This is a genomic window from Levilactobacillus muriae, assembly GCF_045862015.1.
GTDB lineage: Bacteria > Bacillota > Bacilli > Lactobacillales > Lactobacillaceae > Levilactobacillus > Levilactobacillus muriae.
In genome coordinates this window covers 57,672-115,342 of record NZ_BAAFRU010000006.1, presented here as the reverse complement: position 1 = coordinate 115,342, position 57,671 = coordinate 57,672, and the positions used below count along the sequence as shown (strand labels likewise).

General features: G+C 49.4%; 52 protein-coding genes and 2 other annotated features (2 of these 54 cut by a window edge). Of the genes, 44 read left to right on the top strand and 8 right to left on the bottom strand.

Features of this window, described 5'->3' with window-relative positions; genetic code table 11:
- From yidD to ACKTSF_RS05625, 9 genes are all read left to right on the top strand, one after another.
- A protein-coding gene (yidD, locus tag ACKTSF_RS05665; RefSeq protein ID WP_407887439.1) for a membrane protein insertion efficiency factor YidD crosses the window boundary here: on the top strand, positions 1 to 68 show its 3' portion. 226 nt of this gene lie to the left of the window's left edge; only the last 68 of its 294 coding nucleotides appear in the window; its start codon lies beyond the left edge, outside the window; its stop codon occupies positions 66 to 68.
- A gap of 12 nt (positions 69 to 80) precedes the next feature.
- Positions 81 to 305, top strand: a complete 225-nt coding sequence (locus ACKTSF_RS05660) for a DUF2969 domain-containing protein (RefSeq protein ID WP_125701132.1) — start codon at positions 81 to 83, stop codon at positions 303 to 305.
- Positions 306 to 399: 94 nt separating this feature from the next.
- The gene (locus tag ACKTSF_RS05655; protein WP_407887437.1) at positions 400 to 1,605 is read left to right on the top strand and encodes an FtsW/RodA/SpoVE family cell cycle protein; all 1,206 of its coding nucleotides are present in this window, start codon (positions 400 to 402) and stop codon (positions 1,603 to 1,605) included.
- A 17-nt stretch (positions 1,606 to 1,622) separates the two neighbouring features.
- Entirely contained in the window at positions 1,623 to 1,925 is a 303-nt protein-coding gene (locus ACKTSF_RS05650; protein WP_407887435.1) for a glycine cleavage system H family protein, read from the top strand.
- 331 nt (positions 1,926 to 2,256) lie between these two features.
- Positions 2,257 to 3,108: an SPFH domain-containing protein gene (locus ACKTSF_RS05645; RefSeq protein ID WP_407887433.1), complete on the top strand. Its 852-nt coding sequence runs from the start codon at positions 2,257 to 2,259 to the stop codon at positions 3,106 to 3,108.
- 250 nt (positions 3,109 to 3,358) lie between these two features.
- On the top strand, positions 3,359 to 4,330 hold the full coding sequence (locus ACKTSF_RS05640) for a DUF2785 domain-containing protein (protein ID WP_407887431.1): 972 nt from the start codon (positions 3,359 to 3,361) through the stop codon (positions 4,328 to 4,330).
- Between the two features lie 85 nt (positions 4,331 to 4,415).
- The gene (locus tag ACKTSF_RS05635) at positions 4,416 to 5,558 is read left to right on the top strand and encodes a D-alanine--D-alanine ligase family protein (protein ID WP_407887429.1); all 1,143 of its coding nucleotides are present in this window, start codon (positions 4,416 to 4,418) and stop codon (positions 5,556 to 5,558) included.
- 87 nt (positions 5,559 to 5,645) lie between these two features.
- A complete protein-coding gene (locus tag ACKTSF_RS05630) occupies positions 5,646 to 7,265 on the top strand; it encodes a glycerophosphodiester phosphodiesterase (RefSeq protein ID WP_407887427.1) in 1,620 nt (539 codons plus the stop codon).
- Between the two features lie 351 nt (positions 7,266 to 7,616).
- Positions 7,617 to 8,474, top strand: coding sequence for a helix-turn-helix transcriptional regulator (locus ACKTSF_RS05625; protein ID WP_407887426.1), 858 nt, complete (start codon positions 7,617 to 7,619; stop codon positions 8,472 to 8,474).
- A 199-nt stretch (positions 8,475 to 8,673) separates the two neighbouring features.
- Here the strand turns inward: ACKTSF_RS05625 and ACKTSF_RS05620 are convergent, their stop codons facing one another.
- From ACKTSF_RS05620 to ACKTSF_RS05605, 4 genes are all read right to left on the bottom strand, one after another.
- Positions 8,674 to 9,153, bottom strand: a complete 480-nt coding sequence (locus ACKTSF_RS05620; protein ID WP_407887424.1) for a universal stress protein — start codon at positions 9,151 to 9,153, stop codon at positions 8,674 to 8,676.
- Positions 9,154 to 9,249: 96 nt separating this feature from the next.
- The gene (locus ACKTSF_RS05615; RefSeq protein WP_407887422.1) at positions 9,250 to 9,537 is read right to left on the bottom strand and encodes a hypothetical protein; all 288 of its coding nucleotides are present in this window, start codon (positions 9,535 to 9,537) and stop codon (positions 9,250 to 9,252) included.
- Between the two features lie 423 nt (positions 9,538 to 9,960).
- Complete coding sequence (locus ACKTSF_RS05610) at positions 9,961 to 11,235, bottom strand: replication-associated recombination protein A (protein WP_407887421.1); 1,275 nt, start codon at positions 11,233 to 11,235, stop codon at positions 9,961 to 9,963.
- An 18-nt stretch (positions 11,236 to 11,253) separates the two neighbouring features.
- Entirely contained in the window at positions 11,254 to 11,706 is a 453-nt protein-coding gene (locus tag ACKTSF_RS05605; RefSeq protein WP_407887419.1) for a YueI family protein, read from the bottom strand.
- Between the two features lie 76 nt (positions 11,707 to 11,782).
- On the opposite strand from ACKTSF_RS05605, the gene ACKTSF_RS05600 reads away from it, so the two are divergent.
- The 3 genes from ACKTSF_RS05600 to ACKTSF_RS05590 all read left to right on the top strand — a co-directional run bounded on the left by ACKTSF_RS05600 (position 11,783) and on the right by ACKTSF_RS05590 (position 14,012).
- Entirely contained in the window at positions 11,783 to 12,382 is a 600-nt protein-coding gene (locus tag ACKTSF_RS05600; protein ID WP_407887417.1) for a DUF1054 family protein, read from the top strand.
- 86 nt (positions 12,383 to 12,468) lie between these two features.
- Entirely contained in the window at positions 12,469 to 13,515 is a 1,047-nt protein-coding gene (locus ACKTSF_RS05595; protein ID WP_407887415.1) for an AI-2E family transporter, read from the top strand.
- A gap of 356 nt (positions 13,516 to 13,871) precedes the next feature.
- Positions 13,872 to 14,012 (top strand): hypothetical protein, encoded by a 141-nt coding sequence (locus ACKTSF_RS05590; RefSeq protein ID WP_407887413.1) that lies wholly within the window; start codon positions 13,872 to 13,874, stop codon positions 14,010 to 14,012.
- A gap of 157 nt (positions 14,013 to 14,169) precedes the next feature.
- Here ACKTSF_RS05590 and ACKTSF_RS05585 read toward each other — a convergent pair whose 3' ends face one another.
- The 4 genes from ACKTSF_RS05585 to ACKTSF_RS05570 all read right to left on the bottom strand — a co-directional run bounded on the left by ACKTSF_RS05585 (position 14,170) and on the right by ACKTSF_RS05570 (position 16,846).
- Positions 14,170 to 14,370, bottom strand: a complete 201-nt coding sequence (locus ACKTSF_RS05585) for a hypothetical protein (protein WP_407887411.1) — start codon at positions 14,368 to 14,370, stop codon at positions 14,170 to 14,172.
- A gap of 65 nt (positions 14,371 to 14,435) precedes the next feature.
- On the bottom strand, positions 14,436 to 15,407 hold the full coding sequence (locus ACKTSF_RS05580; RefSeq protein WP_407887409.1) for a minor capsid protein: 972 nt from the start codon (positions 15,405 to 15,407) through the stop codon (positions 14,436 to 14,438).
- A gap of 164 nt (positions 15,408 to 15,571) precedes the next feature.
- Positions 15,572 to 16,177: a 30S ribosomal protein S4 gene (gene rpsD, locus ACKTSF_RS05575; RefSeq protein WP_407887407.1), complete on the bottom strand. Its 606-nt coding sequence runs from the start codon at positions 16,175 to 16,177 to the stop codon at positions 15,572 to 15,574.
- A gap of 198 nt (positions 16,178 to 16,375) precedes the next feature.
- Complete coding sequence (locus ACKTSF_RS05570; RefSeq protein ID WP_407887405.1) at positions 16,376 to 16,846, bottom strand: GAF domain-containing protein; 471 nt, start codon at positions 16,844 to 16,846, stop codon at positions 16,376 to 16,378.
- Between the two features lie 187 nt (positions 16,847 to 17,033).
- On the opposite strand from ACKTSF_RS05570, the gene ezrA reads away from it, so the two are divergent.
- The 32 genes from ezrA to ACKTSF_RS05410 form a co-directional block, all read left to right on the top strand.
- On the top strand, positions 17,034 to 18,770 hold the full coding sequence (gene ezrA, locus ACKTSF_RS05565) for a septation ring formation regulator EzrA (RefSeq protein ID WP_407887403.1): 1,737 nt from the start codon (positions 17,034 to 17,036) through the stop codon (positions 18,768 to 18,770).
- Between the two features lie 543 nt (positions 18,771 to 19,313).
- Entirely contained in the window at positions 19,314 to 20,459 is a 1,146-nt protein-coding gene (locus tag ACKTSF_RS05560) for a cysteine desulfurase family protein (RefSeq protein ID WP_407887401.1), read from the top strand.
- A gap of 20 nt (positions 20,460 to 20,479) precedes the next feature.
- The gene (gene thiI / locus ACKTSF_RS05555) at positions 20,480 to 21,697 is read left to right on the top strand and encodes a tRNA uracil 4-sulfurtransferase ThiI (protein WP_407887399.1); all 1,218 of its coding nucleotides are present in this window, start codon (positions 20,480 to 20,482) and stop codon (positions 21,695 to 21,697) included.
- Positions 21,698 to 21,912: 215 nt separating this feature from the next.
- Complete coding sequence (locus ACKTSF_RS05550; protein ID WP_407887397.1) at positions 21,913 to 22,422, top strand: thiol peroxidase; 510 nt, start codon at positions 21,913 to 21,915, stop codon at positions 22,420 to 22,422.
- Between the two features lie 23 nt (positions 22,423 to 22,445).
- Positions 22,446 to 22,659: a binding site (T-box leader), on the top strand.
- Between the two features lie 127 nt (positions 22,660 to 22,786).
- Positions 22,787 to 25,453 (top strand): valine--tRNA ligase, encoded by a 2,667-nt coding sequence (locus ACKTSF_RS05545; RefSeq protein ID WP_407887395.1) that lies wholly within the window; start codon positions 22,787 to 22,789, stop codon positions 25,451 to 25,453.
- A 423-nt stretch (positions 25,454 to 25,876) separates the two neighbouring features.
- Positions 25,877 to 27,196, top strand: a complete 1,320-nt coding sequence (locus ACKTSF_RS05540; RefSeq protein WP_407887393.1) for a bifunctional folylpolyglutamate synthase/dihydrofolate synthase — start codon at positions 25,877 to 25,879, stop codon at positions 27,194 to 27,196.
- A gap of 43 nt (positions 27,197 to 27,239) precedes the next feature.
- Positions 27,240 to 27,905 carry a JAB domain-containing protein gene (locus ACKTSF_RS05535; RefSeq protein ID WP_407887391.1) on the top strand — a complete coding sequence of 222 codons (666 nt, stop codon included), beginning with the start codon at positions 27,240 to 27,242 and terminating at the stop codon, positions 27,903 to 27,905.
- 152 nt (positions 27,906 to 28,057) lie between these two features.
- The gene (locus ACKTSF_RS05530; protein WP_407887389.1) at positions 28,058 to 29,062 is read left to right on the top strand and encodes a rod shape-determining protein; all 1,005 of its coding nucleotides are present in this window, start codon (positions 28,058 to 28,060) and stop codon (positions 29,060 to 29,062) included.
- A gap of 84 nt (positions 29,063 to 29,146) precedes the next feature.
- A complete protein-coding gene (mreC, locus tag ACKTSF_RS05525) occupies positions 29,147 to 29,998 on the top strand; it encodes a rod shape-determining protein MreC (protein WP_407887387.1) in 852 nt (283 codons plus the stop codon).
- 12 nt (positions 29,999 to 30,010) lie between these two features.
- Complete coding sequence (gene mreD / locus ACKTSF_RS05520) at positions 30,011 to 30,532, top strand: rod shape-determining protein MreD (protein WP_407887385.1); 522 nt, start codon at positions 30,011 to 30,013, stop codon at positions 30,530 to 30,532.
- A gap of 18 nt (positions 30,533 to 30,550) precedes the next feature.
- On the top strand, positions 30,551 to 31,222 hold the full coding sequence (locus ACKTSF_RS05515; protein WP_407887383.1) for a septum site-determining protein MinC: 672 nt from the start codon (positions 30,551 to 30,553) through the stop codon (positions 31,220 to 31,222).
- A gap of 1 nt (position 31,223) precedes the next feature.
- Positions 31,224 to 32,030 (top strand): septum site-determining protein MinD, encoded by an 807-nt coding sequence (gene minD / locus ACKTSF_RS05510; RefSeq protein ID WP_407887381.1) that lies wholly within the window; start codon positions 31,224 to 31,226, stop codon positions 32,028 to 32,030.
- 342 nt (positions 32,031 to 32,372) lie between these two features.
- Positions 32,373 to 32,600 (top strand) — a binding site (T-box leader).
- A 173-nt stretch (positions 32,601 to 32,773) separates the two neighbouring features.
- Positions 32,774 to 33,415: an amino acid ABC transporter permease gene (locus ACKTSF_RS05505; RefSeq protein WP_407887379.1), complete on the top strand. Its 642-nt coding sequence runs from the start codon at positions 32,774 to 32,776 to the stop codon at positions 33,413 to 33,415.
- Positions 33,416 to 33,433: 18 nt separating this feature from the next.
- On the top strand, positions 33,434 to 34,069 hold the full coding sequence (locus tag ACKTSF_RS05500; protein ID WP_407887378.1) for an amino acid ABC transporter ATP-binding protein: 636 nt from the start codon (positions 33,434 to 33,436) through the stop codon (positions 34,067 to 34,069).
- 16 nt (positions 34,070 to 34,085) lie between these two features.
- On the top strand, positions 34,086 to 34,940 hold the full coding sequence (locus ACKTSF_RS05495) for an amino acid ABC transporter substrate-binding protein (RefSeq protein WP_407887376.1): 855 nt from the start codon (positions 34,086 to 34,088) through the stop codon (positions 34,938 to 34,940).
- A 392-nt stretch (positions 34,941 to 35,332) separates the two neighbouring features.
- The gene (locus ACKTSF_RS05490; protein ID WP_407887375.1) at positions 35,333 to 35,500 is read left to right on the top strand and encodes a hypothetical protein; all 168 of its coding nucleotides are present in this window, start codon (positions 35,333 to 35,335) and stop codon (positions 35,498 to 35,500) included.
- Between the two features lie 357 nt (positions 35,501 to 35,857).
- Positions 35,858 to 37,138: an EF-P 5-aminopentanol modification-associated protein YfmF gene (yfmF, locus tag ACKTSF_RS05485; protein ID WP_407887373.1), complete on the top strand. Its 1,281-nt coding sequence runs from the start codon at positions 35,858 to 35,860 to the stop codon at positions 37,136 to 37,138.
- Positions 37,128 to 38,417 carry an EF-P 5-aminopentanol modification-associated protein YfmH gene (gene yfmH / locus ACKTSF_RS05480; protein WP_407887371.1) on the top strand — a complete coding sequence of 430 codons (1,290 nt, stop codon included), beginning with the start codon at positions 37,128 to 37,130 and terminating at the stop codon, positions 38,415 to 38,417. Before yfmF ends, yfmH begins: the two co-directional genes overlap by 11 nt.
- 113 nt (positions 38,418 to 38,530) lie before the next feature.
- Positions 38,531 to 39,466, top strand: coding sequence for a helix-turn-helix domain-containing protein (locus tag ACKTSF_RS05475; RefSeq protein ID WP_407887369.1), 936 nt, complete (start codon positions 38,531 to 38,533; stop codon positions 39,464 to 39,466).
- 71 nt (positions 39,467 to 39,537) lie between these two features.
- On the top strand, positions 39,538 to 40,125 hold the full coding sequence (pgsA, locus tag ACKTSF_RS05470; RefSeq protein ID WP_407887367.1) for a CDP-diacylglycerol--glycerol-3-phosphate 3-phosphatidyltransferase: 588 nt from the start codon (positions 39,538 to 39,540) through the stop codon (positions 40,123 to 40,125).
- Between the two features lie 529 nt (positions 40,126 to 40,654).
- Positions 40,655 to 41,905, top strand: coding sequence for a competence/damage-inducible protein A (locus ACKTSF_RS05465; protein ID WP_407887365.1), 1,251 nt, complete (start codon positions 40,655 to 40,657; stop codon positions 41,903 to 41,905).
- Positions 41,906 to 41,994: 89 nt separating this feature from the next.
- Positions 41,995 to 43,116, top strand: coding sequence for a recombinase RecA (gene recA / locus ACKTSF_RS05460; RefSeq protein ID WP_407887363.1), 1,122 nt, complete (start codon positions 41,995 to 41,997; stop codon positions 43,114 to 43,116).
- A 234-nt stretch (positions 43,117 to 43,350) separates the two neighbouring features.
- Positions 43,351 to 44,910 carry a ribonuclease Y gene (gene rny, locus ACKTSF_RS05455; protein WP_407887361.1) on the top strand — a complete coding sequence of 520 codons (1,560 nt, stop codon included), beginning with the start codon at positions 43,351 to 43,353 and terminating at the stop codon, positions 44,908 to 44,910.
- Between the two features lie 327 nt (positions 44,911 to 45,237).
- Complete coding sequence (locus ACKTSF_RS05450) at positions 45,238 to 46,035, top strand: TIGR00282 family metallophosphoesterase (protein ID WP_407887359.1); 798 nt, start codon at positions 45,238 to 45,240, stop codon at positions 46,033 to 46,035.
- Between the two features lie 27 nt (positions 46,036 to 46,062).
- On the top strand, positions 46,063 to 48,750 hold the full coding sequence (mutS, locus tag ACKTSF_RS05445) for a DNA mismatch repair protein MutS (RefSeq protein WP_407887545.1): 2,688 nt from the start codon (positions 46,063 to 46,065) through the stop codon (positions 48,748 to 48,750).
- 21 nt (positions 48,751 to 48,771) lie between these two features.
- Positions 48,772 to 50,823 (top strand): DNA mismatch repair endonuclease MutL, encoded by a 2,052-nt coding sequence (gene mutL, locus ACKTSF_RS05440; protein ID WP_407887357.1) that lies wholly within the window; start codon positions 48,772 to 48,774, stop codon positions 50,821 to 50,823.
- 134 nt (positions 50,824 to 50,957) lie between these two features.
- Positions 50,958 to 51,569: a Holliday junction branch migration protein RuvA gene (ruvA, locus tag ACKTSF_RS05435; protein WP_407887355.1), complete on the top strand. Its 612-nt coding sequence runs from the start codon at positions 50,958 to 50,960 to the stop codon at positions 51,567 to 51,569.
- A 43-nt stretch (positions 51,570 to 51,612) separates the two neighbouring features.
- Positions 51,613 to 52,635 (top strand): Holliday junction branch migration DNA helicase RuvB, encoded by a 1,023-nt coding sequence (gene ruvB, locus ACKTSF_RS05430; RefSeq protein ID WP_407887354.1) that lies wholly within the window; start codon positions 51,613 to 51,615, stop codon positions 52,633 to 52,635.
- 144 nt (positions 52,636 to 52,779) lie between these two features.
- Positions 52,780 to 53,229, top strand: a complete 450-nt coding sequence (yajC, locus tag ACKTSF_RS05425) for a preprotein translocase subunit YajC (protein ID WP_407887352.1) — start codon at positions 52,780 to 52,782, stop codon at positions 53,227 to 53,229.
- A gap of 1,065 nt (positions 53,230 to 54,294) precedes the next feature.
- On the top strand, positions 54,295 to 55,410 hold the full coding sequence (gene dinB / locus ACKTSF_RS05420) for a DNA polymerase IV (protein ID WP_407887350.1): 1,116 nt from the start codon (positions 54,295 to 54,297) through the stop codon (positions 55,408 to 55,410).
- A 97-nt stretch (positions 55,411 to 55,507) separates the two neighbouring features.
- Positions 55,508 to 56,473, top strand: a complete 966-nt coding sequence (locus tag ACKTSF_RS05415; RefSeq protein WP_407887348.1) for a DHH family phosphoesterase — start codon at positions 55,508 to 55,510, stop codon at positions 56,471 to 56,473.
- On the top strand, positions 56,470 to 57,671 hold the 5' portion of the coding sequence (locus tag ACKTSF_RS05410; protein ID WP_407887346.1) for a DEAD/DEAH box helicase. It continues 157 nt past the right edge of the window; 1,202 of the gene's 1,359 nt are visible here — the first part of the coding sequence; the start codon lies at positions 56,470 to 56,472; its stop codon lies beyond the right edge, outside the window. The genes ACKTSF_RS05415 and ACKTSF_RS05410 overlap by 4 nt, the downstream gene beginning before the upstream one ends.

Genomic DNA, 57,671 nt, shown 5'->3' with positions numbered 1-57,671 from the left:
GGAACTTCGCGGCCGAACAGGCCTATCGCAAGGAAATGGGCCTTGATAAAAATTCCCCCACTAAATAAAGGAGAGTTGGCATGAGTAAACGAGAAAAAGCAGTGCAAGTCACAGTTGATGAACAAAAATTGCCAGAAGGCGAAACGATGTCTATCTTGAAGATTGGTGACGAAACGATTGGGACGGTCAAGCCTGACGGTGACCGTTTCGAAGCGCAGCTCAATGACGGTGATGTCTACCGTGCAAAGACGGTCGACGAAGGGGTCGAACTGCTCTTACGGGACTACCACCTGCATCGCGGTTAATAATTTTTAGTAAAGTTGGCCGCAGTGAATCGTTAAAGTTCACTGCGGCCTTTATACTTAGGAGTATCTTAGTTTGAAATAAGGAGCAATCATTGTGGCAAAGAATGCGACAGAACAACGGACCGAGACGGATTCCCGAATCGATTGGGGAATCATCTTCTGTGTCCTGATGTTAGCCCTGATTGGGTTAGCGTCCATCTATGTAGCGGCGACCCACGATAGCAGTGCCACGAGTATTACTTCCGCTGTGGTCTCACAGTTAGTCTGGTACGTTATTGGGACGGTTGCCATCATTATCATCATGCAGTTCGACTCCGAACAGTTGTGGAAGGTGGCACCGCTTCTGTATGGATTGGGCATCTTCCTTCTCCTGGCCGTACTAGTCTTCTACAGTAAGACTTACTACATTAATACAGGGGCCCGTAGTTGGTTTGCCATTGGCTCACTGACCTTTCAACCATCTGAAGTTATGAAGCCAGCGTTCATTTTGATGCTGGCACGAGTGGTGACTGAGCACAACAATTTGAATCCAGTGCACACCATGCGTAGTGATTGGGTACTGATTGGTAAACTCATTCTGTGGACCGTGCCAGTGGCCGTACTATTGAAGTTGCAAAATGACTTCGGGACCATGTTGGTGTTCTTCGCCATTGTGGGTGGGGTCCTACTGGTCTCCGGAATCACCTGGAAGATCATTGCACCAGCCTTTGCGATTATCGCGGGTGTCGGAGGTAGTGCTCTTGCATTGGTGACAACCGATGCTGGACGATCGATTCTGGAGAAGATTGGGTTTCAAGCCTATCAATTTTCCCGAGTTGACACCTGGTTACATCCCTCACAGGATACCTCGAACAACGGGTATCAGCTGTGGCAGAGTATGAAGGCAATTGGGTCTGGTGGCATCTTTGGAACCGGGTTCAATGTCTCTCACGTCTACGTCCCCGTCCGAGAATCCGATATGATTTTCTCCGTAATCGGTGAAAACTTTGGGTTCATCGGGGGCTGTGTCTTGATCTTCCTATACTTCCTGTTGATCTACCAAATGATTCGCGTCACGTTCGATACCAAGAACGTCTTCTACGCCTATATTTCCACGGGGGTCATCATGATGATTCTCTTCCACGTGTTCGAAAACATTGGGATGAGTATTGGGCTCCTGCCACTGACTGGTATTCCATTGCCGTTTGTTAGTCAGGGGGGGTCAGCGTTGATTGGAAACCTCATTGGGATTGGATTAATCATGTCAATGCGGTATCATTATAAGAGTTACATGTTTAGTCGTAACGACGTATTTAAATAAAGAGGAGCTCAGATAATATGGCTGAAATGGTAAAGTATTTTTGGACAAAAGCAGTTGCTGACGGTACCCGAATTGGCTTGACGACTGAAGGACAAGACGAGTTAGGCACCATTAAATTCGCTAAGTTGCCTGCTGTTGGCGACACGATCAAGAAGGGTGAAAATCTATTGAGCGTGGAAGCTGACAAAGCCGTTTCCGACATCCAAAGTCCAGTTTCTGGGACGGTTGCTGCTGTTAATCCAGCATTAGCTAACGACTTCGATGCTTTAAACGGAAGCGATACTGACGCCGCTTGGTTTGTGGACGTTCAAGAAGCTTAATTAGAGTGATCGAACCGGTTCGGCTCCACGTGGAGTTGAGCCGGTTTTTGCGTCTTCTAGGGGGAAGTGCATGATTGTGTGACTCTCCATCTCCGGCTGCCAGGGGCTCTGGTTGTTAGGCAACAATGGTGACCTTACCTAGGCCGGCAAAACCAATTCAATTGCCGTGGTTAGCTGATCGCCATGACTGCCATAACAGTTCTGATCTTCAACGAGTCAAACCAGCCGGGTTTTACTTCACCACGCCACCGCTTCTAAAACCGGTTTCTTAGGCCTTTGCCTGCGAGTCGGGTATAATAGAAGTAGCTATTATAGAAATGGAGTGAGTAATATGGCAGAAAAGAATGTGTTTCACATCAACGGCTACTTGGGCTTGTTGATTGTTCTGGCTTTGTTCATTGGTGGGGGCTGGATGATTTTTGAGGGAATCATGGTGCTACTTGCCATTATTATTTTAGTATTGGCCATATTGGCTGCCAGCAGTCTGACCATCATCAGTCCTAATCAGTCTAAGGTCATGACGTTCTTTGGTCGCTACATCGGGACGATTCGGGAGGCCGGATTGTATCTGACGGTGCCGTTAACGAACAAGTCTACGGTTTCGTTGCGAGTTCGGAATTTCAACAGTGCCATCTTAAAGGTTAACGATCTTCAAGGAAATCCCGTTGAGATTGCGGCAGTGATCGTCTTTAAGGTTGTCGATACCAGTAAGGCCTTATTCTCGGTGGAAGACTACGAGCAATTCGTGGAAATTCAAAGCGAATCGGCCATCCGGCACGTGGCGTCCGAATACGCCTACGATAACTTTGGTGATGGTGAAGCGCTAACGTTGCGGAGCAATCCAACTGAGGTTTCCAACCATTTAACGGAAGAACTTCAGGAACGGCTGAACGTTGCCGGCGTTAAAATTATTGAAACGCGGTTGACGCACTTGGCCTATGCCACCGAAATTGCTTCGGCAATGTTGCAGCGGCAACAATCACAGGCCATCCTATCTGCTCGAAAGATCATCGTGGAAGGGGCCGTGTCAATTACCGAGGGGGCCATTTCCCGGTTAGCCAACGAAACCGATCTAGAACTCAGCGATAATCAAAAATTACAACTGATTAACAACATGATGGTATCAATCATCAACGAACGAGGTTCCCAACCGGTTATTAATACGGGTAAAATAGAGTCATAACGACTTGTTGTTAGATGACCTGTCACTGGGGAAAATGAAGTTAACTTTAATGAAGAACTAAGGGTTGAAAGCCAAAATACTCACCTTACTCTTGCGATCGCAGGATTTGTCACCGCTAAATTAGTGACAAGGGTCGCACTCCGGATGCCAGGGATTCCGCTTGCTGTGGGGAACACTGACAACCGCAGGCGGCTAACATGGTTTTAAGAACTTACAAGAATCAGAAAGAAAATCACTGGAGGGTAACAAGATGGATGAACAGATAGGGGAGTTGCAGCAGCAGCTCGCGACCTTAAACGAAGAGTTAAAAAAGGGGACGGTTTTCCAGTCCCTGGGGCCGCGGCTGGGGCAATTGATGGACGGTATCCATCGGCGGCGGCGCACTCCTGTCACGTTACCTGATGATCAGGATGGTATCGAGGAGCTGCTAAGTACGCTTCGCAGCCGGCTTGAGCAAAATCAACCGTTGGAAATTTCTTTGAAGGATTTAGACTTTCTGCTACACCATCTAGCATCACCCAATCCTGCGATTCGGTATAATGGCGTTAATTTCACAGTTTACGATGCGCTGCAGCAAAACGCATTGGGCGTTAACGATATGGTGACATTGGTTAACTTCCTGAGTCGTGACGAGACATTATTCAGTCACATTCTCGAGCCGACCAACGCTGCCATCTTTGGTCGGGCCGGTTCAGCCTCCTTGCTGGCAGTCGCTCTCCACTTTATCGGAGAGAACGATGCTCAGGGGATGGTAGACTACAGCCATTTGGTCAATCAAGTGGCGACTTACATCTGCTTGGAGACAGACACGCGGGGATTTATCAATCAGCAGGGCTGGGCCCACGCCTACGCGGCGATCATTGACCTGTTAACGGTGTTGGCGGAGACCGATATTTTACCAAGGGCCGATAAGCTCTTCTTACTGGTCACCTTGATTGAACGTCTGAAGCGCCTGACCACGCCGCTAATCTATGGAGAAAATGACCGGATGGCTAACTATTTTGTGACGCTAACCAATCGGCACCCGTTGTATGAGACGGTCTTATTGGACGCCCTGAAACAATGGCGACTAGCAGTGGCCCGACGTCGGCGGCCGGACAATCTGGCGGGGTGGAATCAGTTCTTTAACCGCAAGCGCTTGTCTGATGCCCTCCGACTGAGAAATGATGCCAGTCCGAAACTCAAAAAATATTTAAACTCAACTATCGATTTTTTGGGCTGAATTTTTTCGAAAAATATATTCAATTTTTTAGAGAAATGGTATACTGTAGGCTAACCGAAATATATACGATAGGATGAGTGACAAAATGGATACAAAAACAAAGTTACATGTAGGTCTATTATTCGGTGGTAATTCTTCGGAACATGACGTTTCTAAGCGTTCAGCCCACAACATCTACGACGCAATGGACAAGTCACGTTACAACGTTAGCTTATTCTTACTGACGCGTGACGGCTTCGTTTTAAGCGATGCCGCTTCCCGGCGCGTCTTTGATGGTGAAGATGAAGCAACGGTCGCTGCTGAAGAACAAGCCCAAGTAGACGCTACGAACCCATTGGCACCCATTTGGAATTTATCTCAAGCAAAGGATATTGATGTTTTCTTCCCAATTATTCATGGTAACTTGGGTGAAGACGGTACGATCCAAGGGCTTTTCCGCTTACTGAAAAAGCCTTTCGTGGGGAGTGGCGTCTTGGCATCAGCGACGGCCTTTGATAAGGATATGACGAAGCAGGTTTTGACGACCCACGGTATTCGGAATACGAAATACGTGGTCATCACACCGGAAAATCGTGACGAATACGATTACGCCACGGTTCAGGAAAAGTTGGGGACAAACGTCTTCATCAAACCTGCTAACCAAGGTTCCTCAGTCGGCATTCACAAAGCCGGAAATGCGGAAGAATTTAACGCGGGTGTCGCTGACGCCTTTCGTTATGACTTCAAAGTGATGGTGGAAGAAACGATTGCGGGTCCCGAGGAAGTCGAAATTTCCATTTTGGGTAACGAGCACCCTCAAGCATCTAAGCTGGGTGCTATTCGGGTGCCAGAGTCTGATGTGTTCTACGATTACAACAACAAGTTCGTTGACGCCAGTGGCGTGACCTTCGAAGTGCCAGTTGAATTACCAGCTGAACTCACCACGGAAATCACGACGATGGGTCTGCGGACATACGCTGCCCTGGGCTTAAAGGGCATGGCACGGATTGATTACTTGGTTTCCAAGGATGGCGTACCTTACGTCGGTGAGGTCAACACCTTACCTGGGTTCACCAACATCAGCTTGTACCCACAGCTATGGCAAGCTTCCGGGATCAGTTATGCGGATTTGATTGATCGTTTGATTGAACTGGCCTTAGAAGAATTCAAGTATCAAGATGAATTGGCTTACGATTTCATTCCGTTAGATAACAATTCGGCGGCATCAACTTACAAGCCGAAAAAGTAGATTTTACTGATGACCGGTATGGAGCGGAGACGTTTCGTGCCGGTTTTTTGTTGGTTCACGTGTAGGTAAGTAGGGGAGGCCGTTGTTTTGCTAGGATTTGGACGCCGTCTGGTGAGAAGTTGGCGCGTGGGATTAGTCACGCCGGGGATGCTGCTTGGTTGGGAAATGGTAGCCGGACTGTTCGCTCTGGTTCGCTGGTGTGGTCAGCAACCGGGCTGGTCGGTGAGTCTGGTGCTAGCCGCGATTGCTTTGGCAGTGGGAATTGCTGGACAGTTCACGCAATTGGCGCGGTTATTCACTGGGACACCGATTCCTGACTGGCAAACGAGCTGGCAGTTGGCTTGGCGGTACAAGTGGCTCTGGTTGCTGGTGGAACTCTGCGTGGCCGTTCTCGCGTTACCACTGGGGTCGTGGGGCCTGAGTAGTCGGATTCTCGTCCGACTGCCGTTAGCGGCAAGCTGGGTAAATTTTGTGTCGCTTCACCGGCGGCCGGTGGTGATGGTCGCTGCTGTTATCTATCTGCTCTTGGCTGGTTACATACTGTTGTGGGGGCCGCGGCATTTCCGCCGCTTGACACCGCAATTGAAACGGCCGGGAACGGTGGGGCAAATGGCTGGCGGTCTCCTGGTTTGTGGCATGTTCACATTTGGTTGGTGGCTGATTAGTGAAGGCCTAGTGTGGGGCAACAGACTCGGTGGACGTCACGCTTCGGCACAGATGGCAGCAAGTTTGCTCGCGGTTTCGTTGGCTTTCGTCCTGCTACTCTTTGCTGTGACCAGCATCTTGGGCGTGATCACGGTCGTGTGGAGCTGGTGTGGCCAGCCAAACTGTTCGTTAGCGATCGTTTCTGGGCAGTCTCATCGTCACTGGTGGCCCGTTGTTGGCGGTCTCGTCTGTCTGGGCTTAGTTGGTGCTGTCGTTCAGCAGACGCTGACACAACGACCGCAATTTGCCAACATGGCTCTCATTAGCCACCGTGGCGTCGATCATGCCTGGGGTGTTCAGAATACCATTGTGGCCCTGCGACATGTGAGCCGGGAGCGGCCGACCTACGTAGAGATGGACCTCCATGAGACGAAGGATCACCAATGGGTCGTGCTCCATGATGAAAATTTGCGGGTTCTCGCGGCGCGGAACGTCACACCACACCAGTTGACGCTCCGTCAGTTAGAACGGCTGACAGTCCACGAGAATGGCCAATCCACGCGATTAGCGGGATGGCCTGACTATTTACGGGCCGCAGAGCGGTTACATCAGCCATTGATGGTGGAACTCAAGACAACGCCACAGGATTCGGCAGAGATGACCCGACGTTTTGCACGGCAGTATGGGCAACGATTGGTTCGGGACCATGATGTCGTCCACTCCCTGGATTATCGAGTGGTCACACAGCTTCGGCGGCGGGTGCCGCGACTAAAGGTTGGCTATATCTTGCCTTTTAACTGGGTAGCGCCACAGTCGGTCCCGGCAGATTTCTATTCTTTCCAGCGAATTTCGGCTAGTCAGCAATTTATCGTGGCGGCTCATCAGATGGGTGTTCCGGCCTATATTTGGACGCCAGATTCGCGGGTAAAAATGACCCGGATGTGGGCGCTGGGCGCGGATGGTCAGATTACGAATGAATTACGGCGACTACGATCGGTGACCCAGCAGGCGCCACAACGTAATGGGTGGGCTGTGCTCCAGAATTTTATTTATAGCTATTAACTGATTAGCGGACAAGTAGATATTTACTGAAAGTACGAATTATATAAACAATTCGGGAATTAATATACGACCAATTGGGGCTGTTTATTAATTCCTTTGTTTTTAAATGATAAAATGGTATAGACAGATTAAAGTTCCTTAATAAATTCGCATTATGCTTGTAATTCCCAATGAATCACTTATCATGGTAAGTAAGATAAAGCGGTCGAGTCTGGCCAGTCATTACCAGGGGATAAATATTAACGCCTATTATGATTTGCGGTCGGGGAACCGGCGTTGATGACGTTTGCGTAATGTTCGGATTTATCGGTTGACAGCTACCTAACGTTACGAATCGTAGGGAGAGATGAGATGCGTTTATTAGGGAATAAGGTTAAACAATACCGGAAACAGAAGAATTTGTCGCAACAGGAACTGGCTGAAGGAATCTGCACCCAAGCTACTGTTAGTTTGATGGAAAAGAAAGATAAGTTACCTAGCATTAAGATTATTTTACAGATCTGCCGGCGATTGAATATTTCATTGAACGATGTTTTATCGGGATTAGGTAGTGGGTTAGATGAACAGTTTAGCTGTATTTCGCAAGCCATACGACGTGGAGACTATTCATTGGCAGCGGAAATGCTGGCGAAGATGAATATGACTAACGTTCAAAATGGCTTTGACCGCGAGCGGTATCATTATTATCGCGGATTCGTCGAAATGGGCGCCCGGCAACGACCAGATGAAGCCATTTTTCATTTTAATTTATTACTGCACCGTTCTCATCGGATGCCGTGGGATCTCTATGCAATTGTGGGTAACGTCGGAATGGCGGATGCCTATATGGCACGGCAGGAGTTGGATAAGACCCGTTACTATCTGAACGCGGCTAGTAACTATCTCGACGACTTCGAGTGGCACGATGAAGAGAACTTCCAGCGGATGATCTGGGCGCGCTACCGGATTGCCAAGATGTATCTCGACATAGATCAGCCACAGATGGTGATCGAAAATGTTGAAGCGGCGTTGCGTGCGGTCAAGCACCAGGCTTCACTATACTTAATTGACGTCTTGTATGAGCTAAAGGGGCAGGCGGAACAAGCCTTGCTGGCGACCGCAGCTGCGAAGCGTAGTCTGGTGATTGCCCGGACGCTTGCTCTCGTGACACATAACGTGGCTCTGCAAGAACGACTGACGCCTCAGATTGGTGCGATGCTAACTGAATAGTCAGAAAGAGTGTGGCAAAAGGCAGTTAACGGCCGAGAGTTAAGGCTGATAACTGAAGAATTCTAGACTAGAAATTGTGTGAATACAAAGGGACCGTGACAGTTGTCACGGTCCCTTTGTAGGTGATGACTAAAGGTTGAAAAAAGTACCGCCACCCCCCACAGGGATGACGGTACTTGGTTTTAAATAATAATTGTGATTATCTTTCAGACTTCGTGTTCTTAGCTGGCTGGTTGTTTTGGTCGGTCCGAACGACGATGACGTCGCAGACAGCGGTCCGAGTGACGTATTCCGTGACGGAACCAATGAGTAACCGTTCCACCGCATTTAACCCGGTAGCACCGATCATGATGAGGTCAGTGTCGTTGTCTCGTGGAACGTCACGGGCGATAATGGTCTTTGGTGCACCGTACTCGATGGCATAATCGATATTTTCTAAGCCATCAGCCTTGGCATCGGCCACGTATTTGTCCAGTGTCTTCTTCGCCGTTTCCGTAACTTGTTCAACCATGCTGGTATCGAAGCTGGAAATATTTTGGAAAGCCCGCGTATCAACAACGTGAACGAGATGTAAATCAGCATCGTTACGCTTAGCAACAGCGACCGCTTTCTTAAAGGCTAATTCGGCCTCGTATGAACCGTCAACTGGAACTAAAATGTGCTTGTATTGTTGTAACATATTGTTCACCTCTCATTACTTTATACTCTTATCATACGTTATTTAACGCCAAATAAAAAGCAATATGGTGAAAAAAGGTGGAAAACTTGGAAACGGTTACCGCTTTGGAAACCAGTGCAAAAGCATCAGTTGGAAAGTCATAATTGCAATCACGCCGGCTAGTAAAGTCAGTGAAATAAAGATGGTATTATTCATGATGGTGGCAATAGCTGCTAGCACACCGATGATCATGAGGATGGTACCGCAGATGACGAGGACACGGCTTAAATTCGGAAACTCTTCTGGGTGAAAGACCAGAAAGGGGCGTTGGCGATGGCTAAAGGCAAAATAGCCGATACCGAATGAGAGTAGGGTGTAGCAAATCATAAGAATCGTGATGACCATGAGGGGCCTCCTTGAATTTTTTAGAATTTTAAATTTTAAAATTTTTTTGTCACTTTACGCAATATTAGTCGCGACAGAATCGTGGTGGTAAGTCAGTAACTGCCACTAGCCGATGTCAATCTACCTAGAATAGCACACTGACGCCAAAAGAAAAGGGCCATTCAATGGAATGGCCCGCAAAGCACGAATGCTTTTGATGATCTAAGTGGTGCCGTTAATTGTCTAGTCATGTTGACCCGCGATGACAAATGCAGGGGGGAGAGCGTGGCAGAGCGTCTGACTTCCAAGTGAAAAGGCATGTCATGTTCTCTGCCCTTAGGCAATCCCGTTTTATAATTACTTGTTCGGCAACTTGTAGTGAGACAACGCGTACACCTTAGAACCACTTGTATAGTAGCATATTTTTATTAATAATTCAATTCGTTACGTTCGATTGGCCCGGCGGAGACGGTCGTACTGTTCCGCAAGTTGGCCTTCAAAACGGCCGTTCATCTTGGGATGGTAGTACTGGGCGTCACGGAGGGTGTCTGGTAGATACTGTTGTTTGACCCAGTCGTTAGGGAAATCGTGAGGGAATTGATAGGCGGTGCCGTGGCCTAACTTCTTGGCACCAGCATAGTGGGCGTCTTTCAGACGGTCTGGAACCGCGCCATTGTGGCCGTTCATGACATCTGCCAAGGCCTCATCTATTGCGGTGATGCCGGAGTTGGACTTGGGTGACAGACAGAGCTCAATGACCGCGTCGGCTAGAGGAATCCGACCCTCGGGTAAGCCCAACTGCTGGGCGGCAGTGACGGCTTGAACGGTGCGGGCAGCGGCCGGTAAATTGGCCATACCAATGTCTTCATAGGCAATCACCATCAGCCGCCGACAGATTGCGGGCAGATCACCTGCGGCTACCAGTTGGCCCAGATAATGGAGAGCGGCGTCTGTGTCGCTACCCCGAATTGACTTCTGAAAGGCAGAAATCACGTCATAGTGGGCATCCCCGTTCTTGTCACCAACCAAAGCGCGGCGCTGGAAACATGCCTCGGCAACCTCGAGGGTAATATGAATGCGTGCGTCACCCCCCGGCGGCGTCGACTGTGCTGCGAGTTCCAAGCCGTTGAGGGCGCTTCGTAGGTCACCATTGGTTGCACCAGCCATGAAATGAAAGGCATCGTCATCAATGTCCAGTGGGAGATCACCCAGTCCCCGTTCCTTGTCTGTAAGGGCACGACGCAGAGCCGTTTCAATGTCGTCTAAGGAAAGCGGATGAACCTCGAAAATTTGCGTCCGGCTTCGAATGGCCGGATTGATGTTGATGTAAGGATTCTCGGTGGTTGCCCCGATCAGAATGATTCGGCCGCTCTCCAAGTGGGGGAGCAGAAAGTCTTGTTTGGTCTTATCCAACCGGTGAATTTCGTCCAGTAAGAGAATGACGGTGCCACTCATCTTGGCTTCGGCCGCCACGACTTGAAGGTCCTTCTTGGAATCGGTCGCCGCGTTCAACTTGCGGAAGGCATACTTGGTCGATCCAGCAATCGCACTGGCGATGCTGGTCTTTCCGGTACCCGGCGGTCCGTAAAGAATCATAGAGGATAGTAATTTTGCCGCAACCATCCGGGCAATGATCTTACCCGGGCCGACCAAGTCTTGTTGGCCGACCACGTCTTCTAAACGCTGTGGTCGCATGCGGTAAGCAAGTGGTTGTGCCAAAAATTGAAACTCCTTTCGTTACTTACCCAGGAGTTTGTCCAGTAGGGACTTCTTCTGGGTATCAGCGTCCGTTTGGTTCTGGTGCGGGTACTTTTTAGTAAGTGTGATGGGATTGTCGTTGATAGCGTGGTCGCTGGCAACGATTAAACCGTAGTCATCGGCGGCCATCCCGTAGAAAATATCGTTACGAATCGTAAATTTTAGATTGTGTTGGGCGGCCAGCTTCATATAAGGGGCGAGGTCGGCCTGCTCAATGTGACCATTTAAGATGATTTGATAATCGGGATGAGCCGTGATCTCAGTGATGAAGGCGTCCAGATTATTCCGGTCGTTGACTTCAGCAATGGTCATGGCCAACGACACCCGTTCCCGGAAGGTACCCAGGTAGCGGCGTTGTTCATCCGGATTGACTTTGGGTACCCCAAAGGTAGAATTTTGTAAATGTTTGTCCATCTGACTCTGTTCAGCCATGTCTAATCCCTCTTTTCAAGTTAGTGTTGTTAGTATACCATGGAATCAAAGTGACTTTCAGCGAGGGGGACTCATCATGTATCAAGATCAGGATTTTCACGTGTTTGACGACCAAACGTTGCCGGGACGGTTGGGGAAAATTCAAACGTATATTGATCCCAAGTTCACGGCGACCGTGGCCGATTTGGCGCCAGTCTTTGCGAAGCTAAGTATGCCGATTTACGCTCATGTTTCCCAGCACCGACGGCGGACGAAGAATCCACCGACTGACACTTGGGTGGCTTTCAGTACGTCCAAGCGGGGTTATAAGATGTTGCCGCACATTGAGATTGGTTTCTGGGACGACCGGTTCTTCATCTGGCTGGCAGTGCTACAGGAGGCCAAAGAGCGGCAGGCATTGTTGCATAGTCTGAAGGAAGATTTGGTGCGCCAGTTGCCAGCTGGATTTGAATGCGGTGGCGACCATACGGATAAGAACACAGGGATCCCTTTGACTCGCGAGGCCTATCAGGCGTTGATGGCCACCCAAACGCAGCGTCATGCTGAGTGGCAGGTGGGACGAAACTATCGACGTGGGGATGCCTTCTTCACGTTGACGCAGGCGGATCAGGCACAGGTGATACGTGACGATGTGACGGCGTTGTTGCCGATCTATGACCAGTTGATTCGACTTTAAACATGAGAAAACGGGTGGGACTGGTTGCAATCCCAACTGGGGACGGGTAATCTTAAACCTAGCTTGTTCAATGGGGGAGGATTTTTGTGATAGATATACTTAAAAAGTGGTGGCAGAATCCACTGACGGCCTACTATGGGTCACTGATCTTACTGATTATTATCGCGTGGTGTGCGCGGGGCTTTCTGTCACTAGCGTTGTTCACCATCATTTTCATTTACTTAGGCAATGCGGCGATTGTGGGGATCGAGCGGCACTTGCATCTGCATCATCTGCTGACGACGCTGCTGGTTTACCTGTTATTTCTGGGAGTACTGGTCGCGGCGTTCGGGCAAATTATTCCACCGTTGGTGTCCGAGGCCTCGGGTCTGCCACACACCTTAAATTCACTGGTTCAAACGTATCCGCAGTTGGAATCGTCACTGACCAAGTTGGTCAAGAACCTGACGCAGAATGCCACGGTTATCAGTAACGGCAAGGCGATGCTATCCAGTGGGATGGTGAAGCTGTCACGCTTCAGTTCCGGTGTTGAAACGGTGATCCTCGCGTTCTTCTTCAGCTTTATCTTTAACTTGACTAAGGCACAGCTGCAACGGTTCGTGCACGCCTTTACCAAGAGCCGGTTTGCCGGACTCTTCGTGCCGATGGGCAGCTTGGTCTTAAAGTTTGTCCACATCTTTGGAACGGTCATCGAAACGCAATTAATTATCTGCACGATCAATACCATCTTGATGGTGTTGGGCCTCTGGCTGATTGGGATGCCGAGTTTGCTGATTCTGGGGATTATGGTCTTCTTCCTGGGATTGATTCCAGTGGCTGGGGTTTTGATCTCGATGATTCCACTGGTGATTATTGCTTTTGTCACGGGTGGCTTGATTCGTGTGGCCGAGGTGCTGGTGCTGGTCGTCGTGATTCACATGTTCGAATCGTACTTCTTACATCCACGGTTAATGGCCAATGCCACCAATCTGCCGATCTTTGTCACCTTCATTACGTTAATTGTGAGTGAACAGATCTTCGGGGCGTGGGGACTGATCGTGGGGATGCCACTCGTTGCGTTCTTCTTAGATGTGTTCGACGTGCAGTTGAAGCCCAAAGCTGAGACGTTACCGACGACACCCAATAAATCTTAAAGTTAACAAAAAGGTTGAAAGCCCAATTGACCTAGAAAGGCCAGCTAATAGAGATTTGATCCACAAGGTTAGTTGGAAATTTCCACCTGCGGCTGCCAGAGATTCCGGCGTCTGTGGGGACCGCCTGCGGCCTGAGAAGCGGTCCTCCGGCTCGGTTTGAAGCCCGACATAAACCGTCAGTCTCCAAACACGTCCCACGCTGTAAGCTGGTTCCCAGCTAACACCGTCGCCACAGCTACCTACATCCCTGGCCGCCTCCGGTTATGATTTGTTCTTTAACTTGACATTGCCATGACAATCGCCGGACTGGCAACGTTTGTCCACGATGGTTAATCACTGTCTACGTAGGCTCAGCCGTGGGATTTTCCGAGTGGGTTAACTTAGAAAATGGCGACTTTGACACGCGAATTGAGCGGTTCAAAGCGAGCTGGCAGACCGTTTCTCAGGCTGGCGGCGTCCTGCCCACAGCGTTCCAGCCTAAATTTGGTGAACGGTAAGCCGACTGGTTTAAACAATATATCCAACATTCAGGACTCTAACCTTACTATGTAGTGGGTTACACCAACATTTCATCGTTCAACCTTGTGTTAAAGTTAATCAAAATAAGCTTAGTCTTCCAGGTGAGTAGGGAAGGCTAAGCTTATTTTGGTGTAGCTAGTGCATGACTAATTTAGCAATTAGGAAAATCACGAGTAGTCCCGCGTAGTAGGCCAGTGTTTTAGTGGTAACCTTTGGCGTCTTGCTGTGACGGTCGCGAAGCCACAGTACGAAGACAACCAGCAAAGCGATAACAGCTAGGGCAATTAGCAGATTTAAGATTAATGACAAGCTCATGACGAGATTTAGAATGGGCATGGTGAAGCCTCCAATATGTGGGTTCTGCAGCTTTTAACGCCGGTCTGCATGGTTGGGCGCTGACTTTATTTGAATATTTCTTCGCCGTATTGTTTTATCATGGACTTTCGCCACTCAGTATAGGACTGATTCGAAATATATTCACTTTTTCCAGTCTGAGGATTACGTGCTACGCGAACAGTTGGATTAGGCAAGTCACTAATGTGTGGGACCACGGTACAACGACAACCATCATGAAATGGCGGAAAGTTTACGCCAGAATTTATTCTGGAAGTTTGAAATATCTTTCCATCCATTTTCCCACAATAGGGGCAAGTTATTTTATCAAGGCTGCCAAGGATTTCGTAGCTTTTGGCGTCAAATTTTTTTAATTCAGAGAGCATCTGATTTGAAAGATTCTCCTTACTTTGAATATAAGCAAGTGTTTCTTGTAGTTCCTGAATGGAATTGCCCAATGCATTGGCAACACTGATGGTGCCATCGCTTGAGTGATTCTTGTGAGCCCAGACCAAATTATTATATTTTTTTAACAGGTCATTGCCTTTTAGCGTACAAACAAAGACTTGCTCAGAAATGTAATCATCAAACTGGCCTTCATCAATATTCATAGTTATTCGGTTAATTAATTCTTGTTTCTTCCCGGAAACTTTTTCACCATTGGCATGGAGAATTTCTTTTAATTCGGGAACCAGTAGTGTTTTTAATGATTCGGACGGTGAGGCAGCGCATAGTAGTCCTCGATGAATCAACATTTTACGATGTTCTGATGCATCAATTCCATAATCATATTTGAAATATTGAGGTGTTGTAATAGACTCATATTTGTTATTTGACCAATCTAGAAGAATAATATCACCAGGAAGGATATCTTCTTTAAGCGGCACTAGCAATCTTTTATCTGGTTCTGGAATAGAGACATGTACAAGTATGTGATCAGTTTTCTCGTTATGTAGATCTGCCGATAGAACAGTATGCTTTTGCGGAGACGGTTGCTGCTTTTTTGAGAAGTAGTGTTGCAGTCGTGTAATGAGACTCAAACGAGTCAACTCCTATCCTAAAGTAAAGAATACTTTCCTTTAGTATTACTCTATAGAAAATATTGGTAGGAATCAACAATACTTTAAGGATTCCTACGTTTTTATGACAACAAAAAAGCCCCGCCAACCGGCGAGACTTCTTCAAACCAATCAAGAAGTTAATCTTAACGGTTGTAGTATTCAACGATAAGAGAATCGTCGAGTTCTGCATCTAATTCTTCACGTTGAGGGAAGCGGGTAAGGGAACCTTCCAGCTTGTCAGCGTCGAATTGGACGTATTGAGGACGACCAACAACGGCTTCAACAGCGCCTTTGATGATAGTCATGTCCTTAGACTTTTCACGAACGGAGACAACTTGGCCAACTTCGACTTCGTATGAAGGGATGTCAACACGCTTGCCATCAACCGTGATGTGACCATGGTTAACCAATTGACGAGCTTGACGACGAGTCGTTGCCAAACCTAAACGGTAAACCACGTTGTCAAGACGACGTTCGAGTAAGATCATGAAGTTAGTACCATGGGTACCTTCAGAGATCTTGCCGGCACGCTTGAACAAGTTGTAGAATTGACGTTCAGTCATGCCGTAAGTGAACCGGAGCTTTTGCTTTTCACGCAATTGCGTACCGTATTCAGATAACTTTTGACGACGACCTTGACCATGATCACCAGGTGCGTAAGGACGACGGTTTAATTCTTTACCAGTGCCGGAAAGGGATACCCCTAAACGACGGGAAATACGCCAGCTTGGGCCAGTGTAACGAGACATAGATAGTTCCTCCAATAAAATATTATTTGGAGTAAAATAAGCTGTATATAAGTTTAGTATTCGTGCAGATTGCTTTGCAGGTTTCACCGTATGCAGCCGCAGGTTACTTCCTGAACCAATTGAACGGCAACAATCTGTTGACGAGCTTACCACTTATCGCTGCATTATTTTACACAAACACCAGTATAACCAGAAACACTAGGCTTTGTCAATGTGTTTTAACAAAATACGGGCGAATTCTTCCAACACTTTTTGGTCCTCAGTGGTAAATCGCCCCTTGCTAGGGGAGTCAATATCCATGACGCCTAGCTTGGTACCGTCACTCAGCGTGAGGGGAACTACGATTTCGGCGTTACTGGCGGAATCGCAGGCAATGTGGCCGGCAAATTCGTGGACGTCGGCGACCAGTTGGGTTTGCTGTGTGGCCAGTCCGGTTCCACAGACACCGTGACCATTCTCGATATGCACACAGGCGACGTTTCCCTGGAAGGGTCCTAGAATCAAATCGTCCGTTTCAGGTTGGTACAGGTAGAAGCCCGCCCAATTCACGTCCGCCAGGGTTTGGTTGAGCAAGGCAGATGCATTGGCTAGGTTCGCTACGAGGTTCGTTTCCTCATATAAAAGGGCGTCAAGCTGTTCGGTAATTAAAGGATTGATACGGTCACTCATGAAAGGGCCTCCATTATTTTCGTATTAATTGTTTGATTATAGCCAGAAAGGTTAAGAGAATCATGAAAACGTAGTGAAGCCAGTGCGTCACTTATGCTATAATCAAGATTAGATTAAATTATAAAGTGAACCGAGTTTTTTTACAACTCGTTTAAACGTTGAAATGTTGATGAAGGATGGGGTCAAAATGATTGTGCTAATAGGAATCGTCATACTTGCGGTTGCCGCGTACGTTGGCTTGTTGGTTTACCAGCAACGGATTCGGCGCCAAGTCGCGACGCTAACTACGAAAAAGGAAGCGATGGAAGCTATTCCGTTAGAGGATGAGCTGCAATTGGTAGGGCAATTGAGCCTAACTGGGCAATCGTTAGAAGATTACGAAAATTTGCAGTCCGATTTTTCTGAGATTACTGAGAACCGATTTACACGAATAGATGATCAGTTGGCCCAATTATTGAGCGATTCACGAGGGGTCAACCTGATGCAATTACGGCAAAACCTCACTAAGGTCACAACCTTAGTCGATCAGACAGATGAGCTGATCAAATCCGTTCAGGAACAGTTGACCCACCTCCAAGAAGTCGACAAGCAACATCGGGCAGCCGTGAAGGAATTGGAACAGAAGTATCAGGGCTTGCGGAAGACGTTGCTTGCGAAGAACTTCGCCTTTGGTCCCAGCATCGATGGGCTAGAGGAACAACTGAGTCAGCTGGAAGATCACTTTGACACCTTCTCCCGATTAACGCAAGAAGGAGACCATCAGCGGGCTGCCGACGTGTTGACGCAATTGCACGACGATACGGCAATTTTGGAAGATCTGATCAAGGCTATTCCACCGTTGTACAAGGACTTGACGGTGGTCTTCCCTGACCAAGTCAAGGAACTCCGAAGCGGCTACCAACAGTTGAGTGCCGAGAACTATCACTTTGGCGATCAGAACCTTCCCGAAATGATCAGCGCCATCGAGGATCATATCAGTGCCAATCTCGATACGTTGCGTGATTTGCGGCCAGATGATGCCAAAGTCGTCAATGACCGAATTGCCACGCAGATCGACAGTATTTATGATTTAATGCAAACAGAAATTGATGCTAAGTCACCAGTCGAAGCCAACTTAGACGGTGTGGCAAAGTTTATTGCCCACGCGCAGAATCAGAGTCATGCCCTAATGGCCGAGCTCGATCGGTTGAGTCAAAATTACACGTTAGACCACCAAGAGATCGAAACAGCACGTGAGCTCAACGAACAGCTGCGGGGTATCGATGGTATTTATCAACGGGATATGCAGGATCTGACTGGTAAGACGGCCACTTATTCACAAGTATTGACTCACCAAGAACAGCAGCAAAAGGACTTGGAACAGATTGAGCAGCAACAGTCTGACATTTTGAAGAGTGTCGCCGGTCTCGTCGACGAAGAGAAGCAGGCCAGAGATACGTTACAACAATTTGATTTTGATCTACATAGTTTGCGGCGGCAAGTGGAGAACCTAAATCTTCCGGGGATTCCTCAAACTTATCTGGACTACTTCTTCGTTGTGCGTGACGAGGTGGCGCAATTGGCGACAGACATGGATCAGCCTCAGATCGACATGGAACGCATCACCAAGCAATTGTTGATCATCCAGACCGACCTAGACACGTTACAGGAAAAGACTGACGATCTGATCGATAGTTCCGAGTTGGCTGAGCAACTCTTGCAGTATGCCAACCGTTATCAGACCAGTCACGAGAACGTTGCGACTGCCAGCAAGGAAGCGGCTGATTTATTCGAGAATAAACACCAGTATGCGCAGGCCTTGGAAACCATTGCCACCGTGTTGGATGAGGTGGAACCTGGTTCCTATAAGCGTTTGGAAGATGCTTATTACCAGAGTAAGGGTAAGGAAAAGCCGAAGCGTGATGCAGACGACGCTAAGTCATAATTAGTGATAAAATTGGCCGAGCCATTGTGGCGGGGAAACCCGTTGCAATGGTTTTTTGCTACTTGTTGAAGGATGAAATGTCTAAGTCTAAACCAGCCGGATTACCGTTCGCCAAATTTAGGCTGGAGGCGTTCCACACAGCAAGCGGAATCCATGGCCGCCGGAGTGCGCCCACTTCAACTAGTTTAACGGTGATAACCCGTACTGTCGCAAGAGTAACATGAACATTTCGTCTTTCAATCTTCAGTTATGAATTAAATCGCTCTTAGTTGGGCCTTTCTAGGTGCATCGGGACCTTTAACCTTTTGCGACCCGTGAATAAATCGAAGAAAAAGTAAAGACAGTCATGCGGGTTGAGAACAGGGGCTGTCGGGTAAGGGCAGCGCTGTTGCCAGTCGGAGACGGCAGTGGTCACAGCAGTATTTGATCCAATGCCCGCCAGTTTTCCAAGCAGGGGGCTTGTGGGAACGCGGGATTGTGTTTATAATGAGAAAGAATTTCTATCGGAGTCGAACCAATAGAAAACGGATAAGAGGGTTCAGTATGATTTATTTTGATAACAGTGCGACCACTAAGGCAGCGCCTGAAGTGGTCGATACTTACGCAAAGGTAAGCGCAAATTACTGGGGTAATCCCTCAAGTTTGCATAAGTTTGGCGAACAGGCTTTTAATTTGCTAGAACAGTCTCGGCAACAAATTGCCGACCTGGTCGGCGCTAAGCTGAGTGAGATTCTCTTCACCAGTGGCGGTACCGAAGGCGATAATTGGGCCATTAAGGGGACGGCCATGGCTAAGCGTGAATTCGGGAATCACTTGATTACGACTGAAGTGGAACATCCTGCCGTTCACAATTCTATGGAACAGTTGAAGCAAGATGGCTTTGAGGTCACCTATCTGCCAGTTGATGAGAATGGCCGGGTATCTGCAGCTGATCTGCGCGCCGCGATTAAGCCTAGCACGATTCTGGTGTCCACGATGGCCGTCAATAATGAAATCGGTGCGGTTCAACCGCTCGACGAGATTGCCGACGTGCTGCGTGACTTCCCCCGAATTCACTGGCATATTGATGCCGTTCAGGGAATTGGTAAGGGCTTAGCCGACAAGATCTTCAATGACCGTGTAGACTTCGTTACCTTCTCGGGCCACAAGTTCCACGCGCCGCGGGGCATTGGCTTCATGTACAAACGCCAGGGCCGAACGATTGCACCACTGATGGCTGGTGGGGGTCAGGAACGCAATCTGCGTTCCGGGACTGAAAACCTACCCGCAATCGCTGCGATGGCTAAGGCACTGCGGCTGTTGCTCGATAACGAAGCCGACAAGGTTAAACGTCAGCGAGACATTCGCTTGACCATCTTGCATCACGTGGAAACCTTCCCGAACGTGACGATCTTTTCCAAGGACCTGCCCGTCTTTGCACCCCACATTCTGTGCTTTGCGATTGCCGGTGTTCGTGGAGAAACCATCGTTCACGCTTTCGAGGAACATGATATTTATATCTCCACGACCAGTGCTTGTTCTTCGAAGAAACACGTTGAGTCCAGTACGTTACAAGCCATGAAGGTCGACGACGGCATTGCAACCAGTGCCGTACGAATTTCCTTGGATGAACATAACACGATGGCGGAAGCCGAAAAATTCAACCAAGTTTTTGACGAACTCTACACACAATTTGCAAAATTAAATTAATTTACGAAAGGGGTCGCGCAATGGAATACAGCGAAATCATGGTCCGTTACGGCGAACTATCGACGAAGGGTAAGAACAAGAAAGACTTCATCAAGCAGCTCGGCCAAAACGTGCGTAAAGCACTCAGTACTTTTGAGGGTATCGAAGTCAAAGCACAACACGACCGCTTACACGTGACCTTAAATGGCGCGGACTCAGATGCTGTGATGAAGCGGCTGAAGGGTGTTTTCGGGATTGAAAACTTCTCACCCTCTGTCAAGGTTGCTAAGGACATCGATGAGATCAAGCAAACGGCCATCGCCATGGTCAAAGAAGTCTTCAAGCCAGGGATGACCTTTAAGATCAATACTCGGCGGCAAGATAAGGAATTTCAGTACGACACTTATCAAATGAACGAAATCATGGGAAGTACATTGTTAGAAGCGATTCCTGAACTGACCGTTAAAATGAAACACCCTGACCTGGAATTGCGGGTCGAAGTGCGGATGAACGGCGTATTCTTATCCGGTGAAACCATTCAAGGGGCTGGCGGGTTGCCCGTCGGTACTGGTGGTAAGGCCGTTATGATGCTCTCTGGGGGAATCGATTCCCCAGTGGCATCCTACTACGCTTTGCGGCGTGGGGTGAAGATTGACATGGTTCACTTCTACAGTCCACCATACACATCAGAACAAGCCTTAGCGAAGGCCAAAGAACTGACAGCGCGGTTGGCTGGGTATTCTGGTGGCATTCAATTCATCCAGGTGCCATTTGCCAAGATTCAGGAAACCATCAAGGAAAAAGTTCCCGAAGGTTACCTGATGACCGTTCAACGACGCCTCATGTTGCGATTGACAGCTGCAATTGCTGAGAAGCGGCATGCCAAGGGGATCTTTAACGGTGAATCTTTGGGCCAAGTGGCTTCACAGACGTTGGAAAGTATGGCGGCCATCAATGATGTGACGTCCATGCCAATCCTGCGGCCGCTGCTCTCCATGGACAAGACGGAAATTATCAAGGTTGCCGAAGATATCGACACCTATGATTTGTCCATCCTGCCCTATGAAGACTGCTGTACCATCTTCACGCCACCAGCACCCAAGACACATCCCGACTTGGAAAAGTCCCGGAAGTACGAAGGATACATTGACGTGGAAGGGCTGATGCAAGAAGCACTCGATGGCATTGTCATCTCTGAGATTCGCCCTGGTGATAACTACCTCAATCAAAACGAAGACGTCTTTGCGGAATTACTTTAATCAGTCAAGACACATTAATTACTGAACAACGCTCTGAGCAACTGCTTGGAGCGTTTTTTAGTCATGCTAACGGTGCTAACTTAGTCCGGAAAGAAATCAATCTTGAGTTTTTCGTTATTTTGTGGCAAAACGCTTGTCATGACCCCCTATGTTGCGGGATAATTGAAGCAGTAATCGGTATAGTACCGATGTATATTTTGAAGGGGTTGATCTGCGTGGATGTAACACGGCTCGGCAGTACAATGGCTCTCTCTGGCACACCGCCAGAGGTTGGAGATCAGTTACCAAAGTTTAAAGTGTTTGATCAGAACAATGTCAAAGTTAAGACGGCAAGTTTGGTTGGAAAAGTAACTTTGATCAGTGTTGTCCCGGATCTTGAAACGCCCGTTTGCACGCTACAAACTCGGAAATTCACCCAGCAGGCGGACCACTATCCAGCAGCTAAGTTCTGCACGATCTCGAATAATTCCATTGCTGAACAAACCGGCTGGTGTGCCGCTCAAGGTGTGGAGAACGTTGACCTGTTATCCGATGAAGAATTGTCATTCGGTTACGAAATGGGCCTGTACGTGCCTAACTTGGGCAACTTGGCTCGGTCTATCTGGATTATCGATGATACGGGTAAAATCGTTTATCGGCAAATCGTCACTGAACAATCCGACGAACCGAATTACCTGGAAGCTATCGAGGCTTTAGAAAAATTAGTACCACGTGTTGACCTTTAGGCCAAAATTGCGTAGACTATGTAAAAGTAGCGTTGAACAAGTCAGTAACGTTAGGGAGATTGCTCAGAGAGCCGGAATTGCTGGAAACCGGTGAATTGCCTGACGTGAACGTAGCTTGTGAGCTGCTGGGCTGAACCAAGAGTAAGCCTAGACCGGAGCACTCTCCGTTAACAAAGAAGTTAAGTGGGGCATAAACGCCCAATTTAGGTGGTACCGCGAAGACTCTTCGTCCTAATTTCTAGGATGGGGAGTCTTTTTGTGTTCACCGACAGTTAACTTGGTGAGTTGTAGTTGTTGTGAAAGCAGAAGCTGAACGCTAAGTGATTGACAGTTAGCCAGTAAGAGAAGAAAGGAATTGATTGATATGGCAGACAAGCAAACCGACATGCCTACCAAGTATGATCCGACCGCCATTGAGGCCGGCCGTTACCAAACTTGGTTAGACGAGGATGTATTTAAACCCAGTGGTGACAAGAAAGCCACCCCTTATTCCATTGTTTTACCGCCACCAAACGTGACTGGAAAGTTGCATTTGGGCCATGCTTGGGACACGACGTTACAAGACATGATCATTCGGCAGAAGCGGATGCAAGGTTTCGATACGCTCTGGCTTCCGGGGATGGATCACGCTGGAATCGCGACACAGGCCAAGGTTGAAGCCCGATTACGCGAACAGGGGATTACCCGTTACGACCTCGGTCGTGAGAAGTTCGTCGATAAGGTTTGGGAATGGAAGGATGAATACGCCGCAACCATTCACAAGCAATGGGCCAAGATGGGGCTGTCCATGGACTACTCCCGTGAACGCTTTACCCTTGATGATGGGTTATCCGACGCTGTTAAGAAGGTCTTCGTTTCCCTGTACAAGAAGGGCCTGATCTACCGGGGTGAATACATTATCAACTGGGATCCGCAAGCCCGAACCGCCTTATCTGACATCGAAGTGATCCACAAGGACGACAAGGGTGCTTTCTACCACGTGCAATATCCGTTTGCTGATCCGGAATATACCTTTAATGGCAAGCATTACATCGAGATCGCTACGACGCGTCCCGAAACCATGATGGGGGATACCGCCGTTGCTGTTAACCCCGATGATGACCGGTACAAGGACTTAGTCGGCAAGAAAGTTATCTTGCCACTGGCCAACCGTAAAATTCCGATTATTGCCGACCAATACGTCGACATCAACTTTGGAACGGGGATGGTGAAGATTACGCCAGCCCACGACCCTAATGACTTCTTAGTTGGGAACCGGCACAACCTCGAACGCATCAACACCATGAACGAAGACGCGTCGATGAACGACCGCGCCGGCAAATACGCTGGTATGGATCGGTTCGACGCTCGTAAGGCTATGGTTGCCGACCTGGACGATGAAGGCCTGCTGATCAAGGTTGACCCTATCGTTCACTCAGTTGGACATTCCGAACGGACCGGGGTTCAAGTCGAAGCCCGACTCTCGACCCAATGGTTTGTGAAGATGAAGCCACTTGCCGAAGAAGCCATCAAGAACCAAGAGGGTGACAACGCGGTTGATTTTGTGCCAGAACGTTTCGAAAATACATTCACACAATGGATGGAAAACGTCCACGACTGGGTTATTTCTCGTCAACTCTGGTGGGGTCACCGAATTCCAGCCTGGTACAACAAGAAGACTGGCGAAGTTTACGTTAACGAAGAAGCACCTAAGGACATCGAAAACTGGGAACAGGATCCCGATGTGTTGGATACTTGGTTCTCCAGTGCGCTGTGGCCATTCTCCACGATGGGCTGGCCTAATGAAGATAGCGCCGACCTGAAGCGCTACTTTCCAACCGATACTCTGGTTACCGGTTACGATATCATTTTCTTCTGGGTCTCCCGGATGATCTTCCAAAGTCTTGAATTCACCGGTAAGCGGCCGTTCAAACACGTGCTCTTACACGGCTTGATTCGGGCCGAAGATGGTCGCAAGATGAGTAAGTCTCTCGGTAACGGGATCGACCCAATGGATGTCATTGACAAGTACGGTGCCGATGCCTTGCGTTGGTTCCTGTCCACCGGTTCAACGGCGGGGCAGGATGTTCGGTTCAGCTACGACAAGATGGATTCCGCATGGAACTTCATCAACAAAATCTGGAATGCCAGCCGATTCGTCATCATGAACTTGGGCGAAAATACCAAGCCAGTGGTTCCGGCAGCTGACAAATGGGACTTGACCGACAAGTGGATCTTGAGTCGGTTGAATGACACGGTCAACCACGTCACCGAAATGTTCGACAAGTTCGAATTCGGTGAAGCTGGTCGTTCTCTCTACAACTTTATCTGGAACGACTTCTGTGACTGGTACATTGAAATGAGTAAGGAAGTCTTGACCGGCGACGATGAAGCTGCCAAGGCGACCAAGCAAGACTTATTGGCCTACGTCTTAGACCAAACCTTGCGCCTGCTTCAACCAATCATGCCATTCGTGACCGAAGCCATCTGGCAAGCAATGCCACACGATGGGCAGTCCCTAGTGACCGCCGCTTACCCAGTGGATCATCCAGAATTCGCCAATGCTACGGCCGAAAGCGACATGACAAGTTTGATCGACCTGATTAAGGCTGTCCGGAATATTCGGGCCGAAGCCAACGCACCAATGTCCACGCCAATTGACTTGCAGATCAAGACCAGCGATGCCAAGTTGCAGAGTGTCTTTGAAAGCAACCGTGACTTTATTGACCGGTTTGTGCACCCGAAGGACTTTGAAATTGGCGCTGACTTGACCGCACCTAAGCTGGCCATGACGTCCGTGATTACTGGTGCTGAAGTTTCCGTACCACTTGCCGAACTGGTCGACTTGAACGATGAAGCCGCGCGCCTGGACAAGGAAGTCGCTAAGTTCACGGCTGAAGTGCAGCGTGCAACCAAGAAGTTAGGCAACGAACGCTTCGTTGCCAACGCCCCAGAAGACGTGGTTAACGCCGAACGTGAAAAACAAGCGGATAACCAAAAGAAGTTGGAAGCTACGCAACAACGTTTAGCTGACATTAAGGCGCAACTGTAAGCACTCACGGGTGAAGGTTGTCGGCGGCGGATGCCAGGATGGTGGTCGCCGGCTAAGTAAACGAGTACCCATAGCCATTAATGGCTGCGCAATAAGCTTATCTGGTTTTACTGAAGTCATCATTCCTGTTTGGGAGTGATGATTTTTTTGCGGTCAGCGTTACAAATTTGCCCGACACTTACTACTAATGTAAAAATACCGGGATTGGTGTCAATATTTGCGAGAAGTTAACTCTTTCTTAATGACTTGGGGAGCTTATCTAAGTGTATGAATGGAATAGACTAATAGTTGGCAATTTTGGAGCAGATTATTGGTAACCTAGTCGAAACGTGTTCCAGCAGGTAACCGGACAAGTGTCTGCTACCACACTTTTTTAAAATCTGCTACACTAAGAAACAGTGACGCAAGCGGGAGGTTTTCATTTTGGTAGAAACATATACTGAAGCTCTGCAGTTTATCCACGGTCGAGACCGCTTCAAGAAGAAACCGACTCTGGACCGGATGCGGCAGTTCATGCACATCCTGGGTGATCCGCAGGAAAAGTTAAATATGATTCACGTTGCCGGAACCAACGGAAAAGGGTCCACGGTGGCCTTCTTACGCGATCTGTTCATGGCAGAGGGGCAAACCGTGGGGACATTTACGTCGCCCTTTATCACCCGGTTCAACGAACGTATCAGTACGGATGGCCGGCCCATCAGTGACACGGATTTAGTGACGATGGTCAACCGAATTCAACCCGTGGTGGCGCGGTTAGACCAGGAACTCGCCGAGGAGGGGCCAACCGAATTTGAAATTGATACGGCCCTGATGTTCTGTTACTTTGCTAGTCATCCCGTAGACATTGTTATGGTCGAGGTTGGACTGGGTGGCCTGTACGATTCGACCAACATTATTACGCCAGCCGTCTCCGTCATCACGACGATTGGCATGGATCACATGAAGATTCTTGGGGATACGATCCCCCAGATTGCCACGCAAAAGGCCGGCATCATTAAAGCCGACGTGCCAGTCGTTTGTGGACGCTTGACGCCGGATGCTCTGGCCGTCATGGATCAGACCGCTGCCGCACAGCAGACCGCTGTCCGGGCACTTGGTCGTGACTTCACCGTCAAGAATCAGCCGGAATCGGGCTGGGGCGAACGGTTTGCCTATGCTTGGGCAGATCATCGTTGGCAGCACTTAGAAATTGATCTGCTGGGACAATACCAGATTGACAACGCGGCTACTGCACTCACGGCTTTCCTGACGTATCATCAGGCACGACACTTGCCACTCGACATCGCTGAGATCCGCGCAGGCCTGAAACATACAGTGTGGCCCGGGCGCTTTGAACGGCTCAACGACGAACCCCTGATTGCTATTGATGGCGCCCACAACGAGCCAGCAATGGTGGAAATGGCACAGCTATTGCGGCAACATTTTGCCCAACAGGATATTACGATCATTCTGGCGGTGTTGGCGGATAAGCAGTATGACCAGATGGTGAAGACACTTCTTCAAGTTCGCAACGTCCACATCATCGTGACCCAATTTCAGGGGCCTGGCAAACGAGCGGCCGCGACGCCACAGGCTTTGGAGGCGGCGGACGCTTCTAGCAAACGCGTGACGATGGCGGACAACTGGCCGAGTGCACTCAAGACAGCGCTGAGCAACGTTTCTGGGGACAGCCTGATCCTATTGACCGGGTCGCTTTACTTTATTTCAGAAGTCCGGCAATATTTCACAGATTCGGAAAAATAAATCAGCTTTTTTTACGGAGTTAGTCTGTAAGGGAGCTGAGAAAATGCGACGAGAGAGAATTAGCAGTATTAATGAACGGCAACTGATCAGTCGGGTCCTCCGAGGGCTAGGATTACCAGCCACGAGTGAATGTGACCGGTTCTTCCAGTATTTTCATAGCGTGGCGAATCTACGCTATGCTAGCCAGCAACAGTGTAACCGGTATGTGCAGGGCAGGCGGGAACGGCGGACGCTGTTGACGGCGATTGACTTGGGGCGCTGGGTACAACGCGCCCCGCGGCAGATTTACGGTGAGGTTGTGGCGAGTAGCCAGATTGGTGAGAGCCTGATGGATGACTTGCGCTATGCGCCCCAGGAGCGACTGGAGGTACTGGTCTTGGATGCCAAGCATCAGGTGATTGACCGGCAAACGGTATTCACAGGCACACTGGACAGCTGTCCAGTACATCCTCGTGAGATCTTTCGCCTAGCCGTGTTGAACGGCGCATCAGCTATTGTCGTCGCCCATAACCATCCAAGCGGTTTAGCCGATCCGTCACCGAATGATTTGAAATTCATGCGGCGGTTGGCCGAGTGTGGGCAATTGATGGGAATCCCGATGCTCGATGGCTTTGTGATAGGGCTGCGGACCTATTTTAGTCTGCGCGAGGCGGGGATCTTACCACTGATTCAGACGACAAATAAGTCAGAAGGTTTAAAATCTGATTAAAATCGGTTTTAGCTATTTCTTTCTCGTTAAAAGTTCGGTATTCTTGACATTGACGACGTGTTCTCACGTAGATAGGTATGTTATAATACGTCTATCAATGAATAAGACAAAAAAACTATAAATGTTTTGTTGACATGAAGGGATGAAACACAGTGTTCGGATTAGGAACGAAAAATATTGGAATCGATCTTGGTACCGCCAATACGATTGTGTATGTTGACGGTAAAGGAATCGTTCTACGCGAACCTTCTGTTGTCGCCAAGAACACAAAGAGTGGGGAAATTGTGTCTGTTGGTGAAGACGCTCGTGCAATGATCGGCCGTACGCCGGCTAGTATCGTTGCCATTCGGCCCATGAAAGACGGGGTTATCGCGGATTATGATACGACAGTTGCCATGATGAAGTACTTCATCGAAAAGACGGTCGGTAAGTCCAGCGGTAAGCCATATGTCATGGTTTGTGTGCCAAGTGGTGTAACGGAAGTTGAAAAGCGGGCGGTCATTGACGCGACCCGTGTTGCTGGTGCTCGTGACGCTTACGTCATTGAAGAACCATTTGCTGCGGCCATTGGTGCCGGGTTACCCGTCATGGATCCAACCGGTAGTATGGTTGTCGACATGGGTGGTGGGACAACTGATGTGGCAACGATTTCCCTTGGGGGTATCGTTTCTAGTCGTTCTATCCGAGTAGCTGGTGACAAGTTGGATGAAGCGATTGCGACTTACGTGCGGTCAAACTTCAACCTGTTGATTGGTGAACGAACTGCTGAAAAGTTGAAGATGGACATTGGTTCAGCTTCAGTCGAAGACGCTGATAAGATCGAGGGCGCCACGATTCGTGGACGTGACTTGGTATCTGGGTTACCTAAGGCAGTGGAAGTCTCTGCTGTTGACGTTGCCAAGGCCATTCAAGAACCCGTTCAAGACGTGATCACGGCGATCAAGGAAACCTTAGAAGAAACGTCACCAGAAATCGCTGCCGATGTGATTGATCACGGTATCGTGTTGACTGGTGGGGGTGCTTTACTGAAGAACCTGTCAGAAGTCATCGCCGAAGCCACCAAAGTTCCAGTGTCTATCGCCAACGATCCTCTGGATTGTGTGGCAGCTGGTACGGGTGAATCATTAAAGAGTATCGATGTCATGAAGAAAAAATAGGGACTAGCGGGAAGGCAGCTTCCCGCTTCTTTATTGTGACGCCAGTGGCGACTCCGCGACTGGCGAACAAGATGGAGGTCAAACATGCAGAAATTTTCTTTCAATCGGCGACTAGTGATCATCATTGTCTGCTTGATTGTTAGCTTTGCTTTGATGACGGTGTCCGTAGCTATTCGTAACAAGAAGTCCACGCCACCGCTGATTCAGCAATTCGGAAACGACATTGTCGGGTTAACTGACCGGGTTGTGGCATTGCCAGCGAATGGATTAAGCGGTTCGGTGAGCTCCATTTCGGAACTATTGAACACGTATCAGGAAAACCAGCAATTGAAGAAGCAGGTTAGCGAGCTCGCCCAAACCAAGGTCCGTGACCAAACCTTAGCTAAGGAAAACAAGCAATTGAAACAACAGATTAAGCTGAACGATTCGTTAACGGATTACACGGCAATCAGTGCCGCAGTCATCACCCGGACGCCATCATCATGGCAGAACCAAGTGGTGATCAACAAGGGCTCTTCAGCCGGTGTGGTCAAGAACATGCCCGTCATGTCTGGATCCGGCTTGGTTGGTCGGGTCGCTGAAGTCAATAAGACCAATTCAAAGGTGGAATTGATCACTGACAACAACGACTCTGCAAACCGATTTGCCGTGTCGATCACGACGAAGTCCGGCAAGACCGTCAACGGGGTCCTGAGTGGCTACAAGTCTGCCACGGGCCAAATTGTCATGGATAACCTGACGACCAAATCCAAGATCAGCAAGGGTGACAAAGTGGTTACCAGTGGTCTTGGTGGCGTGACACCGAAGGGCTTATTCGTTGGAACGGTTGCCAAGTCGGCCGGTTCCGATTATGGACTGTCAACAAAGCTGTATATTACGCCAGCGACTGATTTGAGCGACCTGAACATTGTGACGGTTGCGGTTACGAAACAGTAAGGGGGCTAAGGCGTGTATCGATTATCTAAAATGCGTTTTGGCTTCCCAATCGGGTTGTTTCTGCTATTATTCATTGATGGCAGCATCAGCCAAGTCTTCAGTCAACAAATGTTTAATACGCCAACGGTCATGGTGAGCCACTTGGTGGTGCTGTGGCTGGTCTGTGGCGTGTTATTTGAGGAGAACATGGCGATGCCCCTGGCAAAGTGGGCCGCTGTGATTGGGGCCGTCTTCGACCTCTACTACACGGGAATTTTCGGGGTGTACATCTTCGTCTTCCCACTAGTGGTCTACCTGACCCGCCAAATCGTGAACTATATCAGTCCGAATTTTTTGAGCGGACTGTTGATCTACTTTATTGATATTACCATCGTCGAAGCCTTGAGCTTCGTTGCCAGTCGCGTCGTGCACATGACGTCGATGTCTGGTAGCTCATTCTTGGTGAATACTTTGGGACCAACATTGGCCTTTAATTTGGCCATGTTTGTCATCTTATATTTCCCCATTCGATGGGTGTATAATTGGTTAAAATAGGTGAAGGGAACGAACGCTATGCAAGCTGCCGTATTACGGGGAACGCAAAACGGCTATGATTTGGTGCTTAAACAATCAGCGAGCTTGGACCAAATCCTGGCAGATCTACGGTCATTACTAGAAAACTTAAACGTAGATCCAACCGCCATGGAGACGCCCAAGGTTTCACTGGATGTCTTGACGGAAAATCGGATTTTAACGGCCGATGAAAAAACACAAATCGAACAAATGGTAGGCAACTACCCACGTTTTGAAATCCATAAGATTACGGCCAACGTTATGACCGTTGCCGATGCGATTCAGTTACGTGAACGGGAAAACGTTCACCTCCTGAGTAAGGTTATTCGCAATGGGCAAGAGGTTGCCATGCAAGGGGATGTCCTGTTCTTGGGGACCATCCACGAGGGCGGTAAGCTTCGTACGACCGGAAACATTTTCTGTATGGGTGACGTGAGTGGTATCTTGCAGGCGGGCTATCCTGACGATGAATCCAAGCTGATTATGGGGAATCTTACGACCGCACAACAGGTCAGAATTGCCGAGCAGTTTGACATTATCGAATCAGACCAAGTGGCCGATTCTAGCCAAACCATTGCTTACGTTAACGACCTCCACGTGCTGTCGTACGGTAAGCTCAGTGCCTTAAAGAAGATCAACCCGAAATTGTATAACCGGATTGGAGGAATTTAGAATGGGAAAAGCAATTGTGATCACCTCTGGTAAGGGTGGTGTGGGTAAAACCACGACCAGTGCCAATATTGGGACAGCGTTAGCCTTGATGGGCAAGCGGGTGTGTCTCATGGATCTGGACATTGGATTACGGAACCTAGACGTGGTCCTGGGACTGGATAACCGAATTATCTACGATATTGTAGACGTTGCCGAAGGGCGGGCGAAGCTGCCCCAAGCGCTAGTCAAAGACAAGCGCTTTGATGACAAGCTTTACCTGTTGCCAGCCGCGCAAAACACGGACAAGACAGCCTTACAACCCGAACAGGTCAAAGAAATCGTTGACGAGCTAAAGCCCGAATACGACTACGTTTTGATCGACTGTCCAGCCGGGATCGAACAGGGATTCATGAACGCTGTTGCTGGTGCTGACGCTGCCATTGTGGTCACGACACCAGAGATTTCTGCGGTGCGGGATGCCGATCGCGTTGTTGGGCTATTGGAGCAGCATCCGTTAACCGAGGCCCCACGCTTGTTGATCAACCGGATTCGGCTGAACATGATGCAAGACGGGTCCATGATGGATATCGATGAGATCACCCATCATCTGGGTATCGAACTGTTGGGAATCATTGTGGATGATGACGCGGTCATTTCCACGTCCAACCAAGGGGAACCCATCGTCATGCAGACGGAAAACCAGGCATCACAAGGGTACCGCAACGTGGCTCGACGTTTAGAGGGCCAAACGGTGCCACTGATGAAGCTTGAACAGCAAGAGGAAGACGGCTTCTGGCACAAGGTCAGCAGCTGGTTCCACCGCGGTTAAGCGACATCTGAATTAAAATCATTAAATTGAACTGGAAGTCTTTGACGGCATTGGTCGTTGGGGGCTTCTTTTTTGGTTTTACAATCATAGATTGTATGGAAATGGTCGTTGGCGGAGAAACTTGAAAGCTGGTCCGTAGCCATGGAGAATCTGATGTCTCCGAATCGTTCAACTTTGTAAGGGTGGAAGTCCCATCCGTCTTTACAGAGTATGCCACGGTTGGCGGTACTCTTAGCAATCGCAGGCAAGCAGTTTTGCCAGTACACAGACAGTGGTTTTCAAGAAATTTCAAAATAGGACTTGACGTTCATGAAAATAAAAAGTAGTATATCCCTAACGAAACGAAAAACGTCGAACAGAAGAGTAAGACCAGCAAGTGCCTACAGAAAGCCCAGTAGATGAAAATGGGTGACCTTGTCCGTCCGAAACACATCTGTGAGTTGGTCGTCTGAATCTAGTAGGATGATCCGGGATAGCCCGTTACAGCTGGAGTTGCTTGCAACTCACCGAGGTTAAGTCAGCGATGGCTCAACAAACTAGAGGTGGAACCACGATGTGATCGTCCTCTTAGGCCCAATTTGGGTCTAAGAGGACGTTTTTATTTTCACGGGGGATTGCGAGTAACTCCGTGAGTCGGCGTGGCGTGAGCCCGTCGAGTACATGAGGTGGCACCGCGTGATCAACGCCCTCTTGAGAGAAATCTCAGGAGGGCGTTTTTGCGTTGAAGAAGGAGGAGACTTGTTATGCACTATGTTAGCCAGATTTTACCATCACTGATTTCCGGTACCGGAATGACGTTGTCCATATTCTTTTGGACCTTAATTATTTCTGTCCCACTCGGAATCCTAGTCGGGTTGGGCATGATTACCCGGTTTAAGCCGTTGACGTGGCTGATCAATATCTACGTTTGGCTGATGCGAGGGACCCCACTGTTATTGCAATTAATTTTCGTATTTTATGGGTTACCGATCGCCGGCATCGTATTCAACCGGTATGACGCAGCACTCTTCGCCTTCATCCTGAACTACACAGCTTACTTCGCCGAAATCTTCCGGGGGGGCCTGCAAGCCATTCCCGTGGGACAATACGAAAGTGCTCGGGTGTTGCGGCTGACCAACTGGCAGACATTACGTAAAATCGTGATTCCCCAAGTGGTTAAGATTGTTTTACCGTCAATCGGAAACGAAGTCATCAACTTGGTCAAGGATTCCTCATTGGTCTACGTCATCGGGTTGGGCGATCTGTTACGTGCCGGGAATGTTGCCATGGCGCGGGACGTCACATTAGTTCCAATGTTATTGGTTGGTGTGATCTACTTACTGTTGACGGCCGTCTGCACGTTGGTCTTGAAGCGGTTAGAAAAGCACTACAGCTACTGGCGTTAGAGAAAGGGTGGTTTAATCATGTTAGAACTTAAAGGGATTACCAAAAAATTTGATGGCAAAACCATCTTGGATCAAGTCAATTTAACCGTAAACGATGATCAAATCTTAACCATCGTGGGGCCTTCTGGGGCCGGCAAGACAACACTGCTTCGTTGTATCAGTGGTCTGGAGATGGTTGACAGTGGGCAGTTCCTACTGGACGGGCAAGCTTTCGATCCCGCAACGAACCGAGATAATGATGCCGTTATCGGGGTCGTCTTCCAGGACTTCCAATTGTTCCCGAACCTGACCGTTTTACAAAACGTGGTCTTGGCACCAACGATGGTCTTAAAGAAATCTGCTGCCGATGCTGAGAAGGAAGCGCGGGCTTTACTGGAGCGGTTGAACCTCGGCGGTAAGGCTGACTTGTACCCCTACGAACTTTCCGGGGGACAGAAACAACGGGTGGCCATTGTGCGGGCGCTAGCGATGCATCCCAAGTTACTCTGCTACGATGAGCCAACATCGGCACTGGATCCAGACTTACGTCGCGAAGTTGAAGAAATTATTTTGAAGTTAAAACGAGAAGGCATGACGCAAATCGTCGTCACTCATGATATGCCATTTGCAGAATCGATTGCCGATCAAATGTTACGAGTTGAACCAAAAGAGTAGAGGGAGGCGCCACGCAATGAAATTTAAAAAAATCCGATTTTTCGCGCTGGCCTTTCTGCTGATCGGGCTGATGGCAACGCTAGCTGGTTGTGGAACCAACGTCACGAAGCGGGCCAACACCCAGGATACTTGGTCAAATATTCAGAAGAAAAAGAAGGTCGTCATTGGTTTGGATGACAGCTTTGTACCCATGGGCTTCCGTCAAAAGAGTGGCAAGTTAGTCGGTTATGATATTGATTTGGCTCGAGCCGTTTTTAAGCAGTATGGGATCAAGGTTGATTTTCAATCAATCGACTGGAATATGAATGTCACTGAGCTGCACAATGGGACGATTGACCTGATCTGGAATGGCTTCTCCATCACGCCGCAACGGGCCAAGCAAGTTGCCTTCTCGGACACGTACTTGAACAATGATCAGGTACTGGTCTCACTTAAGAAGAATCACATTACTTCTTATAGAGACATGACGGGCAAGGTGTTAGGGGCACAGACTGGGTCGTCGGGGGCCAATGATATCGACACCTACCCGAAGCTCTTGAAAAACCGTATTAAGAATCATGACGCGGTCACCTACGATTCCTTCACCAACGCCTTTATTGACCTGAACGTTGGTCGGATCAAGGGGTTGCTGATTGACAGCACGTACGCCAACTACTACATCAAGCACCAGGCGCACCCCGAAGATTACCAGGTAACGGTCGGAAGCTTCCCTAAGGAAGAGTTCGCGGTTGGGATGCGTAAGGGCGATGTCACGATGCGTAAGAAGATCAATGCTGGATTGAAAAAGCTAGCTGCTAATGGGCAGTTGAAAAAAATCAATCAGAAATGGTTCGGTAGCAATGTTGATACGCCACTGTTAAAGGCTAAATAGGTGGTGTTCACCTGTGGCAGTTAACGGCTAGTGGTTTAGTTAAATCACTGAAGGTTGCAAGCCCAAGTACACCTAGAGAGGCCCAGCTAACAGAGATTTAATCCACAAGATTAGTTAGAAATCGCCACCTGCGGCTGCCAGAGATTCCGGTTGCTGTGGGGATCGCCTGCGGCCTGAGAAACGGTCCTCCAGCTCGGTTTGAAGCCTGACATAATTCGTCATGCTCCAAACACGTCCCACGCTGTAAGCTGGTTCCCAGCTAACACCGTCGACACAGCTACCTACATCTCTGGCCGCCTCCGGTTATGATTTGCTCTTTAACCTGATATTGCCGTGATAATTGCCGGACTGGCAACGTTAGTCCACGATAGTCGATCACCGTCTACGTAGGCGTGAGTGAACCAAATTTAGGCTCAGCCGTGGGATTTTCCAAGTGGGTTAGCTTGGAAAATGGTGACTTTGAAACGCGGGTTGGGCGGCTCAAAGCGAGCTGGCAGACCGCTTCTCAGGCTGACGGCGTCCTACCCACCGCGTTTCAGCCTAAATTTGGTGAACGGTAAGCCGGCTGACTTAGACGACGCTGCCTAATTTTAGTCTCAGCATCGTTGTTGTAACAGTCATAATAGGTGTTTTAGACCTTTTAACCTCAGTTAAATCATAGAAGAAGTAATTTACAAGATAGATTCGCGGCTGTTCGGGCTGCGAGTTTTTTTGTGGATAAGATCTGAGTATCGGAAGATGAGGAGTAGCGTCTAAAAAAATAAACGGCGGTCTCCACAGCGACAGTGTCTCTGGCAACCGCAGGTGACTGGTTTCAACCCCGCCAAGGAATTCGTTGCAGTCGTCGCTTGTATTTAAGCCGTGGTTCCTTTAGAATTAAACACCGATTAGTATTTTGCTAGAGGAGGCAATAGCGCGTGCATTTTCGCATAAAAGATGGGGTAACCTTGGACTTGTTACCCACAAAACAATTTAAAACTATTGGGATCAAGGTGGATTTCGTGGCACCGCTTCAAGCCACGGCCATCACGGCCCGCGCACTGTTGGCTCAGGTATTAGAGACCAGTACAGCGGCTTACCCCACGCAGACCGCGCTTGCTCGGGAGCTTTCACGACTTTACGGGGCCAGCTTCGGGATCAGTGTGATCAAATTAGGGACGAAGCACGTGATTCGGTTGACGTGCTCGCTCGTTGACGAACAGTACCTAGATAACTTTAAGGACGACCAACCGCTGTTTGAGCAGGGGATGGCGCTGTTGAAGGAGGTTCTGTTTGCCCCCTTACTGCCTAACGGGAGCTTTGACCCGATGACCTTTACCCAACAACGGCAAAATTTATTAACGGCAATTAAATCGTTAGATGATGACAAACAATATTTAGCTAACCGGCGGCTCCAAGAGTTGTTATTTACCGGTCAGCCGACACAGGCCATGAGCGCACTTGGGGATACGCATGTGTTAAATGCACTCTCCGCAATGGACGTGCTCAGCACCTATCATGATATGTTGGCCAATGACGCCGTGCACGTCGCGGTCGTTGGGGATGTCGATGAGGATCGGGCACAGGCCGCCATGGCGGATTGGCCGTTAGCCGACCGCACCATTACGGATGCGACACCTTACTATCGCTGGTCGTTGCGTGACCACGTTCAGAATGGGGACGATGAAGCGCCAGTGGTTCAGGCTAAATTAAACTTAGCCTATCAGCTGCCAATTTATCGTGACGATCCCGACTTCATGCCGGCCGTTGTCTTTAATGCGGCCTTCGGTGGAACGCCGCTTTCTCTGTTGTTCACCAATGTGCGGGAGAAGGCCAGTCTGGCCTATTACGCCAGCAGCGGATACAATCCGTTTACCGGAACACTGAGTGTACAGACGGGAATTCAGGCGGAGAACCAGCAGCGTGTTGAGGCGATTATCGCCGAGCAGCTCATAGTGGTTCAAAACGGGGGGCTCTCCGAAGATTTGCTGGCTGAAGTGAAGGCTAGTCTCTTAAATGCGCGTTTGGCTGCGTTGGACAGCCCGCAACGGCGCTTGACCGGGTTGTTGAATACGCAACTGACGCATTTGCACGAGCCACTAGCTGACTGGCAGAAGAAGCTGGATGCCATCACCGTGGCGGACGTCACGCGGGTGGCCCAGCAGGTAACCTTACAGGCAACGTATTGTTTACATGGAGGTGTGCAGGGTGCTAAGTAAGAAAACGTATGACCGGTTAGGCGAAACGATTTACCAAACGACCTTAACTAACGGGCTGAAAGTTCTAATGGTGCCCAAGGTGGGTTTTCACAAGACGTTTGCCATTATGACGACTGATTATGGCGCCATGGATAATGAATTTATCCCACGGGGACAGACGACTCCTGTCCGCTTCCCCGATGGTATCGCGCACTTCTTGGAACATAAACTCTTTGAAAAAAAGGATCACGATGCCTTTGACTTATTCGGCAAGTATGGGGCCAGTGCGAACGCCTTTACCGGCTTCACGCAGACCAGCTACCTCTTTGCCACAACCAGTCATCTCAAGGAGAACTTGGAGATTCTGCTCGACTTTGTGCAGGACCCTTATTTCACAGCGGCCACGGTTAATAAAGAAAAGGGCATCATTGGCCAGGAAATTCAGATGTACGATGATGACCCGGGCTGGCAGAGCTACTTCGGCATGATCGGTCACCTCTATCCCAAGGAACCACTTCACATTGACATTGCGGGGACGGTTGACTCTATCGACAAGATTACGGCCGATGACCTGTATGCGGCCTATAACACCTTCTATCACCCGAGCAATATGAGCTTGATCATCGTTGGTCAACTAGATCCCGAAGAAACCTTGGCGTGGGTCACGGCTAACCAAGATGGCAAAAGCTTTGCGCCGAACGCACCGATTACCCGGATTCCTTCGCCACAAGCGCGGCCGTCAGATATCGTGCCTGCAACGACACGCCATTTGACGTTGACCCGTCCTAAAGTCAACATTGGCTTGCGTGGCTTCGACATGGTGCCAGCTGGTCGTACCGGATTAGCTTACAGTGTGGCCGTTTCGTTGATGTTTGATCTGCTATTTAACGATACCGGGGACAATTATTTGCGACTGTACGATGCCAACGTGATCGACGACAGCTTTGGTTATGACTTCCAAGTCCAACGTGGGGCACACTTTGCCCAGCTGGCGGGGGATACCGACCAGCCTGAGCAGTTTGCCAGCGAATTGACGGCTATTTTGAAGGATGCGCCTGCCCAACTTGCCGCTGCCAAGCCCCAGTTTGATTTGGTCAAACGCGAAGCCATTGGGCGAATCGTCGGGGCCATCAACTCCGTGGAAGGTATCGCCAACCAGTACGACGGCCCGCTCTTTGATGGGGCAACCATCTTTGACGAACTGGCCATCTTGGAACAATTGACCTTTGACGAGCTGTTAACGGCGGCTAAGGCCTTCTTGGATCAGAGCCAAGCGACCGTTTATACAATTCTGCCCTAACTGGAGTTTAAGAAACGGTTAAATCATGAATTCTGGGGCCTGTTACTGAAAATGACGGAGTGCCTATGCTATACTGCTAGTAGAGAAATTTTGAACAGGTGGAGAATTAAAAAATGAGTGAAAACAAAATAACATTGGGGAAAACCCTCCGCGACGCCCGGATTGCTAAGGGCTTCACGTTGGACGACTTGCAACAAACGACTAAGATCCAAAAGCGGTACCTCATTGCGATTGAGGACCAAAACTTTGATGAACTACCCGGCGACTTTTACGTTCGGGCGTTCATCAAGCAGTATGCGGACATGGTCGATTTGGACGGTGCAGAACTCTTAAAGCAATTCGATAGTGCGCTACCTAGCACGCAGACGCAGGAGTATGTGGACAAGGTCAACGAAAATAATCCGGAGACACGTTCACAACAACGAAAGGTCGATGATCGCTACGTTAAGCTACGACGGACAATTCCAGTGATTGGTATCGTCATCGTTGTGCTCGTTGTGTTAGTCGGCATCTGGGTCGCTGCGTCTCACAATGGGAGCAGCACCAAGAAAGACAATGTTGACAGCAGTTCTGTCAGTGTATCTGGCAGTTCTAATAAGTCTAGCAGCAGCTCGAAGTCTAGCAGTACGTCTTCTAAGTCTTCCTCAAAGAAGACCAAGACACCTAGCTTTAAGCAACTGAGTACGACGACTTCTGGGTCAACTTGGGAAATGAAGAACGCGTCATCCAAGCCAAAGGTTGCCTTGTCTGCATCCACTAGTGCATGGGTCTCCGTCAGTGTTGCTGGCGCAACGACTTGGCAAGGAACCCTGTCATCATCGACATCGCATACGATGACCATTCCGAGCTCGGCTACGAGCGTAACCTTTAAGTTCGGGAATGCTCCCGCAACGAAGATTAGGGTCGATGGCAAGACGTTTGACTTTACGTCAGCTACCGCAACCAGTTCAGCTACTAGTAGCTCATCCTCTGACACGACAACGACGACAACGAGTTCTAGCTCGACAACGACGAGTCAAGTTCAGACAGTTACTTTGGAATTCAAATAATGGAGAAGCGGGTCGGTCCGTGGCGACCGCCTCGCTTTTTTCGTGAGAGATGTTTTAAGGAGGAAAAGTTCGTGAACGTACCAAATCGCTTAACCATTGTTCGGATCATTTTGATTCCCGTATTTATATTATTACTCGTCCTGCCCCTCAACTGGGGGAACGTCGTGTGGCTTGGTACCACAATTCCGGTCACTCAAATCTGGGGAGCTATCGTCTTTGCGGTGGCCTCAATCACTGACTTTTTAGACGGTCAGATTGCCCGGCGGCAACACCTAGTCACTAATTTCGGGAAGTTCGCCGATCCCTTAGCAGACAAAATGATCGTTATGACGGCTTTCATCCTGCTGGTCGACATGGGAGCCGTTCCAGCTTGGGGTGCCGCCATCATCGTCTGCCGGGAGCTGGCTGTGACTGGTCTACGGTTGATCGTGGTGGAGACTGGGGGCCGCGTGTTGGCCGCCGCATGGCCAGGGAAGATCAAGACCACCACACAGATGGTCGGAATTATTCTCTTGCTACTGAATAACATTGGTTTTGCAACGATTCATATTCCAATGGCGTTGATCTTCTTCTACATCTGCTTGTTCTTCACGATCTACTCTGGGATCGACTATTTTGTACAAAATCGACAAGTCTTCGCCGATTCCTCTGCAGAATAGCGGGCTGAATCATGGACTAGTGAAAATGGACTGGGTCGTTGAGGACGGACGTTGGAAGACAGAAAGTGGTCTTCCAACTGAGGAAATTGACATGGCTGTCGTCAATATGCTGTGAACTGGCTAGATGTGTTCACGAGAAATATGTGTAAAATAGGCCACTAACTTTGCCTCTAAATCTGATAACCTCCGTCGATTCGTTTGACGGGGGTTATCTTGGCTCTGACATTAAATTTGGGTCAGTTAGTCCCACACGAAATCCTGGAAATTTTCGAATTTTGAATGTAATTGACACTGGTTTTGGATCGCCGGTGTTATGCTGGAGACTGTAATTGGAAAATTAAATGAGAAGTTTAGTACACTGCTTTGTGACGTGACAGAGGACCAAATCCTTGACTGGAAAGCCATTTGGCCGCCACGATGAAGCTTGGCTGGATGAGAAAGAAAAACTTTTTTAAAAAACTTTGGGTGTTTGACGAATAATTTCGAATTTTTTACGGAGTTAAGTTAAGTAACCTGCAGGAGGGGTAACATGCAAGCGGAAATTATTGCGGTCGGAACGGAAATCTTGCTTGGGCAAGTCGTGGATACGAACTCAGCCTACATTGCTCAGGGATTGGCGGATGCTGGGATCGAAGTCTACTACCATTCTCTAGTGGGCGACAATGCCGATCGATTGACAGCAGTCGTCAATCAAGCACGGTCGCGTAGTGATCTGGTGGTCATCAGTGGTGGCCTTGGCCCAACTAAGGACGACTTGACGAAGCAGACGGTAGCCCAACTATTGGGTGTTAAATTAGTCGAGGATGTACCGGCTATGGCCAAAATCCAGCAACACTTCGCGACGACTGGACAGCAATTGACGCCTAACAATCGTTTGCAGGCACTTTACTTAGCTGGCAGTGAACTACTCAAGAACAGCACGGGGATGGCTGTGGGATCCTTCTACCGGGATCCTACCGAGGCAGACCTGATGCTGTTGCCTGGCCCACCGAGTGAATTGGAACCCATGTTTGAAAATGAGGCGTTACCACGGCTGAAACAGGCTTATCGGCGGCAAGAGTTTTTGGTATCACGGGTCTTACGGTTCTTCGGGATTGGTGAGGCGGAGCTCGTCACGCAACTCGCCGACTTAATTGATGAACAGACGAATCCGACGATTGCGCCATATGCCAAGGTGAACGAAGTCACGTTACGGTTGACGGCCGCGGCACAGTCTGCATCGGCTGGTAATCAGCTACTGGATGAAATGACGGCAACAATTCGGGACCGCGTGGGGGACTTCCTTTACGGCTACGGTGACGATAACAGTCTAGCACAGGTTGTGGTTAATACTTTGATTGCACGGCATCTGACGATTACGGCGGCAGAAAGTCTGACCGCTGGTAAATTTCAGAGCACTCTGGGAGATGTTCCCGGCGTCTCAGCTGTCTTTCCGGGCGGCTTCGTGACCTATGCCAATGAGGCTAAACGTGACTTGCTGGGCATTCCACAACAAGTCATTGATACGGACGGTGTTGTCAGTGAACACACGGCTCAGGAGATGGCGGAGCGCTCACGCCAAAAATTAGATGCGGACTTTGCACTGAGCTTTACTGGTGTAGCGGGTCCGGATGATCTTGAGGGACACCCGGCCGGCACCGTTTGGTTAGGATTGGCACAACGTAACCAGAGTCCCCAAGCCAAGCTGGTTCATTTGACCGGTAATCGGGCCAAGGTGCGGGAGCGTGCGGTGATGCAAGCGTTGGACTGGCTACGACGGATTTTACGAGATCAAAAATAGAGGGAACAATTGTTCTCTTTTTGCTTGCTTTTTGACGAACATATCGGTATAGTATTACTTGAAATGTAATGCATCTAAGGAGGATTTTGATGGCTGACGAACGACAAGCGGCGCTGGACAAAGCGCTGAAAAAAATTGAAAAAGACTTTGGTAAGGGCTCTATTATGCGGTTAGGCGACAATACTAATATGCAGGTGGAGACTGTGCCTTCTGGCTCGTTAGCCCTTGATGTGGCTTTGGGAGTCGGTGGCTATCCTCGTGGACGAATCGTAGAAATCTATGGACCAGAATCTTCAGGGAAGACTACGGTAGCTCTACACGCGGTCGCTGAAGTTCAGAAGCGGGGCGGGACGGCAGCTTATATTGATGCTGAAAACGCCTTGGACCCAGCCTACGCAACAGCATTGGGTGTCGACATCGACAGTCTCTTGTTATCACAACCAGATACTGGTGAACAAGGGCTGGAAATTGCGGATGCTCTGATCTCTAGTGGTGCCGTTGACATTGTGGTTGTGGATTCTGTGGCTGCTTTGGTTCCCCGAGCTGAAATCGAAGGTGAAATGGGCGATGCCCACGTTGGTTTACAAGCGCGGATGATGTCCCAAGCGTTGCGGAAGCTCTCTGGTTCCATCAACAAAACAAAGACGATTGCCCTGTTTATTAACCAAATTCGGGAAAAAGTTGGGGTTATGTTTGGTAATCCCGAAACGACGCCTGGTGGTCGGGCACTGAAGTTCTACGCCACTGTTCGGTTGGAAGTTCGCCGAGCAGAACAGATTAAGGACGGCACCGATGTTATCGGTAACCGGACACGAATCAAGGTTGTTAAGAACAAGGTTGCTTCGCCATTTAAGCGGGCCGAAGTGGACATTATGTATGGTCAAGGGATTTCCCAGACCGGTGAGCTCTTGGACATGGCGGTTGAAAAAGATATCGTCGATAAGAGCGGCTCTTGGTATTCTTATGGTGAAGACCGCATTGGCCAAGGACGTGAGAATGCCAAGCAGTATCTGGCTGATCATCCTGATATGATGGCCGAAGTAAATACGCGAGTTCGGACGGCGTTTGGTGTCAACATCGATGGTGACGACACACCGGCACCAAAGAAGGACGATGCTGCCAAGGATGAGACCAAGTCCAACAAAAAGGACAGCAAGAAACCAGCCACACAACAAAGTGAATTAATTCCTAATAAGCCACAAGGCAAGTAGGGCATGGGGTTCGGGACGCAGGTTTCGAACCTTTTTCATTCTCTGAGAATTTAAGGCGCGACGTTGGCAATGAGGATAAACGCATGAATGGCGAAATTGGCAGCACTTTCCGAGGAGTTTAGTTGACAGCGTTGATGGCAACCATTAAAATTGAAGTTGCGTCAGTTATCATATCAACATCTTAAAAAGTCTGATTTTTAAATTAGTCATTTTTGATGATGCGGAGGTGGAATCATGAGTGTTCCAATTATAATCCTCGCAATCATCGCTATCGTTGTTGGTGTCGTGGGCGGGTATTATTATCGTAAATCTGTCTACGAACGTAAGCTAGATGCTGCCAAGTTCACTGCACAAGGTGTCCTTGCCGAAGCCAAAAAACAAGCTGAGACTGCTACTAAAGAGGCGCTTTTAGAGGCCAAAGAGGACAGTCACAAGTATCGCGCGGAAGTCGAACAAGAGCTGAAAGAACGTCGTGCCGAAGTTCAGAAGCAAGAAGATCGTTTGATTCAACGGGAAGAAACGTTAGACCGGAAAGACAACTCTCTGGAAAAACGTGAAAATTCGTTGAACCGCCGAGACAAAAAGCTTAGTGGTGAAGAACAGAATTTAGCCAAGAAACAACAACAAGCAGACTCACTGATTGAAAAACGGCAGGAAGCAGTGGAAGCTGTTGCCGCCTTATCCCAGGACGATGCACGAAACCTGATTATTTCAGAGGCCAAAACGGCTCTGGCAGGTGAACGGGCAAAAATGATCAAGGAAAGCGAAGAGTCAGCTCGCAAGACGGCCGAGGCAAATGCCAAAGACCTGATTGTGTCAGCAATTCAACGCAGTGCTGCCGACATGGTTACCGAAACCACCATTTCCGTGGTGACGTTGCCTAATGACGACATGAAGGGCCGAATCATCGGTCGTGAAGGTCGGAATATTCGGACGCTGGAAACGTTGACCGGTATTGATTTGATTATCGATGATACACCGGAAGCTGTCGTCTTAAGTGGCTTCGATCCATTACGGCGAGAAGTTGCGAAGATTGCCTTAGAGAAGTTGATTCAAGACGGTCGGATTCATCCGGCACGGATTGAAGAAATGGTGGCTAAAGCCAAGAAAGAACTGGACGAACACGTCCGGGAGCTTGGCGAGCAAACGACTTTTGACCTCGGAATCCATTCCATGCATCCCGAATTAGTCAAGTTGGTCGGCCGCATGAATTTCCGAATTTCTCATGGGCAGAACGCTTTAACCCATTCAATTGAGGTTGCCAAGATCACTGGGGTCTTAGCCGCTGAACTCGGTGAGGATGTTACGTTAGCAAAACGTGCAGGATTATTACATGATATTGGCCGCGCCGCTGAACACGAGGACGATAGCTCTTACATTGCAACTGGGGTGGATCTTGCGAAGAAATATCGTGAGAGCCCTGTCGTCGTAAATGCTATCGCTGCTCAAGCGGATGAAACGGCTTCGCAGTCTGTGATTGCGGAACTGGTTGGGACCGCCGATGTAATCTCGGCCACCCGTCCAGGCGCACGCTCTGATTCTCTTGAAAGCTACATTCACCGTTTAGATAAGTTAGAAACGATCGCCGATGCCTTTGATGGCGTTGACCATAGTTTCGCCATCCAAGCGGGACGTGAAGTGAGAGTCATCGTACGGCCAGAGAAGATTTCCGATACGGATGCCGTTGTCTTGGCACGAGACATTAAGAAACAGATTGAGGGCGACTTGGATTATCCAGGTCACGTCAAAGTTTCCGTCATTCGGGAAGTCCGGTCAGTTGAATATGCGAAATAAGTCAGAGAAGCTAGGCCAATTGTGGTCCTAGCTTTTTTACGTCATTAGCGGTTAATCCATGGTAAAATAGACCGTATGCAATTGACAGAATTAAATGTGCAAGTTTAGGTGATGCGACATGACTGATCGTCATCGGGTCACTGAGATAAATTGATTTGTGGTTAAGAGCTATCTAGAGACGGAGACAGCCGGTAATACAATCGGGTACCATAGCTGGTGGGATTTCTGGCAGCCGCAGTCGAAAATTTTAGATCTTTAGTTAATAAAAAATGATCGGGCAGACCGGTCAATGAGGGCCCACGTGGGGTCACAGATAGGGGAACGAAGATGCGTATTCTTTTTGTTGGTGACGTTGTTGGAAATATCGGTGTGGACATGATTCACGAGTACCTGCCGCAATTGAAACGGGATTTAAAGCCCCAAGTCACCATCGTCAACGGGGAAAATTCAACCCCAGTTGGTCGTGGTATCAGTCAAAGTATTTATAAGCAACTCTTAAAGGACGGGGCCGACGTGGTTACTATGGGAAATCATACCTGGGACAATGCCGAACTCTATGATTTTATTGGTGGTGCCAATCGCCTAGTCCGGCCTGCTAACTTTCCTGGGGACAACACCCCGGGACAAGGCTGGACGAAGGTTAAAGTCAACCAACAGGTGCTGGCAGTCGTGAACATGCAGGGACGTGTTTTCATGAATCCCATGGATGACCCATTTGCGACGATGAAGGCGCTCCTACCCGAATTGGATACCGATTTTGTCTTTGTCGACTTCCACGCTGAGACGACCAGTGAGAAGCGGGCATTCGCCATGCGCTATGACGGTCAGCTCTCCGCCGTGGTCGGTACCCACACCCACGTCCAGACCAGTGATGCACAAGTGTTGAAGCATGGAACAGCCTTCTTGACGGAAGTCGGGATGACCGGTCCCGCCGACAGCGTCTTGGGCATGCAGGCCGACAGCGTGATCGAACGCTTCGAAAACCAACGGCCAACCCGGTATACTGTTCAAGAAAAGGGTGCAGGCTTATTGTCCGGCTGTGTCATCGATCTAAACGACAAGACCGGCCATGCCTCACGGATTCGACCGATTTTAATCAGTCCGCAACACCCGTACCAAAGCTAAGTTTTAGTGAAGCGAAAGGATGAACCAATTTCCATGACGAAAACGACGCCCATGATGGAGCAATATCAAAAAATTAAGGACCAGTATCCCGACGCCTTCCTGTTTTACCGGCTCGGGGACTTCTATGAAATGTTTAATGAGGACGCCGTGAAGGGTTCTCAATTACTTGAGTTGACCCTGACGACGCGGAGTCACAGTGCCAAGAATCCCATCCCCATGTGTGGGGTACCGCACAAGGCTGTGCAGAGCTATATCGATATTTTAGTTGATCAAGGCTATAAGGTCGCCATTTGTGAGCAGATGGAAGATCCTAAGCTAGCTAAGGGAATGGTTAAACGCGAGGTTATTCAACTGGTCACGCCTGGGACTCAGACAGATACCGGTGCGGCCGGCGCTAAACGCAACAATTACTTAACGGCGCTCACCATGACCGATGCGACCCACTATGGGCTGGCGTATACCGACCTATCGACCGGTGAATTGAAAGCGGCCGAACTGAACACGGTTGACACCGTCATCAATGAACTAATGAGCCTACAGACCAAGGAAGTCGTGGTTGACACCACGGTCAGTCAGACCTTACAAGATCGTTGCAAGCAGCTTGGCTTGATGATTTCATCGCAGGATGACATCCAGGGGAGTTCCGAGCTGAGTTATGTGGAACAAGACTTAACCAGTGATCTCTTGAAGCAGGTCATCGGGGTCTTAGTGACGTACGTGACGGTGACACAAAAGCGCAGCCTGGCTCATTTGCAACGGGCGGTGGCTTACCAGCCAACGGCCTTTCTGAAGATGGATCATGCGTCACAGTCAAATCTGGAAATTACACAGAATTTACGGACGAAGAAAAAATCTGGAACCTTGCTCTGGCTCTTGGATGAGACCAAGACAGCCATGGGTGGTCGGCTCCTGAAACAGTGGCTCGACCGGCCATTGATCGATCGTCAGCAGATTGCGAATCGCCAGGAAAAGGTCGGCGTTTTACTCGACCACTACTTCGAACGCAGTAACCTTCAAGCAGAGCTGGTCAAGGTTTATGACCTGGAACGTCTGGCCGGCCGAGTCGCCTTTGGAAGCGTCAATGGTCGTGATCTGATTCAGTTACAAACATCACTCGAGCAGGTCCCTCAGATTGCGCACACGATTGGCGACCTGGGTGAAAAGGTCTTTGAACCCATGCTCAATGGGCTCGATCCGGTGGAAGACGTAGCCGAGGCCATCAGCGATGCTATCGTATCTGAGCCACCACTATCTGTGACGGATGGCGGTGTGATTCGCGATGGGTATAGCGACCAACTCGATGAATACCGTGATGCCATGCGTAACGGTAAGCAGTGGCTGGCCGAAATGGAAGCCCACGAGCGTGAAGTGACCGGCATCAATAACTTAAAGATCGGGTACAATCACGTCTTTGGCTACTACATTGAAGTGACCAAGGTCAACCTCGACAAGCTGCCGGCTGACCGTTATGAACGTAAGCAGACGTTAGCCAATGCCGAACGGTTCTCTACACCAGAATTGAAGGAAAAGGAAAGCTTGATTCTGGAGGCTGAGGAGAAGTCCACGGCCCTTGAGTACAAGCTGTTCGTTGACCTACGTGAACAGGTCAAGACGGCCATTACCCGACTACAAAAGTTGGCAGCCACAATTGCCAGCCTGGACGTGCTCCAGAGCTTTGCAGTCATCAGTGAGGACTACCACTTTGTGAAGCCCACACTGATTGCAGGCCATGATTTGGAGATCACCCAGGGTCGGCATCCGGTCGTGGAAAAGGTATTGGGCCGTCAGTCTTACGTTCCGAACGACGTCTCCATGGATGAGCAGACCAATGTCTTACTGATCACCGGGCCCAACATGTCCGGGAAGAGTACCTATATGCGTCAACTAGCACTGACTGTAATCATGGCTCAGATGGGGTGCTTCGTGCCGGCTGAGGCCGCACAGATGCCCGTCTTTGACCAGATCTTCACGCGAATTGGGGCGGCCGATGACTTGATCTCCGGCCAGAGTACTTTCATGGTCGAGATGCAGGAGGCCAACCGTGCGTTGAGCCACGCCACCGCCAATAGTCTGATCTTATTCGATGAGATTGGCCGGGGAACTGCCACCTATGATGGCATGGCTTTAGCTCAGGCAATCATTGAATTTGTTCACGATAAGGTTCACGCTAAGACTCTGTTCTCGACCCACTACCATGAACTGACCGCGCTGGAAGACTCCTTAAAGCAGTTACGCAACGTCCACGTGGGTGCCGTTGAACGCGATGGTGACCTCGTCTTCCTCCACCAAATGCAACCGGGTCCCGCTGATAAGTCGTACGGGATTCACGTAGCCAAATTGGCTGGCATGCCAACCCCCTTATTGCAACGTGCGGAAGTGATTCTGACTGATTTGGAAGAGGAAGCCGCGGAGAAACCAGTCGTGGCCGTGCCTAGCGAACAGATGTCGTCGATTGAGACAGCGCCGACTAGTGTGCCAGAAGCATCGACTGACACACCCACGTCTGCTGAACCCGTACCGACCGCCGTGCCAGCCGAAGAAGACCCAACGACGGCGGATACGGATCAACAATTATCGTTGTTTAGCGACGAACCGGAAATGAATCCAGCACAAGCCAAAGTTATCGAACAACTGAGTCATCTAAACCTGATGGGGATGACGCCGATGGACGTGATGAGTCAGGTCTACAAATGGCAACAAAAAATATCTAAATAAACCTGAGAGGAAGGGTCGTACATGCCTAAAATTCATGAGTTAGCGTCGGTACTGGCCGACCAAATCGCAGCGGGAGAAGTGGTTGAACGGCCCGCATCCGTTGTCAAGGAATTGGTGGAAAATGCGGTTGATGCGCACAGTAAGCAGATCGACATCACGGTGGAGGAAGCCGGTCTAAAGCGGATCTCCGTAGTCGATGATGGCGACGGTATCGCTGACGAAGACGCCGAGATGGCTTTCAAGCGGCACGCGACTAGTAAGATCACGGATCGTAAGGACCTCTTTCGCATCAAGTCTTTGGGATTCCGGGGTGAAGCACTGCCCAGTATCGCCTCGGTGGCCGATGTGACCCTGACAACCTCGACTGGGGGCGTCGGCACGCTGATCCATAACGTGGGCGGCATTATCAAGGCGCACACCGCCGCAGCAGCACGGAAGGGAACCTCGGTAACGGTCAAGGACCTCTTTGGTAACGTCCCGGCGCGACTGAAGTATTTGAAATCACCCGCAACTGAGCTGGCCCGGATCACGGATATCGTGAATCGGTTGGCATTGAGTTATCCCGACGTGGCCTTTTCACTGGTACACAACGGTCGTGAACTGACCCGGACGACTGGTCGGGGCGACCTCCAGCAGGTGATTGCCGGGATCTATGGCGTGCAGAGTGCCCGGAAGATGGTTGCCATTAAAGGCGCCAACCCGGACTTCAAGGTGACCGGCTACGTGAGCCTGCCGGAATTAACACGTGCCAGTCGGCAGTATATCTCGCTGCTACTCAACGGGCGGTACATCCATAACTTTCAACTGAGTAAGGCACTGATTGCCGGTTATGGGTCCAAGCTGATGGTCGGTCGATATCCGCTGGCGGTACTCGATATCAGAATGGATCCGCTGCTGGTAGATGTTAATGTGCACCCGACCAAGCAGGAAGTTCGCATCAGTCAGGAATCGGAGCTGACCCAGCTGATTCAGGAGACCGTGTTCAAGCGTCTCTCCACGGAAAATCTGATTCCCGATGTCTTCAGTGAGTTGCCGAAGCCTAAGAAGACGCCGGAACCGGCCACTGACCAGCTGACGATGGCGTTAAACGATGCCTCCACCAAGTATGAGTTCTCCAGTGCACCGCAAACGAGAACGGCGGCACCGCAGTCAACGTCAGCGGCCAGTCAGATTAGTGCAGTAGCCGATACGTCGGCGGCCACACCTATTAAACGGGGACCACAGCCACTGGAGACGCCGGAAGAGGTTCCGGTGGAACCGGTCGTGATCCATGCGCGGGGGGACTTTAAGTTACCTGCTGTGCAAGCGTTTGATGAGAAATACCGGACCGAGCAGCCCGCCGCACCACTGGGGATGAGTAGGGCAACCGAATCTGCGGCTGAACGACCAGAAATGGCCAGTCAACCCGTCGAAACGATTCCAGAGGCCACACAATTAACACAGGCACAGCCGCAACAACGGTTCCCTGAATTGCGTTACTTGGGACAGGTTCATGGGACGTATCTGTTGGCGGAAGCCGATGATGGTCTGTATTTAATTGACCAACATGCCGCTCAGGAACGGGTCAACTACGAGTTCTATCGCCAAGCCATTGGTGAAGTTAGTGATGACGAGCAGAAGCTGTTGGTGCCGATTGTTTTGGATTATCCAACGACCGATGTCTTAGAATTGAGCAACCACGTGGAAACACTGAGTAGTGTTGGTATTCACATCGAATCCTTTGGGCCGAATAGCTTCATCGTTCACGAGCACCCGACCTGGTTTAAAGCCGGGCAGGAGACTGATACAATCAAGGAAATGATCGATTGGGTCTTGAAGGACGGTAAAATTTCTGTGGCGGCCTTCCGTGAAAAGACGGCAATTATGATGAGTTGTAAACGGGCCATCAAGGCCAATCATCATTTGGATGACCAACAGGCGCGCGCACTACTGAAAAAATTGGCGACGGCAGAGAACCCATTCAACTGTCCTCATGGGCGGCCGGTACTGGTTCACTTAACGGATCAGGAGTTGGAGAAGCTCTTCAAGCGGATCCAGGATCCTCATCACAGTGGCGACGACTGGGGTGAATAACCCCCTTTCACTCGTGGTGATAAGCCAGTTCGTCCCATTCCCAGCAAACCAGTAGAATTCACTGCAGATTTACAGGGAATATGGTACAATTTAAAAAGCAAACATATGTTTTCTTGAAGGAGATTAGACTGGTCATGTATGAATACCTCCATGGCACCATCGCGGCGGTTTACCCCGACCACGTGGTTATTGATGTAAATGGGGTGGGGTATCTGGTCAACACGGCCAATCCCTACCGGTACCAAGTCACCACCGATGGCCAAGATGTGACGATTTATGTGTATCAAGCAGTTAGTGATAGCGCTCAGACGTTGTATGGTTTCCAGGATTTTGCAGAGAAACAGCTTTTCTTGAAGTTGATCAATGTGAATGGTATTGGGCCTAAGAGCGCTTTGGCAATTCTGGCCAATCCGGATCATCAAGGCCTAATGCAGGCCATTCGGACTAGCGACGTTAGTTTCTTGATGAAGTTTCCCGGTGTGGGTAAGAAGACGGCTGGTCAAATTGTCTTGGATCTTCAGAATAAATTGGATGATCTGGAACCCGTCGACGACGGTGACTTGTTTACGCCAGAAGTGGCGACGACCGATGGCAGCAACCCTGAATTGGACGATGCGATTGCGGCCTTAACTGCTTTGGGCTATCGCGAAGCGGCTGTCAAAAAGATTACGTCGAAATTAAAGCAATTTGCGGGCGACTCAACGAACGATTACCTGAGTGAAGGCCTACGGTTATTGACGAAATAAGTGTTGGTAGGTCACTCTGAATTTAACGAAAGGAGGCGTAACGATGGCTGATGAAGATCGCTTAGTATCGCCCGAGCCGGCGGATAATAACGAAGACTCAATTGAAAAATCATTGCGACCGCAGACGTTAGCGCAATATATTGGTCAAGATCCTATCAAGCATGAACTGCGTGTTTACATTCAGGCGGCTAAGCAGCGTGAAGAATCACTTGACCACGTTCTCCTCTACGGACCACCTGGTCTGGGGAAGACGACACTGGCGATGGTGATTGCCAACGAAATGGCCGTCCACATTCGAACGACTAGCGGGCCGGCCATCGAGAAGTCTGGTGATCTGGTAGCGTTACTCAATGAACTTCAGCCTGGTGATATTCTCTTTATTGATGAAATTCACCGGTTGCCGAAGATCGTCGAGGAAATGTTGTACTCTGCGATGGAAGATTTCTACATCGATATCGTCGTCGGGCAGGGGCCAACCGCCCATCCCGTTCACTTCCCGTTGCCACCGTTCACGCTGATCGGGGCGACTACGCGGGCTGGTTTACTGTCAGCGCCATTGCGGGATCGTTTTGGTATCGTCGAGCACATGGCCTATTACGAAACACGCGATCTGCAAGATATTGTGGAGCGTTCCGCCGATATTTTCAACACGACAATTGCGACCGATGGCGCTCATGAGGTTGCCTTGCGGTCGCGGGGGACGCCACGAATCGCCAATCGGTTATTGAAGCGGATTCGGGATTTTGCCGAAGTGTCGCCTAATCATTCCACCATTGATCGGGCCATCGTCGATCACGCGTTGACACTGTTGCGGGTCGATTCGGCGGGGCTTGATCCCACCGATGTGAAGTTGTTAACGACCATGATCGATTATTACGATGGCGGGCCAGTTGGGTTAAATACCCTAGCGGCCAACATTGGTGAGGAAACGGAAACAGTTGCGGCGATGTACGAGCCCTACCTGCTCCAGCGCGGTTATCTGAAACGCACGGCGAGAGGGCGGGTAGTGACGGCTGCTGGATATGCCCACTTGGGGCGATCGATGCCGAACCAGAAGGACGACTGAGCTGAGGGTGCGCTTAACGCGATAATCTGAGTTGAAAAATAATTATAATACCGAACATCCCAAGAACTTCTAGAAATAATTGGACGGAATCCCTTGGTTCTGGTAAAGTGGTTCAGTAGAGACGATATGAAGGAGTGAACGAAAGTGTTAGGAAATTTTGTAATTGCTGCCGCTGGCGGTGTTAGTCAGTATTCAACGATCATTATTTTAGTGATCTTTTTAGCCTTGATGTATTTCTTAATGTTGCGGCCACAACAAAAGCAACAAAAGAAGCACAAGGATATGATGAGTGACTTAAAGAAGGGTGACCACGTTGTGACGATTGGTCGCCTGCATGGTGTCATTGATGAAATCAACGATGCTGATAAGACCGTTACCTTGGACTGCGATGGGATCTACTTGGTCTTCGATTTACGGGCCATCTCAGCGGTTACGGCACAAGGGCCAGCCGCTGTTACGGCGCCCGCTGCTGCTGCAACGAGTGAAGCAGCTAGTGACGACCAACCTGCTGAAAGTGCCGCTGATGATTCTGCTGACACGGCCGACAGTGCAGCAGCTGACGACAGTGCTGACAAGGACGACGCAGCTAAATAAGTTTAGAGTGACTCACTGGCAACGAGTTTGACGGTGAGTTAGGAGACTGACGCAATCTGGGTCAGTCTTTTTTGTTTCGCTAAACTGGACGTTGCCTCGCCTCCGGGATGGTGAAAATGGGTCGGGACGCGGTGGGCGGACGTCCAGAGCCAAAGGGCGGTCTCTGAACTTGCCCTTAAGCCTCAAAAATCGAGTCTTAAGCGCACCAATTTTCTAAGCGGTCACCGCTTAGAAAATTCCCACGGCTGAGCCCATTTTCACTATCCCTGCGGCTAACATCCAGTTAGCGAGGTGTCCCTGGGGCTATTTGTTTCCAAGCACAACCAGGCTGGCGCCATCTCTGACATCCTCCGATTGTGACCACATTGACGATGCAACTTGATGGTTATGATGGCGGAATCCTGATTTTTGTTATTCGTAGAATGCGGCCTCTACTTACTACTAATGTAATTTTGGCCAATTCTGTCTCATTCTTTTATGGGATATTAGCAATGATTAGGTCAGTCCCGAATCGATTGTGGAAATGATGTCTTATAAATGGCGGATATTCGGGTGTAGCTGCCGATTGAAATGTGGGTTACCAGTTTGAACGATGACTTTACTAAGCGATAACTTGTGATTGAAAAGGACGAATCTCATGGTAAAAGAATTTAGGGAATACCAAGGTTAGTGATCAGTATTAGTCGCAGGTCAAAATTAAGTTCTGAAGGTTGGAAGGTTTAAAACACCCATCATGACTGTTGCAGCAACGATACTGAGACTAAAATTAGGCAGCGTCGTCTAAACCAGCCGGCTTACCGTTCACCAAATTTAGGCTGGAACGCAGTGGGTAGGACGCCGCCAGCCTGAGAAGCGGTTCCCACAGCAGCCGGAATCTCTGGCAGCCGCAGGTGGTGATTTTCGACTAATTTTGTGGATTAAATCTCTGTTAACTGGTCCTTTCTAGATGTACTTGAACTTTCAACATTCAGTTAAGTTGCTAACCCAGCGATAATTTTAGTTGTGGACAAACACGCGTTCGATTATAATTTAGGAAAGCCTATGCCATACTGGGAGGTGGCTACGATGCAACCGGCAGCTAAATTTACACAACGCAAGATTATCCACGTCGATATGGATGCCTTCTACGCGTCCATTGAGGAGCGTGACCATCCAGAATTTAAGGGCCACCCCCTGATTGTGGCGCAAGATCCACGTAAGACGGGTGGTCGGGGCGTCGTGACCACCGCTAATTATATTGCCCGGAAGACTGGGGTTCACTCAGCGATGAACGCCAATGAAGCACTGAAACTGTGCCCAAACGCGATCTTTAAAACACCGGACTTTCCGCGATACCGCAAAGTTTCCGACCAAATTCACGCCATCTTTCACGAGTATACGGATAAGATCGAAACGGTGGCCTTCGATGAAGCCTATCTGGACGTGACTGAGAACAAGCATCACCTACATTCCGCAGTACAGGTTGCTCACGCAATTCAAGCTGAGATCTTTGATCAGACGCATCTGACCTGCTCGACTGGAATTTCCTACAGCAAGTTCTTAGCGAAGGAAGCCTCTGACTTTCGTAAGCCAGCAGGGGTCTGCGTGATCCTACCCGAGGACGCTCATGATTTCTTAATGGCATTGCCAATCGAACGCTTTCGCGGGGTGGGGAAGAAGACGGTTCCCAAGATGCACGATTTGGGAATTTTAAATGGTGCGGACCTCTACGAGCGAAGTCAGCTGACGTTGATTCACGACTTTGGTAAATTCGGCTACATCCTCTATCAGCGAGTCCGCGGTATCGATGAACGACCGGTCGAGTATCAACGTGAGCGCAAGTCAATCGGTAAGGAGCGGACGTATGGACCACCCCTGACGACGACCGGCGAGGTGGAGAGTCAGCTCCAGCGGCTGGCCGAGATGGTTGCTGTGACCGTGAAGCAGAAGCAACGTCACGGCAAAACCTTGGTCTTAAAGCTGCGAGATAGTGAGTTTAAGACGATTACCAAACGGGTGACGCGGCCAGACTTCATTGCCAATGATGCAACCACCTACTATGAAATGGCTTTAGAAATTTATCAAAGTGTGGCCAGTAGCGATGAACAGGTGCGGCTGCTAGGGATTACTCTGACGGGATTGGCACCGCAAACATTCGAAGAGCTGCGGCTGCCCCTGTTTGACCCAGACCAGTCGCACTGAAAGACTTCCTTTGAAATTGCCCCGTAAAACTTGTATACTAAAACGCGGTAACGACGCAATTGCGTTGGTAAATCGGATAGAAAATAGGTGAACACCCATGGCTATAGAAACTGCCATTTTAGAAGAAATCAAAAAATATCAAACAATCATGATTCACCGCCATCAGCGGCCGGATCCCGACTGTATTGGGGCCCAGTTAGCACTACGAGCCATCCTACGGGCGAGCTTCCCCGACAAGACCGTTTACGCGGTTGGTAAGCACTACCCTGGCTTCGACTGGATGGGGCAAGCGGATCAGGAAGTTCCTGATGATGTCTACAAGGACGCCTTAGTCATCGTTGTGGATACGGCTAACCAGCCACGAGTCGACGATGAACGCTGGTCAACGGGTAAAGCCGTTGTTAAGATTGATCATCATCCTAACGAGGACGCCTTCGGTGACTTACAATGGGTCCTGGACCAAGCTTCCAGCACGTCTGAGATGTTATACGACTGGTTCGCAGCGAACGAAGCTGAGCTGACCATGCCTGATGATGCGGCGCGCTTACTCTACGCTGGCATTGTGGGGGACACTGGTCGCTTCATGTATCCGGCAACCACGGGGAACACGATGGCGGTCGCTGGTAAATTGATGGGGTACAACTTCTCAGCGACCGAGGTCAACCAGGCCGAAGATGAAGTTTCACCGGCCGTGGCGAAGTTGTCCGCTTATGTTTATCAAAATTTGGAAATCTTACCTAGTGGGGCCGCTTATCTCAAATTGAGTGATGAGGTCGTAGAACCCTTTGGCTTGGGCAAAGGGGATTCGACCTCTGCCATCGTGCCATTGCCTGGTAAGATTACGTCAGTAGTGGCTTGGGCCATTTTCGTTGAATCCAAGGACCACACGTACCGCATTCGGTTGCGGTCGAAGGGACCTTCCATCAACGGTTTGGCAAAGAATCATGGTGGGGGCGGTCACGCCTTAGCCAGTGGTGCTGGTGCCAAGGACCAAGTTGAGATCGATCAAGTGATCCACGAGCTCGATGAGTTAGTGGCGAACGCTAAAGGAGAAAATGAATGACCGAAAACTTTAAAGCTTTCAACTTGCAACCGTATTTAATGACGGCCTTGCAAAAGATTGGGTTCACGGAACCCACTGCCGTTCAGGCAAAATTGATTCCCACCATTGCTTCGGGTAAAGATGTGGTCGGCCAATCCCAAACTGGGAGTGGGAAGACGCATACTTTCCTGTTGCCCATTTTCAACCAGTTAACTTCTGAAAACCAGGTTCAGGCTGTTATCACGACACCTAGCCGGGAGCTGGCTTATCAAATTCACGCGGCTGCTGAACAATTGGCTGCCGAAGCACCATTTGAAATCCGTATCGGGAACTACGTTGGGGGGACCGACAAACAGCGCCAAGTGAACAAACTGCGGCACTACCAACCCCAACTGATCATCGGGACACCAGGGCGGGTGTTAGATTTAATCCAATCCCAGGCCTTAGATGTCCACACCACGCGGCAATTCGTTGTCGATGAAGCAGATATGACGTTAGACCTTGGATTCTTAGATCAAGTCGACAAGATTGCCGGCCGGATGCCTAAAGACTTACAGATGATGGTCTTCTCCGCCACGATTCCACAACGGCTCGATCCGTTTTTGCGGAAATACATGAACCATCCCGTTGTTGAAGAAATTCCAACGAGTACGATTATTTCTCCAACCATCGATAACTGGCTGATCTCCACGAAGGGTCAAAACCGTAACCAACTGATCCTACAGTTGATCACGATGGGTGAACCTTACTTGGTTCTGATCTTTGCCAATACCAAGACGCGGGTCGAACAGATCAACGACTTCTTAAAGGCCCAGGGCTTAAAGGTTGCCATGATTCACGGGGGCATCAAGCCACGGGAACGGAAGCGGGTTATGCGTGAAGTCAAAAACTTGCAGTATCAATTCGTGGTTGCCACTGATTTGGCTGCCCGTGGAATCGATATTGAGGGGATCTCTCACGTTATCAATGATGATATTCCAGAAGATCTCGACTTCTTTGTTCACCGGGTTGGCCGGACGGGACGGCAGGGGATGCCAGGAACGGCCATCACGCTGTACTCACCAGATGAAGAAGCCAAGATTTCCGAGATTGAAGCTATGGGCATCAAGTTCCAGCCTAAGCGTATCAGCAACGGTGAGATTGTGGATTCTTACGACCGGAACCGTCGGACAAAACGAAACAAGAGTACGGAGAAGCTTGATCCATCACTGATCGGTTA

Bases quoted from the DNA above. Each gene is read 5' to 3' on its own strand.
- ACKTSF_RS05620 (WP_407887424.1), bottom strand. From the start codon at position 9,153: ATGTTACAACAATACAAGCACATTTTAGTTCCAGTTGACGGTTCATAC.
- ACKTSF_RS05635 (WP_407887429.1), top strand. From the start codon at position 4,416: ATGGATACAAAAACAAAGTTACATGTAGGTCTATTATTCGGTGGTAAT.
- ACKTSF_RS05495 (WP_407887376.1), top strand. From the start codon at position 34,086: ATGAAATTTAAAAAAATCCGATTTTTCGCGCTGGCCTTTCTGCTGATC.
- mutL (WP_407887357.1), top strand. From the start codon at position 48,772: ATGCCTAAAATTCATGAGTTAGCGTCGGTACTGGCCGACCAAATCGCA.
- minD (WP_407887381.1), top strand. From the start codon at position 31,224: ATGGGAAAAGCAATTGTGATCACCTCTGGTAAGGGTGGTGTGGGTAAA.
- ACKTSF_RS05570 (WP_407887405.1), bottom strand. From the start codon at position 16,846: ATGAGTGACCGTATCAATCCTTTAATTACCGAACAGCTTGACGCCCTT.
- thiI (WP_407887399.1), top strand. From the start codon at position 20,480: ATGGAATACAGCGAAATCATGGTCCGTTACGGCGAACTATCGACGAAG.
- ACKTSF_RS05600 (WP_407887417.1), top strand. From the start codon at position 11,783: ATGTATCAAGATCAGGATTTTCACGTGTTTGACGACCAAACGTTGCCG.
- ACKTSF_RS05560 (WP_407887401.1), top strand. From the start codon at position 19,314: ATGATTTATTTTGATAACAGTGCGACCACTAAGGCAGCGCCTGAAGTG.
- dinB (WP_407887350.1), top strand. From the start codon at position 54,295: ATGCAACCGGCAGCTAAATTTACACAACGCAAGATTATCCACGTCGAT.
- ACKTSF_RS05535 (WP_407887391.1), top strand. From the start codon at position 27,240: ATGCGACGAGAGAGAATTAGCAGTATTAATGAACGGCAACTGATCAGT.
- ACKTSF_RS05615 (WP_407887422.1), bottom strand. From the start codon at position 9,537: ATGGTCATCACGATTCTTATGATTTGCTACACCCTACTCTCATTCGGT.
- ruvB (WP_407887354.1), top strand. From the start codon at position 51,613: ATGGCTGATGAAGATCGCTTAGTATCGCCCGAGCCGGCGGATAATAAC.
- rny (WP_407887361.1), top strand. From the start codon at position 43,351: ATGAGTGTTCCAATTATAATCCTCGCAATCATCGCTATCGTTGTTGGT.
- ACKTSF_RS05660 (WP_125701132.1), top strand. From the start codon at position 81: ATGAGTAAACGAGAAAAAGCAGTGCAAGTCACAGTTGATGAACAAAAA.
- ACKTSF_RS05640 (WP_407887431.1), top strand. From the start codon at position 3,359: ATGGATGAACAGATAGGGGAGTTGCAGCAGCAGCTCGCGACCTTAAAC.
- ACKTSF_RS05450 (WP_407887359.1), top strand. From the start codon at position 45,238: ATGCGTATTCTTTTTGTTGGTGACGTTGTTGGAAATATCGGTGTGGAC.
- ACKTSF_RS05515 (WP_407887383.1), top strand. From the start codon at position 30,551: ATGCAAGCTGCCGTATTACGGGGAACGCAAAACGGCTATGATTTGGTG.
- ACKTSF_RS05465 (WP_407887365.1), top strand. From the start codon at position 40,655: ATGCAAGCGGAAATTATTGCGGTCGGAACGGAAATCTTGCTTGGGCAA.
- ACKTSF_RS05645 (WP_407887433.1), top strand. From the start codon at position 2,257: ATGGCAGAAAAGAATGTGTTTCACATCAACGGCTACTTGGGCTTGTTG.
- ACKTSF_RS05505 (WP_407887379.1), top strand. From the start codon at position 32,774: ATGCACTATGTTAGCCAGATTTTACCATCACTGATTTCCGGTACCGGA.
- ACKTSF_RS05415 (WP_407887348.1), top strand. From the start codon at position 55,508: ATGGCTATAGAAACTGCCATTTTAGAAGAAATCAAAAAATATCAAACA.
- ruvA (WP_407887355.1), top strand. From the start codon at position 50,958: ATGTATGAATACCTCCATGGCACCATCGCGGCGGTTTACCCCGACCAC.
- ezrA (WP_407887403.1), top strand. From the start codon at position 17,034: ATGATTGTGCTAATAGGAATCGTCATACTTGCGGTTGCCGCGTACGTT.
- mreC (WP_407887387.1), top strand. From the start codon at position 29,147: ATGCAGAAATTTTCTTTCAATCGGCGACTAGTGATCATCATTGTCTGC.
- ACKTSF_RS05545 (WP_407887395.1), top strand. From the start codon at position 22,787: ATGGCAGACAAGCAAACCGACATGCCTACCAAGTATGATCCGACCGCC.
- ACKTSF_RS05475 (WP_407887369.1), top strand. From the start codon at position 38,531: ATGAGTGAAAACAAAATAACATTGGGGAAAACCCTCCGCGACGCCCGG.
- ACKTSF_RS05500 (WP_407887378.1), top strand. From the start codon at position 33,434: ATGTTAGAACTTAAAGGGATTACCAAAAAATTTGATGGCAAAACCATC.
- ACKTSF_RS05605 (WP_407887419.1), bottom strand. From the start codon at position 11,706: ATGGCTGAACAGAGTCAGATGGACAAACATTTACAAAATTCTACCTTT.
- recA (WP_407887363.1), top strand. From the start codon at position 41,995: ATGGCTGACGAACGACAAGCGGCGCTGGACAAAGCGCTGAAAAAAATT.
- rpsD (WP_407887407.1), bottom strand. From the start codon at position 16,177: ATGTCTCGTTACACTGGCCCAAGCTGGCGTATTTCCCGTCGTTTAGGG.
- ACKTSF_RS05625 (WP_407887426.1), top strand. From the start codon at position 7,617: ATGCGTTTATTAGGGAATAAGGTTAAACAATACCGGAAACAGAAGAAT.
- ACKTSF_RS05650 (WP_407887435.1), top strand. From the start codon at position 1,623: ATGGCTGAAATGGTAAAGTATTTTTGGACAAAAGCAGTTGCTGACGGT.
- ACKTSF_RS05585 (WP_407887411.1), bottom strand. From the start codon at position 14,370: ATGCCCATTCTAAATCTCGTCATGAGCTTGTCATTAATCTTAAATCTG.